Origin of the sequence: Pseudomonas agarici, from assembly GCF_900109755.1 — a bacterium.
GTDB classification, from domain to species: domain Bacteria; phylum Pseudomonadota; class Gammaproteobacteria; order Pseudomonadales; family Pseudomonadaceae; genus Aquipseudomonas; species Aquipseudomonas agarici.
The window spans coordinates 1-41,096 of record NZ_FOAR01000036.1; the positions used below are offsets into that span (position 1 = coordinate 1).

Here is a 41,096-nt window from a genome sequence, read left to right on the forward strand (position 1 = left end):
CGCCGGCACTCGGCTTCGAGGCGCCGTGATGAACGGATCCGCTGGAAATAACCGTAGAGGTAAAGTTTTAGCTGATCGGCTGGATCGTAAGAAGGCCGGCCGGTGCTTTTGGGAAGTGCTTTATCAAAGCCTAGTCGCACCAGATCCAGTTTGGAGACGTAAAGGTCGATAACGCGAACGAGGTGATCCTCGGGGATCAACTCTTCCAGCGATACCGGAAACAGGCTGGTCTGGCTGCGGGACTGTCCCTGGATGTAAGCCATAACGAAAAATGCTCCGTATCTTTCGATACGGAGCATTTTCTTCGAGCACTGCGCAGATTGCTAGGTTTTCACACAGTCTGTTACGGCGGTATCCAATGCATGCTCGGTGAGCTGGCCATTGCGCACCATTGCCGGTAACTGGTGTACGTAGAAGCCACTGACCATATCGATATCCACCGTGGCGTCGAAGGCGAGTTTGGCCGCCGCCGTGGGTGTCGCGGCTACGCCGTGGGGCATCAGTTCAAGCACGCCGGCGAAATCGCTGACGACGATACCGCGAAAGCCCCACTGTTCACGCAGTGTGTCCTTGAGCAGTGGGCTATTGGCGTGCATGGGGATACCGTTCAGTTCGTTGAAACCAGGCATGACAGCATCTACTCCGGCTTGTACTGCGGCGTGAAACGGCGGGAGGTAAGTTTCGAGCAGGGTGCGCTCCGAAAGATCGCTGGTGTTGTAGTCTCGTCCTCCTTCGGCGGCACCGTAGCCGACGAAATGCTTGGCGGTGGTCAGCAGCGTGGAGGTGGCGGGTGGCCCCTGGCCATGAAAGCCGCGTATGCGCGCCACCGCGAGCGCCGAACCCAGGAAGGGGTCTTCGCCAGAGCCCTCCACGACGCGCCCCCAGCGTGGATCGCGGGCAATATCGATCATTGGGGCATAGGTCCAGTTTACGCCGCTGGCGCTGGCTTCGATGGCGGCGGCTCGGGCGGTACGTTGTGCCAGGTCCGGGTCCCAAGCCGCTGCCTCGGCCAACGGAACGGGAAAGATCGTGCGAAAACCATGCAGGACATCGAGCGAGAACAGCAGGGGAATGTGCAGGCGAGACTCCTCCACGGCGATTCGTTGTAAGCGGCGCGTGTCCTGAACGCTCTCGGCCCCGATCAGCGAGCCGACACCCGGAGTGCGTATATCGTCCTCGCTGCCGCTACTCACAATCGGTCCGGTGGGCGACTTTTGCACGCTCAGTTGGGTGAGTTGTCCGGCTTTTTCTTCGAGCGTCATCCGTGCGAGCAGTTGTTCGATTTCTTGGGCGAGCAGCGCATGCTCCGGATTGAATCCGACCTTGCCGTGGGCCTCGTAGCCCACTCCAGAGAGCAGTGGCTCTGGCACTGTAGGCGTCAGTACCCGCGGTTTCGGGGCGGTTGCTTCGGCGAGCCTGATCGGCGTGAAGGCAGCCAACTTCAGGGGAGTATCGACCGATGCCGATGGTGGTGCGGCCAATGAGGCAAACAGAGAGGGAAGTAAGGCAAACGCCAGGAAGGAACGTCGCGTAAACATAGTGGCCTGCCGAAAGTGATCCGTGAAAACGTAGGCGTTAACGCTCGAATTCACTGGAATGTCTGTCCATGACAAGGGCCTTTTCCGTGTGGAGGGGCCTTATGCAACTTCCTTTCGTACAGGCAAGCAGTCGGCGTAGGGTAATTCGATTCAGGTCGATTGTTCCCTCAAGAAAATACCGGTGTCTACTGTCAGAATTGACAGGTTTTACCTGGGGCTGATAGGCGGTGTGAATCCGCGCAGGATGTTCAAGGCTCAGGTATTTTGTGCCTGGAGAAAAATCGAGAACAACTCGGACTGGGATTTGATCCCCAGCTTGCTATACATATGTTTCTTGTGGACTTTCACGGTTTCGATGGAGATTTCCAGTTTGCGGGCGATTTCCTTACTCGAACAGCCGCTGAGCATCAGGCGCCCGACATCCAGCTCGCGGGCGGTCAGTTGGGCGCCCTTGAGTTGTTGCACCGAGGCTTCCAGCTGGATGCGCCAGTCACCCTGTTGTGGTGTCGCTGTTACGGCGGTCTCTTCGTGGACTTCATGGGGCAGGCGCTGGCGCAACAAGCCCAGTACCCAGGGTTGAATCAGTGACAAGAGGGCAATCTGTTCTGCGCTGAAACGACGGGTGGAGCCCAGCGACAGACACAGGGTACGGTCATCATCGAGCTGGCAATTGAATTGGATTTCGTCGGCCACCACGTTCAGACGAAAGTAGCGCTGGTAGTACTCGGTCAGTTCGAAGTGCTCCGGCGCCACTTCGGCCAGGCGATACAGGCCGGTGCGCGAGTATTCGCGGCTGGCGATGTAGAACGGGTCCAGCAGGTACAGGCCCTTGAGGTAATCCTGGAACAGTGGGTCGGGGCTGCCGTCTTCTCCCGGACATTCGGCGAACACTTCCGGGTGCCGCTGGCTGCTGAACAGCAGGACCACCCAACTGTCGAACGCCACGTACTGGTTGAGCAGGCGCACCAGCTGCGTCCAGAAGTTCGGGCGGTCGAGGGCTTCGATCATTTGCCCCAGCGAGCGATGCCAGGCGATGTCATCGAGGATGAGTGTCATTGGTCTACCCCTATCGAGTTACCTCGGCCGCGTAATTCCCATGGCCTGGCGTGGGTGCGCATACTGAGGCCACACACCATGGCCGGGCAGTTATTCTGCCAGCTCCGCGCCGTCATTGAGCCTGGTCCGCGCCCGAAAACAAGGAATACCCATGAAAGTCGAACTTGCCCAGCTTGCTGGCCGGGACAACGATACAGCTTATAACCTCGAACGGGCACTCGCCGCGATTGCTGCCTGTGCCGCCGATACCCAACTGATCGTGTTTCCGGAAACCCACCTGATGGGCTTTCCGTCCGCCGAGGCCGTGGCTGGGATCGCCGAGCCGCTGGACGGCCCGACCGTGCGGGCGGTTCAGCAGGCCGCTCGCGAGCGCAACCTGGCGGTGGTCATTGGTATGGCCGAGAACGACCACGGTCGATTCTACAACACCACGCTGATGATCACTCCGCAAGGCATTGCCCTGCGTTATCGCAAGACCCACCTGTGGGCCTCGGATCGCGGTGTGTTCAATCCCGGTGATCGGTATGTGACCTGCGAGTGGAACGGTGTGCGCGTCGGCCTGCTGATCTGCTACGACATCGAATTCCCGGAAACCGCCCGCGCCTTGGCGCAGTTGGGTGCTCAATTGCTGATCGTCACCAACGGCAACATGGACCCCTATGGGCCGACCCACCGCACCGCCATCATGGCTCGAGCCCAGGAAAACCAGGCTTTCGCGCTGATGGTCAACCGGGTCGGGGAAGGCGATGGCGACCTGTTGTTCGCCGGTGGCAGCGCCTTGGTGGACCCCTTCGGGGTCCTGCTCATGGAGGCCGGTCGCGAGGAGGGCCAGTTCAGTGTGGAGCTGAACCTGAGCCAACTGGCCGCCGCACGGCGTGACTATCGTTACCTGGACGACCAGCGCCTGCGTTTGCCGGGCGAGGTGATCGAGCATGCCAATGGTGTGCGCGAGTTGTTGATTGCGCAGGACTGAAACCCATCACGGGGGCAAGCCCCTCGCCACAAGGGACTGTTTCGGACCGATAGGGATTTTGTAATACCGCTACACCTTCGCCGAACTCGGCTCTGTCATAAATCCAATAACATTCGGAGTAGTCGCCTCATGGCTCGTTTGCAACGCACCCTTTCGTTGGGCTCGGTGGTGCTGTTCGGCATCGCCTACATGACGCCGATCATTGTCCTCGGCACCTTCGGCATCCTCGCTCAATCCACGGAGGGCAGGGTGCCTGCCGCCTATCTCGCGGCGCTGGTGGCAATGTTCTTCACGGCCATGAGTTACGGTCGCATGGCCGCGACCTTTCCGGTGGCCGGCTCGGCCTATAGCTATGTGCGTAAGGCTATCAGCGCGAAACTCGGCTTTATCGCCGGCTGGGCGGTACTGCTCGACTATCTGTTTCTGCCGATGGCGATCTGGCTGATCGGCGCGGCCTACCTCAACTCGGCGTTTCCCTCGGTACCGCAAGCGGTTTGGATACTGGCCTTTGTCATCATCACCAGCCTGATCAATATCGTCGGTCTGCGCCTGGCCAATGGCATCAACGCGCTGCTGATGTTGGTGCAGTTTCTGGTACTGGTGGCCTTTGTCGCCCTGGCGATCCATTATATGGGCGGTGACGCCAGCAAGCCGCTGTGGACTCTGGCGCCGTTCTTCAATGGCGAGATGCAGATGCCGTTGGTGATGAGTGGCGCGGCCATTGCCTGCTACTCCTTCCTGGGCTTCGACGCGGTCAGCACCTTGACCGAGGAAACCCGCGATCCGCGCCGCACCATTCCACGGGCGATCATGCTGATTACCCTGATCGGTGGTTTGATCTTCATCGGTGTGTCGTACTTCGTGCAGTTGGCCCATCCCGCGTTCGTGTTCGATAACGTCGACTCGGCGGCTTACGAGATCGCCCGCAATATCGGTGGCGACCTGTTCGTGACGATCTTCCTGATCGGCCTGATCGTCGGCCAGTTTGCCTCGGGCCTGTCGGCCCAGGCCAGCGGTTCTCGCCTGCTGTATGCCATGGGGCGTGACGGGGTGTTGCCCAAGTCGTTCTTCGGTACCTTGAGCGAGCGCTTCGGCACCCCGATCAACAGCATTCTACTGTGCGCCGTGGTGGCCTTGCTGGCGCTCAAGCTGGACGTGACCACCTCAACCTCGTTCATCAACTTCGGCGCTTTCCTGGCTTTCAGTTTGGTGAACCTGTCGGTGATCTTCCACTCCTGGATCGGCGCACAGAAACGCGGTCCGCGCGAGCTGTTGCTGTTCCTGATCTGCCCGTTGATCGGTCTGCTGGCGGACCTGTGGCTGATAGCCAGCCTCGATCACCGGGCGATTTACCTGGGCGTCAGTTGGTTGGCGATCGGCCTGGTCTACCTGGCGTGCCTGACGGGTGGCTTTCGCAAGCAACCGCCGGAGATGGATTTTCAGGAAGCCAATTGAGTCATGAGCCGGTTTTCGCGCCAGGACCTGCGAAGACCGGGGCAGGCTGATTTTTCATGTACCGGTTTTATTCTGGCGGATCGGTAGCTCGACCCTGAAGGTGGTGCCTGCCCCCAACTCGCTACGTACCGAAATCTGCCCGGCGTGCTTCTGTACGATGCCATAGGACAGTGACAGTCCTAACCCGGTGCCCTGGCCGACCGGCTTGGTGGTGAAGAACGGATCGAAGATTTTCTGCACGGTTTGCGCCGTCATGCCCGAACCGTTGTCGGCCACCTCCAGCCAGACCCGATTTCCCAACGATCCGCCGCGCAAGCTGATGGTGCCGCGCTCCGGCCCCATCGCCTGGGCGGCATTGACCACCAGGTTCATGATGACCTGATTGATCTGCGAGGGCAGGCATTCGATTTCCGGCAGTTCGGCATAGTCCTTGATCACATCGGCCTTGTACTTGAGTTCGTTGGCAACGATGTTCAAGGTCGACTCGATGCCTTGCTGCAGGTTGCTCCACTGCCACTCCTGGCTGGAGTCGACCCGCGAGAAGTTTTTCAGGTCCTTGACGATCTGCCCGACCCGCCCGATGCCCTCCTGAGACTCCTTGATCAGCAGCGGGATATCTTCCCGGAGAAAGTCCAATTCGACCTTTTCGCGCAAAGCTTGCAAGTGCATGCGCAATTCGCTGGAAGCGATGCCTTCTTCGGCGCTGCGATAGGCGTCGAGCATCGCTTGCAGTTGATTGAAATAGCCGCCGAGGGTGCCGAGGTTGGAGCTGATAAAACCGATAGGGTTGTTGATTTCATGGGCGACACCGGCGGCCAACTGACCAAGGGAAGCGAGCTTTTCCGACTGCACCAGTTGGCTTTCGAGCTGCTTGCGTTCGTCGATCTCGTGCTGGAGGGCTTGGCTTGCCTGCTTGAGAGCCAGCGTGCGTTGTTCCACCAGGTCTTCGAGGGTGTGCATTTGCAGGTTGGCGCGCTGGGTCATTTCCCATTTGTTGATCAGGGTATTGGCCAGTTGCTGGACTTCGATATTATCGAAAGGCTTTTTCAGAATTAATAGGCGCTCGTGGCCATGCAGGCGCTTCAGCAAGTCCTCCCAGGAATAGTCGGTATAAGCGGTACAGACCACCACTTGCAGGTTCGGGTCGACTTTCCACAAGTGCTCGATGGTTTCGGCGCCATCCCAACCTTGGGGCATGCGCATATCGACGAACGCCAGTGCATAAGGCTGTTCGTGGGCCAGGGCATACTCGACCTTGGCCAGGCCTTCCTGTCCGCCATATGCGGAGTCGAGTTCAAACGGCTGGCTGGTGCCGGTCTTGACCTCGTGGCCGAACAGCGCGGCCTCCATCAGATCGAGATCCGGGCTATCGCCCTGCACCGGCAGCAGTATCTTGCGAAAATCATCATGGATCGACGGTGTGTCGTCCACCAGCAGGATGCGACGATTGGAGTGTGGTGTCATGAGCCCCCCACGGCGATTTTCAAGGGTAGTTCAAGGGTGAAGATCGCGCCTTTGCCAGGGCCGTCGCTATGGACGCTCAAGTGCCCGTTCATCTCGATCGCGGCCAGCGCGCAGCTATGCAAGCCAAAACCGTGGCCGTCTTTGCGGGTAGTGAAGCCGTGGGCGAAGATGCGTGTCATGTTCTCCGCCAGGATACCTTCGCCGTCGTCCTTGACACTGATATGCAGGATTGCACCTTCGATCACCCGCACTTGCAGGGTGAGCTTGCGAGCCCGGTCGGATAGCTTGGACATCGCTTGCTTGGCATTGCTGATCAGGTTGATCAGGATCAGTAGCATGCGGTGCTTGTCGGCCATGATCCGGGGCACATCCTCATAGTCGCGGATCACGGTGACATTGTGCCGGGTCAGAGCGCCGGAGTTCATGCGCAATGCATCCTCGAGCAGATCGCCTATGTGCACGGCTTCTTCGAGGCGCGAAGCACCGGCGTAGGATTGCTGGGTCGAGACGATGTCCTTGATGTGGTTGACGCTTTTGCCCAACTGGCCGAGTTCCTCGGCCATGCCTTGCTGTTCCGCGGCAATGGCCTCGACGAGTTGGTTAAAGTAGCCCGGCAGTAACTTGCCCTTGTCGTCATGGGTGAGGAACTCGCCCAGGTCGTCGGGATGCTCGTTCATCAGCGCGACCGCCCTGCCCAGGCCCAGTGCCTTGCTGGCACGCAGCTTGTGGATCACCAGGTCGGCGGAGACGTTCACACTGTTGAGCACGTTGCCGACGTTGTGCAAGACGTTGGTGGAGATTTCGGCCATACCGGCCTGGCGGGCAGCGTCGACCAGTTCGCTCTGGGCCTCGCGCAACTCGCGGGTACGCTCCTCCACCCGTTGCTCCAGGCGCTCATTGGCGGTTTGCAGATCCCGGTTGATCTGGTTGATCTGTGCATAACTGCGAAGCAGCCGGGTGGCCAGGTACAGCAATAGGACGACCATCAGCGCCGAAAAGATCAGCAGGTACAGGTGGTATTGCCGGTCGATGCGGTCGGTGATTTGCTGATCCTGGTTCAGTTGATCGGTAATGGCATCCAGGCTCTCGGAAACCGGTACGGCGGCGATATCGTCGAGCAAGGTGTTGACCAGAGGCTGCTCGCGCAGGATCAGTTGGACGTGGTTGAGCAGGATATCCATGGGGGCCTTGAACGTCGCAGGCAGGCGTCGCTGGTCCACGCCGACCTGATTGATGCCCAGTAGGATGCTGTTGGAGTGTTCCTGGGTGGCGGTCTGGGCAAACTCCAGGGTGCTGAGCAGCAGGTCGTAGATATCGTTGGAGGTAGTCTGGAGCATCAGCTTGTCGTAGTCTTCGAGCCCGCTGAGCTGGCGTTGGATGTCGTCTTCAGCCGTTGGCAGGAACGCCAGCGAGTTGCGCAATACCGCATTGTGCGACTTGAACTGTTCGACCAGCCGGGTTTTCTCGGCGAGTGCCTGTTCCAGGGTGCCCCAGCGATCCTTCCAGGCGTCGGAGGTATTGCGCTTGTGTACCAGTTCCAGCGTTTGGAGCGCGTGCAGCAGTTCCTGCATGTCGCTGCGGGGCTTGATCAGCGCATCGTAGTTGCGTGTCAGCGCAACTCTGGCCTTGAGGATCTCCGTGTCCCAGCGGGCGTCCAGTTGCTTAATCTGGGCGACCAGATCGCGGGCGCCAGAGTAATCCTGGGTGCCTTCGCCACGGGACATAAGGTAGAGAAATACCAGCGCCGACGACAGCACCAGGGTCAACAACGGCAAGAGCATCTGGTTCAACGGGCGACGTTTGAGCTTCATAGCGGCTTGCCTCCCAATTCACCGGTAAGGGTCTTGAGAAACAGGATGATCAGACGTTTGTCCTCATCGGAAGGGATACGCCCCAGTTGATAGGTGAACATCACCGTGACCGCTTCATCGAGGGTTTTGGCCGAGGCATCATGAAAGTACGGGGCGGTGAGGGCTACGTTGCGCAGACTGGGGACCTTGAACACATAGCGGTCTTCCTCGGCACCGGTGGCCAGGTAGCGTCCCAAGTCGGCCTGGGTCGGATTGCCGCGGGCCTTGAAGTAGTCGCCCATTACGCCGAATTTCTGGTACATGTTGCCGCCGATATTCACCCCTTGGTGGCAAGCGATGCAGCCGTAGTCCTTGAAGCGCTGGTAGCCGTATTTCTCGTCTAGGCTGAGGATGTCGGTGTTGCCCTTTAGGTACTGGTCGAAGCGCGAGTTGGGGGTCAGTAGGGTGCGTTCGTAGGTGCTCAGGGCATTTCTCACATTGTCGACCGTTACGCCGTCGGCGTAAGCGTCGCGAAAGGCCGCCAGGTAGGCCGGATCCTTGACCAGAGTGTCGATGAGGTTCGGCCAAGTGTTACCCATCTCGATCGGGTTTTGCAGCACGTCGTCGGCCTGGGCTTCCAGGCTTTCGGCGCGACCGTTCCAGAACTGCCGGAAGTTCAAGGCGGCATTGAACACGGTGGGCGTGTTGACGGCGACGCGGGTGCCATGCAAACCGAGCGACAGTGGCTTGTCGTCGGCGCCGCCTTGGTCCAGTTGATGGCAGGTGGCACAGGATAGCTGGTTGTTGATCGATAGGCGTTTTTCATTGAATAGCTGGCGACCCAACTCCACGCGACGGGGATCTTGTTGCGCAATCTCTGGCACGGGTTTCAGCGGTTCGTCCAGCGAGGCCGCCAGGACAGGCAGGCACAGCGTTGTACAGAGCAGTAGCAGGAGCGTTCCAGAGGCTGACATCGCATGCTTCCTACGGCTGGGGATCGATCAGTCATGTTCCGGCTCTTGGCGTCGCGGGTCCTTTAACCAACGGCTGAATTCGCCGGCTTCGATGGCCTTGCTGAAATAATAACCCTGGGCCTCCCCACAGTGATTGGCCTTGAGAAAGTCCAGTTGTTCCAGGGTTTCCACGCCTTCGGCGATGATGTTCAGATCCAGGCTCTTGCCCAGGTTGATGATTGCCTTGACCAGCACCGCGTCGCTGCCGTTGCTGTTGACGTTGCGCACGAACGATTGATCGATTTTCAGCACATCGATGGGAAAGCGTCGCAGGTAGCTCAGGCTTGAGTAGCCGGTACCGAAGTCGTCGATGGCCAGGCGGATGCCGAGTGCTTTGATGGCATGCAACACCTCGAGGGTGGTATCGACGTTCTGCATCAGGACGCTCTCGGTGATTTCCAGCTCCAGCAGCGTCGGATCCAGGCCGGTGTCCTCCAGCGCCTGCTCGACCCCAGCCAGAAAATCTCGCTGTCGCAAGTCGATGGCCGACACATTGACCGACATGATGATCGGGGGTAAACCAGCCTCCTGCCAGGCTTTGGCCTGGGTACAGGCCTGGCGCAGGATCCAGCGGCTGAGTGGAACGATCAGCCCGCAGTCTTCGGCCACGGGAATGAATTCGCCCGGATAGACCCAGCCACGCTGCGGGTGCCGCCAGCGGATCAATGCCTCCGCCCCGACCACGACGCCGCTGGACAGGTCCAGCTTGGGTTGATAATGCAGCACGAATTCGTCGCGTTCGAGGGCTCGGTGGATGCCCGATTCGATAGACTGCTGCTCGCGGGCACGCAGGTTCATGTCTTCGATGAAAAAACCGAAATTGTTCGGGCCATGTTCCTTGACGTTGCGCATGGCTGTTTCGGCTTTCTTGATCAGGTTCAGCGCATCCAGGCCATCGCCAGGGTAGAGACTGATCCCCAGGCTCGCGGTGACCCGCAGATCGTGGCCGGCCACTTCGAGGGGCGCGGTGATGGCGCCGAGGACTTTTTCGGCGATGTCCCTGGCTTGTTGGGGGGCAGCAATATCGGGCAGTACCAGGACAAACTCATCGGAGCCGTAGCGAAACACCGAGTCCGGGTGGGAAAATACTCCGATCAGGCACTGAGCCACATGCTTGAGCATTTCATCGCCGGCCGGATGACCGAGCGCATTGTTGATGCGCTTGAAGCGGTCCAGGCCGAGGAACATCACCGCGACCTGTTCGTCTTGACGCCGGGCCCGCGCAATCGTCTGGCCCAGCCGGTCACCGAGCAACGTGCTGTTGGGCAGCCCGGTCAGCACATCGAATTGCAGCAGGCGCGAGACCTGCAACAGCTCCTGCACCCGCTCCTCGATTGTCCGTTCCAGATCGCACATGCGCATGGCCATGTCCTTGGCCAGTTGCCATTTCCAGGTCAGGGCACTGGCCATCTGGCGGATTTCCAGACTGTCGAACGGCTTCTTCAAAATCAGCAGCCGATCGCCGAATTCCAGGCGTTCGGCCATGGATTCCCACGAGTAGTCCGAATAGGCGGTGCAGAGGGCGATCTGCAAATCTGGAGCCACCCTCCAGAGCCGCTCGATGGTTTCCAATCCATCCCAGCCGGGCGGCATGCGCATGTCAATAAAAGCCATGGCGTAGGGGCGTTGGGCGGCCTGTGCGAGTGTCACCCGCTCCAGGGCTTCCTGTCCCTGGTACGCTGAGTCGAGTTCAAACGTCTGGTGCTGGTGTTTGCAGACACCGAACAGCAAGGTTTCAGTCGTGTCCAGGCCCGGCGCGTGCTCTGCTGTGGGGCAGAGGATCTTGCGAAAGTCCTGATGAATCGAGGGCGTATCGTCGATGATCAGGATGCGCCGGTTGGCGGCACCGGTTAGGGCATCCATCACTGCACCTCGCGGTCGAGTGGTGTTTGCGGATTGATATTGCCCTTGTGCAACAGTTGCGAGGCGTGCTGGCTGTTGACAGCCTTGCTGAAGTAATAGCCCTGGGCGTTCATCGGTGAGCCGGTGGAAATCAGCGAGCTGCGTTGCTCCAGGGTTTCCACGCCTTCGGCGATGATGCCGATACCTACCTCCCGGGCGAAGTTGATGATGGCGCGCAAGGTGGCGGCGCTCTCCAGGTCCTGGGTGGCGTGATGGATAAACGACTGCGCCAGTTTCAGGTGATTGACCTGGTAGGTCTTGAGGTAGTCGAACGACGAGTAGTCGGTACCGAAATCGTCAATCGCGATCTTCACCCCGAGCTCGCGCAAGCGCGGCAGCACCTCGTTCTGCGTCCACTTGGTCTGGGCCAGAGTCGCTTCGGTGACATCGAACTCCAGGTCGGCGGGCACCAGGCCCCATCGAGCGGTGGTTTCGATGACGTCGTGAACCAATTCGCCGCCGCTCTTGAGTTGTGCCAGCGACAGATTGATCGCAATCACTGGGGGCGCTATACCTTCGTCGCGCCATTTGCGCATCTGCTGGCAGGCCCGGTCCAGCACCCAGTGGCCAAGGGCGACGATAGTGCCGGTCTTTTCCGCAGCCGGAATAAAAGCATCGGGACTGAGCAGGCCACGTTCGGGATGGTTCCAGCGTACCAGTGCCTCCATGCCAAGGATCTTGCCGCTGGCCAGGTCGACTTCGGGCAGATAGTGCAGTTCCAGCTCGTTGTGTGCGATGGCTTGTCGCAGGTCATTGGCGATGGCGACGCGGTCGGCGACTTCCTGATCGATCTCCTCGGAGTGGAAGTGGTACTGGTTGCGACCGTTTTCCTTGGAACGATAGAGCGCCATATCGGCCTGAACCAGCAAGGTGTCGGCGTTGTCAATGTCCTGCACATAGGTGCTGATGCCGATACTGGCGGAAATCCGTACCTCGTTGCCATCGAGGTGGTAGGGTTCGACCAAGGCACTGAGAATTTTCGCCGCCAGCGCCCCGGAAACGGCCGGCTCGCGCATTTCGGTTTGTAGCACGGCGAACTCGTCGCCGCCGAGCCGCGCCACGAGGTCTGTTTCGCGGGTACAGCTCTTCAACCGTCGCGCCACTTCCTGAAGCAGCAGGTCACCTACTGGATGACCCAGGGTATCGTTGATCCGCTTGAAGTGGTCCAGGTCGAGGTAGAACACCGCAAACGGCGAGGCGCCGCGCTGTGCGGCCGCGAAGCTCTGATGCAGGCGCTCGATCAGGGTCGAGCGGTTGGCCAGTCCGGTGAGCCCGTCGGTGCGGGCCAGTAGCGCGATCTTTTCCTCGGCCACCTTGCGCTCGGTAATATCGATGATGATGCCTTCAACTTCCAACAGGCGACCTTCGCTGTCGCGTACCGGCACGTAGCGGTTCTCGACCCAGCGCCACTGATCGTCGCCGGTGCGCAGGCGGTATTCAATGGACGCACCCTGGGCGCCCTTGTCCAGTACCCGGGCCATGGCCGTGTCGACCTTGGTCTGATCCTCGGCATGAATCAGCACCTGGCGCCAATCGTCTGAGCCCACCAAATCCTTGGCCACATGGCCGAACTTGGTGATGTTGTGGGAGATGTACATCAGCGGAAACGACGGCTCGCCCCGCAGGCGGTAGAGAATGGTCGGGCTGTTCTGAACGATGATGTTGGCATCGGACAGTTCGCGGGTGCGTTCCTCGACGGCCTGTTCGAGCAAATCCATTTTCAGCGCCGCCTCTTCGGTCATTTGCCATTTGGCGGTCAGGGCGCTGGCTAGCTGGCGGATCTCGATCGCATCGAACGGCTTTTTCAGAATCAACAGGCGATCGCCCATGTCGACACGCTCGCTCATGTCCTCCAGCGAGTAGTCAGAGTAGGCGGTGCACAGGGCAATCTGCAGCTTGGGGTCGACCTGCCAGAGCCGCTCGATGGTTTCCAGGCCGTCCCAACCCGGAGGCATACGCATGTCGATAAAGGCCATGGCATAGGGGCGATTCCCGGCCAATGCTTGTTCGACCTTGACCAGGCCCTCCTGGCCCTGGAAGGCCGAGTCCAGTTCGAAAACGTATTGCGAACGGGTGATGACGGCGCCGAACAAGGCTGACTCAGCCGATTGCAGATCGTCTTCGACGACAGAAGGGCAAAGAATCTTACGGAAGTCTTGGTGGATGGATGCCGTGTCATCGATAACCAAAATGCGGCGGTTGATACGGGGCACCATGCTGCTCATTGCCAATCCCGGAGCATATGAAGGTCGAAATATACCGAATGCATGCAGAAATCCTTTCTCGGTTGACTACACGGCGACTGCGCGCTCGACTCCCTGAAGCATAGATCGGCTTGCGCTGACATGCTGAAATACTTGTGTCAGCGACGGTCGTAGTGGCGATAAAGTATCTACCCTTATGGCGAAGACCGGTATTGTCCGTCGTCCAAAGGTCTCGCAAACGAAGTCCCTACATTGACATGAGGTGTTCCATGGATGAATCCACTGCCGGTGCCGTGACCAAACCCCGTGTTTTGTTGGTCGACGACGAGGCGTCGATTCTGAACAGCTTGCGGCGCCTGCTGCGCGGCCAGCCCTATGAACTGTTTCTGGCCGATGGCGGGGCCCAGGCTCTGGAAATCATGGCCCAGCAGCCTATCGACCTGATCATCAGCGATGCCCGCATGCCGAATATGGATGGCGCGACGCTACTGGCGCGCGTTCATCAATTGTATCCATCGACCCTACGCATCCTGCTGACCGGTTACGCCGACATGGACATGATGATCAAGGCAATCAACGAGGGGCAGATCTATCGCTATATCAGCAAACCCTGGAACGACGAAGAACTGCTGCTGACGACACGCCAGGCGTTGGTGTTCCAGCACTCGGAAAATGAGCGCCAGCGCTTGCAGGTGTTGGCCGCAGAACAGAACAGGCAGTTGCAATCGCTCAACGCGTCCCTGGAAAAACGCGTGCTGGCGCGCACCAGCGAAATCCAGCAGACCGCCGATATGCTCGACCTGGCCTATGAAGAACTCAAACGCAGCTATGCCGTGACCGCCGAGGTGTTTTCGCGGATGGTCGAGTGGCGCCTGCCCCAAGACAAGCAGACCAATCGAGCGGTCATTGAATTGGTGCGGGCCTGGTGCAAGGCCCATGAATTGGACGAGACCGATAGTCGCAACCTGGCCATGGCGGCGGCCTTGCACAATATCGGCAAGATGAGCTGGACCGACGGCATGATGGGCGCGCCAGCGGACCTGCTGCACCATACCGATCGTGAGCGTTATCGCGGCTATCCGAAGCAGAGCGAATCATTGCTGATGACGCTGGAGCCCATGCAGGATGCGGCCCGCTTGATTCTTCATCATCAGGAGCGCTGGGATGGCAGCGGTTTCCCCGATCGCCTCAAGGGCGAAGCGATTCCCCTTGGCGCACGGGTGCTGAAACTGGTCGTCGACTTTGTCGAGTTGCAGCGTGGGCTGATTCTCGAACGGCATTTGAACAGCGATGAGGCCCTGATATTTATCCGCAAATATGCGGGTCGCCTGTACGACCCGGAACTGGTCGAGGCGTTCGTCAAGGTCTGTGCCGATCATCTGAGCGATGTGACCGCCGCTGATCCGAGCGTCAAGGTCATGGGTACCCACGAGTTGTCGGCGGGCATGATTCTGGCGCGCAACCTCAATGCCGACAACGGTATGCTGCTGCTCAATGCCGGCAAGGTATTGAGCGCGCAACTGGTAGAGAAGCTGATCGGCTTCGAAGCTATGGAAAGGGCCAAGTACAGCGTCTTCGTCAAGCTACCCGAGGAGGAGGTGGTGCTGGAGCAGGCGACCTGAGCTTCGCCTGATCGGCTTGAGCTAGAGGAAACTTGCTTCATGGGCTGCTTGTGGGTTGAGTTGGCCGTGCGCCTGATGCTCGAACAACGTCGTACCGCTTGAACCGCGAGTTTATCGCCGGGTGCGGGCGTCTCGGTTGAGTCGGCGACGCCAGTCCCCTGTGTTGCTGGGTTGGCCCTAGCGGACCGCGCTGACGCCATCGAGGGTCGAGAACGACGTGTCCTTGGCCGTCAGCAGAAAGTCGCGCATATAGGGGGCATCGAGCATGTCCGCGCGGATGGCTGCGTACAGTGTGGCGAACAGGCCTTTGTCTCCTAGCCGCTTGGCCTTCACATAACCCCGTGAGCTGTATTCATGCAGTGCCCAGTGAGGCATGCCGCAGACACCCCGACCGCTGGCCACCAGTTGCATCATCATCACCGTCAGCTCCGAGGTACGTACCTGTGCCGGCTCGATATCGGCCGGCTCCAGGAACCGGGTGAAGATATCCAGCCGATCACGTTCCACCGGGTAGGTGATCAAGGTTTCCTTGAGCAGGTCCTTGGGCACGATATAGGCTTTGTTTGCCAGGGCATGTTGGTTGGCGACCGCGAGCATCGCCTCATAGGTGAAGAGCGGGACGTAGGTGATACCGACCAATTCCAGCGGGTCGGAGGTTACCACCAGATCCAGGTCGCCGCGTGCCAGGGCCGGCAGTGGCGCGAAGGAAAATCCGGAGGCCAGGTCCAGTTCGACTTCCGGCCAGGCATCGCGAAACTGGTCGATGGTCGGCATCAGCCATTGGAAGCAACTATGGCACTCGATCGCCATATGTAAGCGTCCCGCAGTGCCGCCGGCCAGTCGCGCGATATCCCGTTCCGCCCCGCGCAGCAGCGGCAAAGTCGCATCAGCCAGTTGCAGCAGGCGCAAACCGGCGCTGGTGAAGCGTACCGGCTTGGTCTTGCGCACGAACAACGGCATGCCCATGCGCTCTTCCAGTTCCTTGAACTGGTGGGACAAGGCCGATTGTGTCAGGTGCAGGCGCTCGGCAGCCTCTACCAGGCTGTCGGATTCACGCAGGGCGTGAAGGGTTTTCAAGTGACGGATTTCCAGCACCAGGGACTCCATGAATAAACTTTGTAGTGAGTGCTCTAAGGGTGAGTTTGTCTCATACGGTGGCGACTGTCGATAAGGGGCTACGGCTGGCGCGAGCGTCGCCGGTCATGCGGAAAAATACCGCTGGGCAATCTTCATCAAACTGTCATTGAAGTGTGGCAGCGCGCTTGAGCAAATTTCATCAGACTCGCGCTCTATTGGGGTTTTGCGTTTCGGTGTTTTTTCATGCGTGTAGTTATTTTCCTGGCCGTACTGTTGTTCGGCCTGCCGTCTTTTGCGGCTGCTCGATGTGATGTCAATGTTCCAACCGAGTATGTCGACCTGGATCAGGTCAGACTGGCGTATCAGAGTATCGGTCGCGCCTCGGATCCGGCTTTGTTGCTGGTCATGGGCTTGGGGGGACAATTGATCCACTGGCCTGACGAGGTGGTGGTCGCGCTGTGCCGGCAAGGCTTCCGGGTGATTCGTTATGACAATCGCGATGTTGGCTTGTCGAGCTGGCGACAGGCGCCCGCGAGTGCCAACCTGACCTTCGAGGTCTTGCGCTATAAGCTTGGCCTGCCGGTGGCGGCGCCGTACAGCTTGAGCGATATGGCCGGCGACGCGCTGGGATTGATGGATGCCTTGCAGATTGAGCAGTTTCATGTACTTGGCGTGAGCATGGGCGGCATGATCGCCCAGCGTGTGGCGGCCATGGCTGCGCAACGGGTCGAGAGCCTGACACTGGTGATGACCAGCTCCGGTGCCGAAGGCCTGCCGGCGCCGAATGCGGCCCTGGTGCAGTTGCTGTCGCGGCGTAGCGCGCCGAGTCGCCAGGTGGCGATCGAACAGCAGGCCGATCTGCTGGCGGCGCTGGGCAGCCCCGAGGTCCGCGATGACCGGGACATGCTGTTGCAGCAGGCGGCGACGTCCTATGATCGAGCCTTCAATCCGGATGGGGTCAAGCGCCAGATCATGGCGATTCTCGCCGAACCGAGTCGTGTGCCCTTGCTCAATCAGTTACGGGTGCCGACCCTGGTGGTGCATGGCACTGCCGATCCGTTGTTGCCGGTGATGCACGGCGTGCACTTGGCGGCGCATATCCAGGGCAGCCGGCTGGTACTGATTCCGGGGCTGGCCCATCGTTTCCAAGAGGCGTTCAAGGCACCATTGCTGGCGGCGGTGCTGCCTTATCTGCGCGAGCACCAGCAGGACATCAGCCACTGGGCGCAGCTCTGAGGCAGGTGTATCGTGCAAACTTTCCGGCGCATTCGAGCCTGTGAGGTTTGTCATGAGTATCCCGTTGAAAATCGATTTTGTCAGTGATGTGTCCTGCCCCTGGTGCGTGATCGGCCTGCGTGGGCTGTCCGAGGCGTTGGATTTGCTGGGCAGTGAGGTCCAGGCCGAGATTCATTTCCAGCCGTTCGAACTGAATCCGAAGATGGGGCCCGAAGGGCAGAACATCACCGAGCACATCACCCAAAAATACGGCTCGACGCCGGAGCAGTCGCAAAAAAACCGCGAGATGATTCGCGAGCGGGGGGCGCAAGTCGGATTCAGTTTCATGACCCGTGGCGACAGCCGTATCTACAACACTTTCGATGCCCATCGATTGTTGCATTGGGCTGGCCTGGAAGGGCGTCAGTACAACCTCAAGGAAGCCTTGTTCAAGGCGTACTTCACCGACCAGGGCGATCCGTCCGATCACACCCTGTTGAGCCGGGTCGCCGAGAGCGTGGGCCTGGATCGCCAGCGCGCCGAGGCCATTCTCGCCTCTGAGGAATATGCCGCCGAGGTCCGTGAACAAGAGCAATTGTGGATATCGCGTGGGGTGAGCTCCGTGCCGACCATCGTCTTCAACGATCAATATGCGGTGAGTGGCGGACAGCCGGTGGAAACCTTTGTCGGGGCGATCCGGCAGATCATTGCCGAGTCCGCAAAGGCCTGAGGCCTTCAACGGCGTGCTTTGGGTGAATGATCTTGTCCACCTGGATCGCCCACCAGGCTGTCGATCTGCTGGCGTTCGATTACTCCGTGTGACGCCTCGGCACGCGTGGTCGACTCAGCCGTGCAAGCGCAACCAGAGGCTCACCAACAGCGTCGCGGTAATCAGCCACGCCAGCAGGGCCACTGCCAGGGACAGTTCCAGGCGCAGTCGGTCGAGGGCCACGTAGAGTGTCGCGAGGTAGATGAAGTACGGAATGATCGACCACATGCCAAACACGATGGTGGTCTTCAGGTCCTCCATCGGGCGATTCTTGCCGACGATATAGTGAGCGATCAGGGCAAAGGTGGGAAACAACGGGACCAGGCCCGCGATGTAGTAGTTGCGGGTCTTCGCCAGGGTGGCCAGCAACAGCACGACCAGCGCGCTGAGCACGGCCTTGAAGAACAGATCCATATCAGTGGCTCAGGCCGTATTTCTTGACCTTGTCGAATAGGGTGGTCTTGGCCATGCCCAGTTCCTGGCTGGCCTGGGTCAGATTGCCGCCGCTGCGCAGCAAGGCATCGTTGAGCAGGTTGCGTTCGAAGGCTTCGACCGCTTCGGCGAAGCCCAGGCCGCCGCTGCTTTGTGCGCCGGGTTTCTTGAAGGCCGGCAGGCCGAGGGCGAAACGTTCGGCGACATTGCGCAGTTCGCGCACGTTCCCCGGCCAGTCATGGCTCATCAGGCTCGACAGGGTCTGGTTGTCCAGCTCCGGGGCGGTGCGATCAAAGCGCAACGAGGACTGTTGCAGGAAGTACTCGAACAGTTGCAGGATATCCTCGCGCCGCTCGCGCAGCGGCGGTAGCTCCAGAGTGACCACGTTCAGGCGGTAATAGAGGTCGCTGCGAAATTCGCCGGCCCTGCCTCGTTCATCCAGGTCAAACTTGGTGGCGGCGATCACCCGGCAGTCCACTGCCACGCTCTGGTTCGACCCCAGGCGCTCCAGGGTACGTTCCTGCAGGACCCGCAGCAGCTTGATCTGTAACGGAATCGGCATGCTTTCCACTTCATCGAGAAACAGCGTGCCGCCGTGGGCGTGTTCGATCTTGCCAATCCGGCGTTTGCCGGCACCGGTGAAAGCATTGGCTTCGTGGCCGAAAATTTCGCTTTCGAAGAGGTTTTCCGGCAAGCCACCGCAGTTGAGCGCGACGAACTGTTGCGACTGGCGACGGCTGAAGTCGTGCAGGCAGCGGGCGACCAGTTCCTTGCCAGTTCCGGTTTCACCTTCGATCAGCACATTAGCCGACGTGTCGGCGACGTTGGCAATCAACTCCCGCAGGTTCTGCATGGCCGGCGAGCGGCCGATGATCCGCCCCTCAAGGGAGTCGCGTTCGGCCAGTTGTCGCCGCAACGACCAGACTTCCCGCGCTAAGCCGCGTTGTTCCAGGGCCCGGCGGGCGACATCGACCAGGCGCTCGGGAGAAAAAGGTTTCTCCATAAAGTCGTAGGCCCCACTGCGCATCGCACCGACGGCCATAGAAATATCGCCATGGCCGGTGATCAGCACCACCGGCAGGCTATGGTCGCGGGCCTTGAGGCGGGTCAGCAGCTCCAGGCCATCGATACCCGGCAGACGGATATCGCTGATGACGATGCCGGGAAAATTGTCGCCGATCCGTGCCAAGGCCTCTTCGGCACTGCCGACACCTTCGCTGGGAATATCCTCCAGAGACAGCGCCTGCTGGCAGCCGAGCAGTACGTGGGGATCGTCTTCGACGATCAGGACGGTCAGATCGTTGTTCATATCGGCTCGGCCTTGGTAGGGTTGACCTGCGGTAAATGGAGGACGAAAGCGGTACCGCCGGTGGCCGGGTGTTCCACTCCCAGTTGGCCGCCAGCGGCTGCGGCGAGGCTCGCGGAAAGGGTCAGCCCCAGCCCTAGGCCCTGTTCCCCGGGCTTGGTGGTGAAGAAGGGTTCGAACAGGTGCTTGCGTGCCTTAAGCTCAATGCCATGCCCGTTGTCGCGCACTAGCAGGCGATACTTGTCTTCGACGAAGTCACCCTCCAGCCACAGCTTCGGCAGCGGCTGGGCCTGCATGGCATCCAGGGCATTGCCAATCAGGTTGACCAGGATCTGTTCCAGGCGCGTCTGGTCGATCGCCAACTGAACATCGTCATAGTTGCGATGGCTTTCCAGGTGCAAAGCTTCGATACGACTATTGAGGACCTGCAGCGCCGCCTCGATGGCCTTGCCCAGGCTCGCTTCGCCCTTGTCATCGCCACGCCGGGCGAAGGAGCGCAGGCTGGCGGTAATACGACCCATGCGATCGATCAGCTCGTTGATGGTTCGCAGGTTGGTACTGGCTGTCTCCAATTCACCGCGTTCGAGGAAGCGCACGGTATTGCCAGACAGGGTGCGCAATGCCGCCAACGGCTGGTTCAGTTCATGAGCGATGCTGGTGGACATTTGGCCGATGGCGGCCAGTTTGCCGGCCTGAACCAGTTCGTCCTGGGCTCGGCGCAGGGTTTCCTCGGCCTGGCGCCGTTCGCGGATCTGATCCTTGAGGCGCTCGTTGCTGGCTCGTAGGTCGACGGTACGCTCGGTGATTCTGCGTTCCAGTTGGTTGTTGGCTTCCTGTAAGGCTTCGCGAGCGGCCCACCGGGTCGCGATCACTTTGCGTCGCTCATTCCAGGCGATCAGTAGGAACGCTACCAGGGCGAACGCCACGGCCACCAGGCTGCCTTGGTTGGCTGCCTCCCGGCGCAGATCCTGCAACGGTGTCAGCAGGGTGAAATGCCAGGGGGTATCGGCGAGGCCACGGGTCTGGGCCAGGTAGCTGACATTGTCGCCTTCCTTGGCCACCTCGCTGTTGGCGGGGAAGGTCAGAGTCTCTACCCCTTCGGCCAGGCGCTCGCGGGCCAGTGGCTGCAGTTCGTTTAGCGGCCACCAGTAGTATTGCAGGCTGCGGGCCAGGCGTTCTTTGATCTCTGGGGTCAGCGGTCGCACCGATTTGAGGCGCCGGGTCGGGTCGCTGGAGAGAATGATGATGCCGTTCTCGTCGCTGACGAAGGCTTCCAGTCGCGCCCGCTTCCAACGTTCTTCCAGGGCTTCGAGGCGGACCTTGATCACCGCCACACCGATGATCTTGCCTTGATCCTCAAGCCCGTGGGCCAGGTAGTAGCCCGGTTCGCCGAGGGTACTGCCGATGCCGTAGAAGCGTCCAGGTTGGCCACGCACGGCGTCCTGAAAGTAGGCGCGGAACGACAGGTCTTCGCCCAGGTAGCTGTCGGCCTCGCGCCAGTTACTGGTGGCGAGGACCCGGCCCGTAGTGTCCAGAACATAGATAGCGCGGCTGCGGCTGCGGCGATTCAGGCCTTCGAGGTATTCGTTGACGGTCTGGCGGTGCTCGGCGTCGGGGTCCTTGAGCAGGGCCGAGACGCTGGATTCGAGCTCCAGCAGGCTGGGCAAATAGGTGTACTTGCTGATCTCGCTCTCGACGGTACGCGCATGCAGTTCCAAGGCCCGTTCACCGCTCTCGCTGAGGGTGCGAATGCCGTAGTGTTCGCTGATGCGATAGCCGGCATAACCCAGGCCGATCATCAGCAGGATGACCAGGGGCGGCAGGAATAGGTGGCGAATCAGGCGAGGTTTCACGGCGAGTGATGGCGGCGTCGAGCGATAGGAATTAGGGTCGCATTTCATCACAGGTGCCTTGGGTCAACCAGATCGTCTTTCTTGTGGAAACAATGATCGGGATGTACGCATAACCTGTAGCCGCGCCGATTACGTGGAGGTCAGGCCTCCACGTAATCGGCGCTGCCACAATGTCCGCTCTCATACAGCTATGGCGTTGTGGTGGGAGCGGTGTCGTTTCAGTGCTGCAGGATTTTTTCGAGGAAGTGCTGCGCACGGTCGGAGCGGGCGCTGATATCGCCGAAGAACTCGTCCTTGTTGCAGTCTTCGATGATCTTGCCCTGGTCCATGAAGATCACGCGGCTGGCGACCTTGCGGGCAAAACCCATTTCATGGGTCACGCACATCATGGTCATGCCTTCTTGGGCTAGTTGGACCATCACGTCGAGCACTTCGTTGACCATTTCTGGGTCAAGCGCCGAAGTCGGTTCGTCGAAGAGCATGACGATCGGGTCCATCGCCAGTGCCCGGGCAATTGCCACGCGCTGCTGCTGGCCACCGGAGAGTTGGCCGGGGTGCTTGTGAGCATGAGCCGACAGGCCGACGCGCTCGAGCAGTTGCAGGCCCTTCTGGGTCGCTTCTGCCTTGCTGCGGCCCAGGACCTTGATCTGTGCGATGGTCAGGTTCTCGGTGATGGTCAGGTGCGGGAACAGCTCGAAGTGCTGGAACACCATGCCCACCCGCGAACGCAACTGTGGCAGGTTGGTCTTAGGGTCGGCGATGGAAATGCCGTCGACCACGATGTCGCCTTTCTGAAAGGGTTCCAAGGCATTCACGCACTTGATCAGGGTCGACTTGCCGGAGCCCGAGGGGCCGCAAACCACCACCACTTCACCTTTTTTGACTTGGGTGCTGCAGTCGGTCAGCACTTGGAAGTCGCCATACCACTTGTTGATGTTCTTGATAGAGATCATACGGCAAACCTTTTTTGCAGACGCTTGACCAGCAGCGAGGCGGCAAAGCTGATTGTGAAGTAGACCAGACCGGCGAAGATCAGGAACTCATTGGAACGACCGACGATATCGCCGCTCGAGCGCGAGGCGTTGAGGAAATCCACCAGGCCCACGGTATAGACCAGCGAGGTGTCCTGGAACAGGATAATGCTCTGCTGCAGCAGCAATGGGGTCATCTTGCGGAACGCCTGGGGCAGGATGATCAGGCGCATGGTCTGGCCATAGCCCATGCCCAGCGCCTGGGCGGCACCCATCTGGCCCTTGGGGATCGACTGCACGCCGGCCCGGACGATTTCGCAGAAGTACGCCGCTTCAAACATCATGAAGGCCACGATACAGGAGGTGAACGCACCGATCGGCGTGTCTTCGCCCGTGATCCAGCGCAACACGAAGGGGACCGCCAGGTAAAACCAGGTGATCACCAGCAGCAGCGGGATTGAACGGAAATAGTTGACATAGGCCCCGGCGATCCGCGACAGCAGCTTGCTGTGGGACAGACGCATCAATGCCAGGATGGTGCCGATGATGATCCCGCCGACGACGCCGAGGATCATCAGTTGCAAGGTCATCAGCATGCCGTTCCACAGGCCGGGAACGGCCGGAACGATGTCACTGAAGTCGAATTCCATTATTTACCCCCCACGGAGATCAGGCCGGGCACCGAGACTTTCTTCTCTACGAGGCGCATGAGCAACATCAGGCTCATGTTCAGGGTGAAGTAGATCAGCGTCGCCAGGGTGAAGGCTTCGAACAGGTTGGCGGAGAATTCGGCGGTCTGCTTGGTTTGTGCGAGCAGCTCCATCAGGCCGATCAGCGAGGCAACCGAGGAGTTCTTGAAAACGTTGAGGAATTCTGAGGTGAGCGGTGGAATGATGATGCGATAGGCTTGAGGCAGTAGCACGTTCCAGTAGATCGGCAGCAGCTTGAAGCCCATGGCGCGGGCAGCCGCCTCCTGGCCGCGTGGCAATGCCTGGATCCCGGTACGCACTTGTTCGCAAACCCGCGCGGCGGTGAACAGGCCGAGGCAGACGACGACGCTGAGGTAGGCCGAGGTAGTCGGGTCCAGGTCCTGCTTGTACCAATCCTGCAAGTTTTGCGGCAGCAGGTCGGGTACCAGGAAGTACCAGATGAACAGCTGGACCAGCAATGGCACGTTGCGAAACAATTCCACATAGCAGGTCGCGATGCCAGCTATCAGGCGATTGGGTACGGTCCGCATCACGCCGAGTAGCGAACCCAGGATCAATGCAATGATCCAGGCCACGACGGCGATCGCGATGGTCCAGCCTAGTCCGGAGATGAACCAGTCGAGATAAGTCTCGCTGCCCACGCCGGTGGACTTGAAGAACACGCCCCAGTCCCAGTTGTAATTCATTCGGGTCTCCCCTCGGATTCGATCGGTGTACGAGCACGTGCTTCCCGGGACTCCGCCCCGCCTAACGACGTTGGTTAGGCACACGCGCACCGCTCGCGGTCCGAGTGTTGTTCCATGTAATCAATAAGAAGCCAGTACAGCAAGTGGTCAACAGACCTTCAGGGCTGCCGAGACTGCCCTGAAGGTAAGGTTAGTCGCGACTTAGATTTTTACTTCAGGTGCCGGCTTATCGGTCGGATTGGCGATCAATTCCTTGACCTTGTCGCTCATCGGGAAGTTCAGGTTCAGACCTTTCGGTGGGATCGGGCTTTCGAACCATTTGCTGTAGATCTTATTGATTTCGCCGGATTTGTAGGTGGCGATGATGGCGTCATCGACCGCTTTCTTGAAGGCAGGGTCGTCCTTGCGAACCATGCAACCGTAGACTTCATAAGACTGTGGGGTGCCGGTGATCACCCAATCATCCGGTTTCTTGGCCTTGGCTTCTTCGCCCGCCAGCAACGCATCGTCCATCATGAAGGCTACGGCGCGGCCGCTTTCCAGCATCTGGAAGGATTCGCCGTGGTCTTTTGCGGAGATGATGTTCATGCCCATCTGCTTGTCGGCGTTCATCGCTTTAATGATGCGCTCGGAGGTGGTGCCAGCAGTGGTTACCACGTTCTTGCCTTTCAGGTCGGCGAAGTCGTTATAGGACGGCTTGCCATCTTTATCTTTCTTGACCAGCAGACGGGTGCCGATTTCGAAGATGTTAGTCGAGAAGGCGACTTGCAGGGCGCGTTCGGCGTTGTTGGTGGTGGAGCCGCACTCAACATCAACGGTGCCGTTCTGTACCAGCGGAATACGGGTTTGGGAGGTGATCAGGTTGTACTTGATCTTAAGTTCGCCCTCCTTCATGCCCAGGTCCTTTTCAACGCCCTTCACGATGGCCAGTTGAATGTCATGGGAGTAGCCCACGGGTTTGCCGGAAGCATCGGCGAAGTAGGAGAACGGAATGGAGCTGTCACGATGACCGAGGGTGATGGTGCCGGACTCTTTGATCTTCTTCAGAGTGCCGGTCAGTTCGGCGGCGAAAACTGGAGTGCTGATCAGAGCAGCAGCGATTGCTGCGCCCAGGATATGGGGAACGATGCGCATCAGATAATGTCCTCGGAATTGTTTTTTTATGGAGCCGTTCAACCGACTCTTGGAAACCTCGAACGGTTCGGTCGGCTCAAGGCAGACAGAACATTCGCTCAGGAGTGTAGAGCATGAGTCGTGCCAGGCCAGGATAAATGACTTTAGATATTGATTTTAAAGGAATTTAATTTAAAGCCTGGGCCGGGAGCCGAGAATGCTTGTCCGGTAAGCCGAATACTGGCCAATGATGGCATTCGGAAAACCGAACGTCGATTCCATCAACCGCTTGCCCGGTGACGGGAGGAAAGCCCCTCGGGGGAGGGGCTTGAGGGGTTCACGCGGCTTCGATCTTGCTGCGATCGTGTCCAATCTTGTCGAGGTAGTCCTGCAGCTGCTGTTGTTCCGCCGGACTGGTGAGCAGGCCTAGCTTGCTGCGGCGCCAGAGAATGTCCTGGGCGGTGGTTGCCCATTCGTCACTGCACAGATAATCCACCTCACGGGTGTACAGGCCGCCACCGAGGTGTTCGCCCAGCTCGCTCAGGTTTTGCACGCCTTCCAGCAGGCGCCAGGCCCGGTTGCCGTAGCTGGTGGCCCAGCGGCGGGCGATGTCGCTGGGCAGCCAATCGAAACGGCGGCGTATCTCTTGCGCCAGCGCCAGCGGTGTGCTCATCTGTTCACCGCCGGGCAGCGTCGAAGTGGCGGTCCAGCTCGGGCGCATCTGTGTGAAGAATGGCGATAGTTGCGCCATCACCGACTCGGCCAGCTTACGGTAGGTGGTCAGCTTGCCGCCAAATACCGACAGCAGCGGTGCTTCGTCGTCATTGCCGGACAGGGCCAGGGTGTAGTCGCGAGTCACCGCCGAAGGGTTGTCGGATTCGTCATTGCACAGTGGCCGGACACCGGAGTAGCTGTGCAGAATATCGTCGCGGACCAGTTGTTTCTTGAAGTGCGCGTTGACCACCTTGAGCAGGTAATCGGTTTCCGCCTCGGTGATCGTGACCTTGGCCGGATCGCCCTGGTATTCACGGTCGGTGGTGCCGATCAGGGTAAAACGGTCCAAGTACGGAATGGTGAACACGATGCGCTGGTCTTCGTTCTGTAGGATGTGCGCATGTTCGCCTTCGTATAACCGTGGCACGATCAAGTGGCTGCCCTGGATCAGGCGGATACCGTAGGGCGAGTCCAGCTTCAGGTCATCCTTGATGAATTTGGCGACCCACGGGCCGGCCGCATTCACCAGGGCCTTGGCCTGGATCGAGAAGCGGGTGTCATCGGCGCGTTCCATCTCCAGATGCCACTGGCCCTTGCTGCGGCGGGCGCTGACGCAACGGGTGCGGGTATGGATATGGGCTCCTTGCTCCCGCGCAGCCATGGCGTTGAGCACGACCAGGCGGGCGTCATCGACCCAACAGTCGGAATATTCGAAACCCTTGCTGATTTCGGCCTTGAGCGGGCTGTCGGCGCCGAATCTCAAACTACGGGAACCGGCGAGTTTTTCGCGCTTGCTCAGGTGATCATAAAGAAACAGGCCGGCACGAATCATCCAGGCCGGACGCAGGTGCGGGCGGTGCGGCAGGATAAACCGCATCGGTTTGACGATATGCGGCGCTTTGGCGAGCAACACTTCGCGTTCGGCCAGTGCTTCGCGCACCAGGCGGAACTCATAGTGCTCCAGATAGCGCAGGCCACCGTGGATCAGCTTGCTGCTGGCTGACGACGTGTGACTGGCGAGGTCGTCCTTTTCGCAAAGGAACACCGAAAGACCGCGACCGGCTGCGTCCGCGGCAATCCCCACGCCGTTGATGCCACCGCCAATGACGGCGATGTCATAGCGCTCGGCAAGAGGAGGGGGGGTGGCAGGCAAGGTGCTGGGGGTCATCGGTGAGCCTCGCGGTGTTGATCTCATATTTGAATCTGAACATGAATGTTCATTTTCGAAAATAATAGCGGATAAAATCCCTTGAGACCACTCAAGTCCGATTGAAAAAATTGATCAGGATAGGACGAAAGGAAAATTATCGAACATTGTGGAGCGATTGGCAGTGAGAGCAGAGACGGTGATGAGGCAGCTTGCTCCCGCCGGAGCCCTATGCGGTCCCACAACCCTGTGATCAGTGAAACCCGTTGGCTGATTTTATGGCTGCTGTGCAGGCAAGCTCCTTCGCCACGGAGGGGAACCCGCTAAAGCTCAGACCACTTCCAGGCGGATTTTGTGTTGGCTGAGCAGTTGTGCCAGCGCCGGGGCTGGAGACTGGTCGGTCACCAGGCAGTCGATCAGGGTGATCGGCCCCAGGCGGACCATGGCGTTGCGGCCAAACTTGCTGGAGTCGGCGGCCAATATGACCTGGCGGGCATTGGCGATGATCGCCTGGGAAACCCGCACTTCCTGATAGTCGAAATCCAGCAGGCTACCGTCCTCATCAATGCCGCTGATGCCGACGAGGGCGAAGTCGACCTTGAATTGGTTGATGAAGTCGACGGCAGCGTGGCCCACCACACCGCCGTCGCGACGGACGTTGCCGCCGGCCAATTGCACTTCGAAATCGTCCTTGGCGCTGAGGATCGAGGCCACATGCAGGTTGTTGGTGATGATCTTCAACTGATTGTGGTTGAGCAGGGCACGGGCGATGGATTCGGTGGTGGTGCCGATATTGATGAACAGCGAGGCGTGATCGGGGATCTGCGCGGCGATGGACTCGGCGATACGCTGTTTTTCATCGCGCATCTGGTCGGCGCGCATGGCGTAGGCGGTGTTCTCCACGCTCGAATCGTAGGCGGCGCCACCGTGGTAGCGGCGCAACAGATTGGCGTCCGCCAACTGGTTGATATCGCGACGGATGGTTTGTGGGGTCACGACAAATAACTGAGCCAGTTCCTCGATGCTGACATAGCTGCGTTCGCGGACCAGTTCGAGGATTTGCTGCTGGCGGGGAGGCAGATTCATGGGGCGTCCTTTTGGGCGGCCGTATAAATTCTTCCATCATGCCGCAGGAAGAACCTGTCTGCTACTTGCGCGGCCAATGAATCGTGCAGGTGCGCTGGCGGTGTCGTCAAGCGGGCGAGTGCCTGAGGGGCGGGCAGCGAATTGGTGGGAGCCGGGTAGTCGGCTCCGCCCGTGGAGGTTTGGCTTAATGGCTGCCTTCGTGCGGCTCCCAGTCGCGGGTACGGCTCACGGCTTTTTTCCAGCCGTCGTAGAGTTTTTCCTTCTCGATGTCGGCCAGTTGCGGCTCGAATTCCCGCTCGATCACCGCCTTATCGCGCAATTCCTCCAGGCTACCCCAGAAGCCGCACGCCAGGCCTGCCAGGTAGGCGGCGCCGAGCGCGGTGGTTTCGCGCATTTGCGGGCGCTCGACGTGGGTGCCGAGGATATCGGCCTGGAATTGCATCAGGAAGTTGTTCGCCACCGCGCCTCCGTCCACGCGCAACGCCTTTAGGCGTTCGCCCGAATCCTGTTGCATGGCATCCAGCACGTCGCGGGTCTGATAGGCAATCGATTCCAGTGCGGCGCGGATGATGTGGTCGACACGCACGCCACGGGTCAGGCCGAACAAAGCGCCACGGGCATAGGGGTCCCAGTAGGGCGCGCCCAGACCGGTAAAAGCCGGGACCAGGTACACGCCGTTGCTGTCCTTGACCTTATTGGCGAAGTACTCGGTGTCATGGGCATCGTTGATGATCTTCAACTCGTCACGCAGCCATTGCACCGTGGAGCCACCGTTGAACACCGCGCCTTCCAAGGCATACGCCACTTCGCCACGCGGGCCGCAGGCGATGGTGGTGAGCATGCCATGGTTGGATTTCACCGCCTTGGCGCCGGTGTTCATCAACAGGAAGCAGCCGGTGCCATAAGTGTTCTTGGCCTGGCCGGGCTCTACGCACATCTGGCCGAACAGGGCGGCCTGCTGGTCGCCGGCGATCCCGCCGATGGCGATGCCACTCTTGGTATGGCCGTAGATTTGCGAGGACGATTTCACTTGCGGGAGCATTTCTCGGGGAATGTCCAGCAGCTCCAGCATCTTCGTATCCCATTCCAGCGAATGGATGTTGAAGAGTAGGGTGCGCGAGGCGTTGGTGTAGTCGGTGACATGGGTCTTGCCGCCGGTGAATTTCCAGATCAGCCAGCTGTCGACGGTGCCGAACAGCAGCTCGCCATTGCGCGCGCGTTCGCGGCTGCCTTCGACGTGGTCGAGGATCCATTTCAGCTTGGTCCCGGAGAAGTACGGGTCGGTGACCAAGCCCGTGGTTTCGCGGATGTAGCCTTCATGGCCGTCGCGCTTGAGCTGTTGACAGATCTCGGTGCTGCGCCGGCATTGCCAGACGATTGCGTTGTAGATCGGACGGCCGCTGGTCTTATCCCAGACCACGGTGGTTTCACGCTGGTTGGTGATGCCAATGGCGGCGACCTGATCATGGTGCAGGCCGGCTTGTGCCAGGGCTTCGACCAGCACCGCGCTCTGGGTGGCGAAAATTTCCATCGGATCGTGCTCGACCCAACCTGCCTGCGGGTAATGCTGCTGGAATTCACGTTGGGCGGTGCAGACCACGTTGGCATCGCGGTCGAAGATGATTGCCCGGGAGCTGGTCGTACCCTGGTCGAGGGCGACGATGTAGTTCTTATTCTGAAGGTCGGTCATTTTCGATTGCCTTGGACTGAAATAGGGGAAATCGGCTCGCTGGTGCGGCGCCTGTAGGCGCTGGCGTATCAGGGGGTTTCAGGAAGCCTGGACTTTGTTGGCGGTGGTGGTCGGTGCATCCTCTACGGCAGCGGCACGGGGCAGATGGCGGGCGATCATCCCGCGATACAGCGCAGCGCCAAGGCAGGCACCGACAATGGGTGCGAAAATCGGAACCAGGAAATAGGGGATATCGCGTCCGCCAGTTAACGCTATTTCACCCCAGCCGGCGAAGAAGGTCATCAGCTTTGGCGCGAAATCCCGTGCCGGGTTCATTGCGAAGCCGGTCAGCGGGCCCATCGCACTGCCGATCACGGCGATCAGCAGGCCGATCAGCAACGGCGCGAGAGGGCCATTGGGCAAGCCGTTGTCGTCGTCGGTCAGGGACATGATCACCCCCATCAGGATGGCGGTGATGATCACTTCGACCAAGAAGGCCTGGGCGGTGGTCAGGGCCGGATGCGGATAGGTGGTGAACACCGACGCCAGTTCCAGGCTGGCTTGCGAACCACGGATCATATGGTGAGTCTGTTCGAAATCGAAGAAAAGATTGCTGTAAAGTGTATAAACCAACGCGGCGGCACAGAAGGCGCCGCCCATCTGGGCAAGGATATAGAACCCTAGTTTGCGTTTTTCAAAGTCGGCGAACAGGCACAGTGCAATGCTGACGGCTGGATTGAGGTGGGCGCCGGAAACGCCGGCGGTCAGGTAGATCGCCATGCTTACGCCGATCCCCCAAATGATGCTGATTTCCCACAGGCCAAAGCTGGCACCCGCGACTTTGAGCGCGGCAACACAACCTGTACCAAAAAAAATCAATAACGCGGTACCGAGGAATTCGGCGATGCATTGTCCCGACAGCGACGGTTGTTTCAAAGCGGTGGTCATTGGATACCTCGGTTTTTGTTGTTGTCCGGCGCCAATCCCGATGATCGGTGTGATCGTTCACCGACTTGCGGGAGGGCCTATCCGTGAAAGCTGTTTGCTACTGAGCACTGTGGGTGCCGAGTTGTTATTTTCACATTCGAAAAAATATAGACAAGGAACGCTTATGTCAAAGGTCGAAAATGAACTGTCGTCCATATTCTGACCCTTGATTGGATGAATGAGGGATTGTGTCTGTCGGGCAGGCACTGTTTCGGGTATGCCCAGCGGCTTGAAATAGAGGCTTGAGAGTTTGTCATAGGAACTTTTTTTCTCAGGATGGCCTAAAATCCGGGTTCGCCTTCCTATCGTCAGGAACGACCATGACGCCAGCACTGGATTTGCTGAAAAAAGTGCGTGCCGAACATCTCGTGCATAGTTACAAACATGATCCGAAAACTGCGTCCTATGGCTTGGAGGCGGTGGAAAAGCTTGGGCTCGCGCCGGCCCGGGTGTTCAAGACATTGCTGGTCTGCAGCGAAAAGGCCGAATTGCTGGTCGCGGTGGTGCCGGTTGTCACAAGTCTGGATTTGAAGGCGCTGGCTCAAGCGGCGGGGGTCAAGAAAGTCGAAATGGCGGACCCCGCCGTAGCCCAGCGGACCACCGGCTATCTGCTGGGTGGTATCAGCCCGTTGGGGCAGAAGAAGCGCCTGCGGACCTTTATCGACCAGAGTGCACGGTCTTTCGCGAGCATTTTTGTCAGCGCCGGGCGTCGCGGGCTGGAGGTTGAATTGGCACCCGCGGTACTGGCCGAACATACCCAGGCGAAGTTCGCGGATATCGCTCGGACCTGATTGGCGGGTATTGTTCTAGTGGCATCGCCCTTATGGTGTTGGTAAAGACAAGGAAAAGACGTCATGCAGCTTGAATTTCACCAGGTCGACGCTTTCAGCGAGCGCCCCTTCGGTGGTAACCCGGCGATGGTCTATCGGCTCGACGCCTGGCTGGCGGACGAACTGATGCAGAGGATTGCCGCCGAACACAATCTGGCGGAAACCGCGTTTGTGGTTCGGGAAGGGGCGCAATGGCACATTCGCTGGTTTACTCCCACAACCGAAGTTCCGCTCTGCGGTCACGCGACACTGGCCAGTGCCTTGGTGCTGTTCGAGGTCTACGGCGAAACGCTGGAAACCATCGATTTTGTCTGCCAGTCCGGCCCTCTGAGTGTCAGTCGCGGGGGGGACCTGTTATGGCTGGATTTTCCGGTAATCATGCCTGCTGAGATTGAGAGACCCCTGGAGATCGAACGGGCGCTTGGTACGACTGTGGTCGATGTGCTCGGGGCTCATGAGTTGTTTGTGGTGTTGGCCTCGGAGCAGGCGGTGCGTAGATGCACGCCAGATTGGGCGATGGTGGCGAAGCTGCCTTGGCCAGGGGTGATTGTCACCGCGCCAGGTCAGCGGCACGATTTTGTCTCGCGTTATTTTGCCCCTGCCATTGGCATCAACGAGGACCCAGTCACCGGGTCGACCCATTGCGCGCTGATTCCCTACTGGGCGCAACGCCTGGGCAAGACCGGCTTGACGGCTTACCAATGCTCGCCGCGGGGCGGTGAGTTGTTCTGCCGCCTTGAAGGCGATAGGGTGAAGATCGGCGGTCGTGCGGCTCTGGTGGCAAAAGGGCAATTGCTGCTGGGGTAAACGTAATATTGTCTTGCACCGTGCTGCCAGGTGGCAGCACCGGCGAGCTAGGGAAATGTTTCTCCTCTCGTTGGAATAGTAGTCGAGCAGCTTTGGAAGGTTATTCTGCTTTGAAATAAAAGAACAGGTTTAAGTTTCAATAATGTTTTGGCCGCTTTGTCGTTTTTTCACTATAGTCCGCGTGCCCCACGATTCTTTGACCATTCAGCGCAAGATGAAGTTGGGAGGGGAATCGGGAGGGGATTTGACAAAGGGAGTCGTCATGCGTACTGAAACAGTTCTTGACCTATTTTATCGTAGCGTTGAGCAGTGGCCAAACCACATCGCCATACAGGGTGATAACCGCGCAATTACTTATTTTGAACTCGATAGAAAAAGCGATGCGATAGCAGCGTATCTTCGTCGACGAAAAGTTGGTAAGGGCGATTTCATACCCATATTCGGACATCGCTCGATCGATTTGATCATTGCTCAGTTGGGCGTAATGAAGACGTCGGCAAGCTATGTTCCAGTAGATAACAAATACCCGAAAGCCCGGAAATTGAATATTGCCAGCCAGTGTCTCGCTCCTGTTATTCTTGCGACGGAGGCGGTTGATACAGATTGCCTCATGGAAAAAGACGTTGTCGCTGTTTTTGATATTCTGAGCGAAGAAAAACACGATTTGACGGGTGATATTTCTGTCTTTCCCAATGATATTATTTATACCATATTCACCTCCGGTACCACGGGACAGCCGAAAGGTGTCTTGATCGAACATCATTCCCTGGTTAACTTGATAAAATGGCACAATGATCGTTTCATGATGACGCCGCAATCGCGTACAACGCTGATGGCGGGTGTGGGATTTGACGTTTCGCAGTGGGAGATATGGTCTGCCCTCAGCGCTGGTGCAACGATCTATTTATTGGATGAGGCTGTACGTATTTCTACTGCGGCACTGTTGGGGTTTTATAATAAGCACAGTATAACCCATGCTTATATTCCAACAGTCATGATCGGAGAGTTCGTTCGCCAGCCACAGCCAGATAACCAGACGCTCCAGTTTTTGTTCTCCGCCGGGGAAAAACTACACCCGGTCGATGCTGAGCACCTGGCTTTCACGCTGGTTGATTACTATGGACCGACGGAGACGACTATTTATGCGACCTGTCGCATTGTTCGCAATACTGCAGATCCGCAGCTTGCCTCCTCAATAGGATTTCCTGTCGCGGATATGGAAGTGTTTGTACTGGATGACAATCTCGACCCCGTGGCGGATGGCGACACGGGGGAGCTTTTCATTGCCGGAGGTGGTTTGGCGCGGGGTTATCTGGGGCGTCCGGATTTGACGGCAGAGCGTTTCATTACGGTGCCGTCAATGAATCTTCGGGCGTATCGCAGCGGGGACCTGGCCCGTCGGCTTCCAGATGGCAGCATACAGTTTCTCGGGCGTGCAGACGATCAAGTGAAAATCCGCGGCAATCGTGTCGAGTTGGGCGAAATAGAAGTAGCTTTGCTGCGTAGTCCTTGGCTGGTTGCTGCTGTCGTTATGCTTGATGCATTCAGTGAGCTTCAGGGTAAGCGGCTTGTTGCGTTTGTCGTTCCTCGCGATAGAGAAGAAGTCTCTGGCGACTTTACAAGAAAGTTGACGGCGCAGCTGAGAAATGAAGTTCCTGATTATATGATTCCCGCACGATATGTTTTGCTCGATTCAATACCTTATAACGCTAATGGAAAGACAGACAGGAAAGCACTTTATGAGTTGGCATCGGTTCAGCGCGATGACGAGGTTAAAAAGTTTCAGGCCGGCAGCCAGGAAGAATTGCTGATCGCCGAGGTTTGGAGTCGATTCCTGGGGCACTCTGACTTCGGCCTGGATGATAATTTTTTGAGGTTGGAGGGCACTCGCTGCTGGCGATCTTATTACTCACGGAGATTGCCGAACAGCTTGGAGTCAAAACCTACATCAGAGACCTCTATGAGCATGGAACCATTCATGGGCTCGCGGCTGTGCTTGAGGCGCGAAAAGGCAGTCGTTCCGCGCCTCTGGATGGAGAGCCTGTCCATGAGTTGCAGTACGATGTAAGACTGCCACTCAAGTTTGATATTCCTGAAGGCTTCAGTCATGAGCAAATGGAGTGTCCGAGACATATCCTGTTGACTGGCGTAACAGGTTTTGTCGGTATTCATCTTCTCGATGAACTGTTGTCCAGCAGCGAGGCTGAAGTTCATTGTCTCGTCAGAGCGAGTAATCCTGTGCTGGCGCGCAAGCGGATCGAGATGACGGCAGAGCGATATGAAATACATCTGGGTAAAAATATCGAGCGTGTCCGAGTCTATACCGGAGAGTTATCCCATGAGCTGATGGGGCTTGCTGATAGCACTTATAAAATGCTGTCGGAGAAGGTTGACATGATTTATCACTCTGCCAGTTCGGTTAATTTTATCCAGCCTTATTCGTATATGAAGAAGGATAATGTGGAGGGTTTGAAGCAAATTATAGAGTTTGCCGCAAACATGCGCAGCAAGGCACTGATATTGCTATCGACCATATCGGTCTATAGTTGGGGGCATTTGCATACGGGAAAAACGGTGATGTATGAGGCCGATGATATCGACCAGAACCTGCCGGCCGTGGCTACGGATCTTGGTTATGTGCGCAGCAAGTGGGTGATGGAGAAAATTGCCGACCTTGCGGCATCGAAAGGCCTGCCATTGATGACTTTCCGCCTGGGTTACGCAACCTGCCATAGCCGGACGGGGGCCTTCGCGGGTTATCAGTGGTGGGGACGTTTGATCCAGACGTGCATGAACCTCAAGGTGGTCCCCGATCTGAAGGATTTGCGCGAAGGTTTGACCACGGTTGACTATATGGTGAGAGCCATTGGCTGTATTTCTCGAAAACCACAGGCCCTGGGGAAGAAATTCAACCTTATTCCCTCACCTGAGAAAAACCTCACCTTCAAGGATTTTTTCTCAAGGTTGCAAGAGAGTAGCGATCTGGTTTTCGACACCATACCGTTCAAGGACTGGCTCGCTCTTTGGGAGTGGGATCAGAAGGCCCCCCTTTATCCTTTGCTGAGTCTGTTCAAGGATAATATGTTCGATGGCAAGTCCACCGTTGAACTCTACCAGGACACTTACCTGTGGGATTGCTCGAATGTAAGGCAGTTCCTTGAAGGGACTGGCATCGTTGAGCCTGAGTTCGATGCCGCGCTGCTCCAGGTGTATCTGGGGGTGCTAAAAGAGCATTCACGCATGGAGCAGCATCAGCCAGGGGCTTGAAACAGCACCAGGTGTTCGGCGGCAACGCGAATCCCGACATCGTCTCCAGGCAAGTGGTCGGCATGGCTGGGAAAGATCGACTCCAACTGGCTGCCGGTCGCTAACTGTAGGCGATAGAGGGTCGCCGCGCCGAGGAACGTTTTGCCGATGACCCGCGCTTTCAGCGGGCTGTGGGGCGCGTGGACGATGTCGTCCGGTCGTAGCAGTACGTCCACCGCGCCGCCCAGCGGCAAGGCGTAGGCCCGGTTCCCACGCAGCACGCCCAGTTCGGTTTGCACCGACTCCGGGGTGATCAGTTGCCCGCGAATAAAGTAGCCCTGCCCGATAAAGCTGGCGACAAACGGTGTCGCTGGTTCGTGATAGAGATTGTATGGGGTGTCCCACTGCTCCAATCGACCTTCCCTGAACACGCCAACATGGTCGCTGACCGCAAAGGCTTCCTCCTGGTCATGGGTGACCAGGATCGCACTGGTGCCGCGCAGCTTGAGAATTTCGCGGACTTCTTGGCTGAGCTTGCGCCGCAGTTCGCCATCGAGATTGGAGAAGGGTTCGTCGAGCAGCAGCAGTTGTGGTTCCGGAGCCAGTGCGCGGGCCAGAGCTACGCGTTGCTGCTGGCCGCCGGAGAGTTCATGGGGATAACGCTTTCCCAGGCCCTTGAGATTGACCAGCTCCAGCAGTTCTTCGGTGACACGAGCCCGTTGCGGGTGCTTGCGAATGCCGAAGGCAATGTTTTGCGCGACGCTCAGGTGTGGGAACAGCGCGTAGTCCTGGAACACCATGCCGATGCGGCGTTTCTCTGGAGCCAGGGTAAACCCTGCGCTGGAGATGACTTCGCCCGCCAACTGAATCTCGCCTTGGTGGACCGGTTCGAAACCGGCGATGGCGCGCAGCGCAGTCGTCTTGCCACAACCGGAAGCGCCCAGTAGACAGCCGATATCGCCAGCGTTCAGGTGCAGATTGAGGTTCTGCACCACCCGCTGGTCCTGGTAACCGCAGGCGAGGTTGTGCAGATTCAACAGCAGCGGATGACTCATGCCGGGCGGTACGCCGGCTGGACCAGAAACTCCAACAGGGCCTTTTGCGCATGCAGGCGGTTCTCGGCCTGGTCCCAGGCGACCGAACGCGGGTCGTCGAGCAGGTCGAGGCTGATTTCCTCACCACGGTGAGCCGGCAGGCAATGCAGGAACAGTACCTCGGGAGCGGCCAGGTCGAGCAGTTCACGGGTAACTTGCAGTGGCGCGAACAGGGCCAGGCGCTTGGCGGTTTCCTCCTCCTGGCCCATGGAGGTCCAGACGTCGGTGCTGACCAGGTGCGAACCACGTACCGCCTCGCGCGGATCGCGAACTAGCCGCACCCGCTCGCCGGCCAGGACCAGCAGTGCCGGGCTGGGCTCATAGCCCTCGGGGCAACTGATGCGCAGTTGGAAGTCGAACTGGATCGCTGCTTCGATATAGCTGTTGCACATGTTGTTGCCGTCGCCGATCCAGGTCACGGTCTTGCCCTGGATCGAGCCGCGATGTTCGAAGAAGGTCTGCATGTCTGCCAGCAACTGACAGGGATGCAGGTCGTCGGACAGGCCATTGATCACCGGTACGCGAGAGTTGGCGGCGAATTCGGTCAGGGTGCTGTGCTTGAAGGTGCGTAGCATGACGACGTCGAGCATGCTCGACAGGACGATGGCGCTGTCGCCGATAGGCTCGCCACGGCCCAGTTGGGTGTCGCGTGGCGAGAGGAAGATCGCCTGGCCGCCGAGCTGGATCATGCCGGATTCGAACGATACACGGGTACGGGTCGAGGACTTCTCGAAAATCATGCCGAGAATCCGACCCTTGAGTGGCTCGAACAATACGCCGCGATCACGCAGGTCCTTCAGCTCGACGCCTCGACGAATCACGCTGACCAGCTCTTTGGGCGTGCAATCCATCAGGGAGAGAAAGTGCCTTGCGCTCATCATTAAGTACCTTTTGCAACAGACCGCAGATGCTCAAAGCCGGGTTTTTCGGAAAAACGGGCGAGACCTGCGGCGTAAGCCGCACGGGGCGACGAAATAGGGGAAGACGCGATCGTATAAGAAAATGTCGCGTGTTACCAATAGGAGACTTTGTTTTGGCACGTCAAAGCGAGGGAATTAAGTTGTTCCCGTCGGTTTTCACGTCTGTCCAAGCTCGTTTCCATCCTCACAATCGATGCACTTTTACACTGGCGCGACGGCGCTTGGCAATTGAAGACGGCGGCTACAAGCGGCTTGCGGTGGTTTTCTGCATCTGGCTCGGGCGGTTGTCTGCGGCATCATGCTTCAGCTAAAAGCAGAAACATTTCCTAAACTATGCGCCTAGGTTATAAAGGTATCATTGCAGACACGCAGAGGCTTTGGAATGGAATCGAAAGAACAGCAACTCATGGAGTTGCTAAGATTGACCGCCCAGGCGCTGACGCATATGACCGCTTCGGTGACCTCGATGTCTTTCGAATTGTTACGTAGCGAAGATGAAGCCACCCGTGCAGCCGGGCGGCGGATGATCCACCGCATGGGCACCATCAGTTCTGGCCTCGACGAGCATTGGCGCCTGATCGGTGAGCTGACCGGCGTACATGTCGGCCAGGAGCGGAGCGAAACCGTCCAGGAAATCCAACTACAACCTGCCCCCAGGCTCCCTCTGGCCTGAAGCCCATCGACTCACCAGACAGTGCGGCCGTGTCGCGGAGCACGGCACTCTGAGTCCGCTGCGACAGGCCGTCTGCGGGGAGACCGAGCACCACGCTCGGCTTTCCGATACAATGCGTGACCGTGCCGACAACTGAGTCGGAAAGTTTAGCCGAGGTGTTCCATGGATATCATCGAAACGATTAAAGAGCAGATTGCCAACAACACCATTCTGCTTTACATGAAAGGCTCGCCGAATGCCCCACAATGTGGCTTCTCCTCGAAAGCCGCTCAAGCTGTCATGGGCTGTGGCGAGAAGTTCGCCTACGTAGACATTCTGCAGAACCCGGAAATTCGCGCCAACCTGCCCAAGTACGCCAACTGGCCCACCTTTCCACAGCTGTGGGTCGGCGGTGAGCTGGTCGGTGGTAGCGACATCATGACTGAGATGTACGCCAACGGTGAGCTGCAGACGCTGATCAAGAATGCTGCCGAAAAAGCCGCTGCCAAGACCGAAGCCTGATTTCGGATGACCCTGGACGGCGTTCAACGTTGCCCAGGGATAAAAAAGCCTCGCCTCTTCATCGAAGGGCGGGGCTTTTTATTTTGGACGAGTTATTCGTCGCCCATCTGCGATTGCAAATAGTTTTCAATACCGACTTTATCGATCAGGCCCAGTTGGGTTTCCAGCCAGTCGATATGTTCCTCTTCGGATTCGAGAATATCTTCCAGCAGTTCGCGGCTGCCGAAGTCTCCGCTCTTTTCGCAATGGGCAATCGCTTCTTTCAGATCCTTGTGGCCTGTTCTTTCAATTTTCAGGTCGCACTCGAGCATTTCCTTGGTGTTCTCGCCGATATGCAGCTTGCCCAGGTCCTGCACGTTCGGCAGGCCTTCGAGGAACAGGATGCGCTTGATCAGCTTGTCCGCGTGTTTCATCTCGTCGATGGACTCGTGGTACTCGTGCTTGCCCAGCTTGTTCAGACCCCAATCCTCGTACATACGGGCATGCAAGAAGTATTGGTTGATCGCGACCAGCTCATTGGCGAGGATCTTGTTGAGATGCTGGATGACTGATTTGTCGCCTTTCATGATGGGGTCCTGCCCTGTAATAGCTGTGTATAAGGCAGAGTTTGATCCCGACAACTTCGAGAGTCAAACCTAAGTTATTGAATAATATATGAAAATTAATCGGAATAAGAATGTTTGTGTTCCGCGTCTTGGTGCTAAGCGATTGAATTACAGGCATAAAAAAACCGGACACTGAGTCCGGTTACTTACAATCGTCGTATTTTACCCTGCTGAAAATTCTACCGCGTAGGGCAGTGCAGCCTGGCTGCTTTGCAGCTCGGTCAGGGTTTCGCGTACCACTTGCTTGGCCAGGCACGCACATTTGCCACATTGACCGGCAACACCGGTCGCCTGGCGCACTTCGCGGTAGCTGCAGCAACCCTCGAAGATCGCCTCGCGGATTTGTCCGTCGGTGACGCCGGCGCAAAGGCAGACATACATAAGATGAGAACCGTCGCTGGTTAGGGTTCAATTGCCATGGATCTTAATGTTAACGAGAATGATTGTCAAAGCTGTCTGTGTAAAATCTTTGTCCGTTGCATGGTTGGCTGACGAACGGGAAGTGGCGCCCGGCAATGGGTAGCGGGGGCGAGTTTGTAAAAACCGTTTAGGAGCGTCAAAAAACGCGGTGTATGATGGTCGATTCCAAGGAAACGAGATCGCGTCACAGGCTTGTCGCTTAAGGCTGGCAGGCTAGGCGCGATCTTGTTCTGAACGTTACTACACCAGGAGATATCCAATGAGCGTACTCGTAGGCAAACAAGCCCCGGACTTCACCGTCCCGGCTGTATTGGGCAATGGCGAAATCGTCGACAGCTTCACCCTGTCCTCGGCCATCAAAGGCAAATACGGCCTGGTGTTCTTCTATCCGCTGGACTTCACCTTCGTCTGCCCGTCCGAGCTGATTGCCCTGGACCATCGCATGGAGGATTTCAAAGAGCGTAACGTTGAAGTGGTTGCCGTTTCCATCGACTCGCACTTCACCCACAACGCCTGGCGCAACACTGCCATCAATGATGGCGGCATCGGCAAGGTCAAATACACCATGGCTGCCGACATGAAGCACGAAATCGCCAAGGCCTACGACGTTGAGTCCGAGGGCGGCGTGGCTTTCCGTGGCGCGTTCCTGATCGACGACAAGGGCGTGGTCCGTTCGCAGATCATCAACGACCTGCCGCTGGGCCGTAACATGGAAGAGCTGATTCGTCTGGTTGATGCGCTGCAATTCCACGAAGAGCACGGTGAAGTCTGCCCGGCCAACTGGAAAAAAGGCGACAAGGGCATGAACGCTTCGCCAGCAGGCGTGGCTGCTTACCTGACCGAGAACGCCAGCAAGTTGTAAGTTGTTGTTCTACGAACAAAAAACCGGCCTTGAGCAGACTGTGTGAAAACACACTAATGGTGGTTCCAGCAAACGCCCCGACTTGTTCGGGGCGTTTGCTTTTGTGCTCACAGCAGACGAAAAAAGGCTTTTCAGCCCATCAACGCCATCAACTGACGTGCGCCAAGCACGTTAATCGCTCTTTTCAGGTTGTAGGCGTTCACCGCCAGGGCCATTTCAGCCCTCGTGCCCTCAAGCTGTCGCAGTAAGAAGCGAGCGTTGCCAAATAACCACTGTTTAAGGTTGCCGAAGGGATGCTCGACGATGGATCTTCGGCTGACCATCATTTCGGGGTGCGCCTGCATTCGCTGTTCCATCCGCTCGAAAGCCTTTTCGTGCAGGTGGCG

36 protein-coding genes and 1 pseudogene are annotated in these 41,096 nt (G+C 58.4%); 12 read left to right on the top strand and 25 right to left on the bottom strand.

All coding sequences use genetic code 11. The features are described from left to right. From BMX68_RS23135 to BMX68_RS23145, 3 genes are all read right to left on the bottom strand, one after another. Positions 1 to 263: transposase (locus BMX68_RS23135; RefSeq protein WP_177178872.1), on the bottom strand; the 263-nt coding region annotated here is incomplete at its 3' end. A gap of 60 nt (positions 264 to 323) precedes the next feature. Further along, on the bottom strand, positions 324 to 1,538 hold the full coding sequence (locus BMX68_RS23140; RefSeq protein ID WP_017131270.1) for a glycoside hydrolase family 3 protein: 1,215 nt from the start codon (positions 1,536 to 1,538) through the stop codon (positions 324 to 326). Positions 1,539 to 1,793: 255 nt separating this feature from the next. Continuing rightward, a complete protein-coding gene (locus BMX68_RS23145; protein WP_017131271.1) occupies positions 1,794 to 2,594 on the bottom strand; it encodes a helix-turn-helix transcriptional regulator in 801 nt (266 codons plus the stop codon). A gap of 151 nt (positions 2,595 to 2,745) precedes the next feature. Between BMX68_RS23145 and BMX68_RS23150 the strand changes: the two genes are divergently transcribed. Continuing rightward, positions 2,746 to 3,567 carry a carbon-nitrogen hydrolase family protein gene (locus BMX68_RS23150; RefSeq protein ID WP_017131272.1) on the top strand — a complete coding sequence of 274 codons (822 nt, stop codon included), beginning with the start codon at positions 2,746 to 2,748 and terminating at the stop codon, positions 3,565 to 3,567. 129 nt (positions 3,568 to 3,696) lie between these two features. After that, positions 3,697 to 5,022, top strand: a complete 1,326-nt coding sequence (locus tag BMX68_RS23155) for an APC family permease (RefSeq protein WP_074862664.1) — start codon at positions 3,697 to 3,699, stop codon at positions 5,020 to 5,022. A gap of 54 nt (positions 5,023 to 5,076) precedes the next feature. Here BMX68_RS23155 and BMX68_RS23160 read toward each other — a convergent pair whose 3' ends face one another. The 5 genes from BMX68_RS23160 to BMX68_RS23180 are packed head-to-tail and all read right to left on the bottom strand — an operon-like array spanning position 5,077 to position 13,416. Continuing rightward, on the bottom strand, positions 5,077 to 6,486 hold the full coding sequence (locus tag BMX68_RS23160) for an ATP-binding protein (protein ID WP_074862668.1): 1,410 nt from the start codon (positions 6,484 to 6,486) through the stop codon (positions 5,077 to 5,079). Next, positions 6,483 to 8,297, bottom strand: coding sequence for a DAHL domain-containing sensor histidine kinase (locus BMX68_RS23165; protein WP_017131276.1), 1,815 nt, complete (start codon positions 8,295 to 8,297; stop codon positions 6,483 to 6,485). The genes BMX68_RS23160 and BMX68_RS23165 overlap by 4 nt, the downstream gene beginning before the upstream one ends. After that, a complete protein-coding gene (locus tag BMX68_RS23170) occupies positions 8,294 to 9,250 on the bottom strand; it encodes a cytochrome-c peroxidase (RefSeq protein WP_017131277.1) in 957 nt (318 codons plus the stop codon). Before BMX68_RS23170 ends, BMX68_RS23165 begins: the two co-directional genes overlap by 4 nt. A 27-nt stretch (positions 9,251 to 9,277) precedes the next feature. Next, entirely contained in the window at positions 9,278 to 11,152 is a 1,875-nt protein-coding gene (locus BMX68_RS23175) for a putative bifunctional diguanylate cyclase/phosphodiesterase (RefSeq protein WP_017131278.1), read from the bottom strand. Next, positions 11,152 to 13,416 carry a GGDEF/EAL domain-containing response regulator gene (locus tag BMX68_RS23180; RefSeq protein ID WP_017131279.1) on the bottom strand — a complete coding sequence of 755 codons (2,265 nt, stop codon included), beginning with the start codon at positions 13,414 to 13,416 and terminating at the stop codon, positions 11,152 to 11,154. The genes BMX68_RS23175 and BMX68_RS23180 overlap by 1 nt, the downstream gene beginning before the upstream one ends. Positions 13,417 to 13,664: 248 nt before the next feature. Between BMX68_RS23180 and nosR the strand changes: the two genes are divergently transcribed. After that, entirely contained in the window at positions 13,665 to 15,017 is a 1,353-nt protein-coding gene (gene nosR / locus BMX68_RS23185) for a response regulator c-di-GMP phosphodiesterase, NosR family (protein WP_017131280.1), read from the top strand. Positions 15,018 to 15,194: 177 nt separating this feature from the next. Here the strand turns inward: nosR and metR are convergent, their stop codons facing one another. Beyond that, positions 15,195 to 16,112, bottom strand: a complete 918-nt coding sequence (gene metR / locus BMX68_RS23190; RefSeq protein WP_026013097.1) for a transcriptional regulator MetR — start codon at positions 16,110 to 16,112, stop codon at positions 15,195 to 15,197. Between the two features lie 225 nt (positions 16,113 to 16,337). Here metR and BMX68_RS23195 point away from each other — a divergent pair, with 225 nt between their 5' ends. Then, on the top strand, positions 16,338 to 17,330 hold the full coding sequence (locus tag BMX68_RS23195) for an alpha/beta fold hydrolase (RefSeq protein ID WP_017131282.1): 993 nt from the start codon (positions 16,338 to 16,340) through the stop codon (positions 17,328 to 17,330). Positions 17,331 to 17,382: 52 nt separating this feature from the next. Next, positions 17,383 to 18,039, top strand: coding sequence for a DsbA family oxidoreductase (locus tag BMX68_RS23200; protein ID WP_026013098.1), 657 nt, complete (start codon positions 17,383 to 17,385; stop codon positions 18,037 to 18,039). A 114-nt stretch (positions 18,040 to 18,153) separates the two neighbouring features. On the opposite strand, the gene BMX68_RS23205 is transcribed toward BMX68_RS23200, so the two are convergent. The 11 genes from BMX68_RS23205 to BMX68_RS23255 all read right to left on the bottom strand — a co-directional run bounded on the left by BMX68_RS23205 (position 18,154) and on the right by BMX68_RS23255 (position 30,713). Next, positions 18,154 to 18,492 carry a GlpM family protein gene (locus tag BMX68_RS23205; RefSeq protein WP_017131284.1) on the bottom strand — a complete coding sequence of 113 codons (339 nt, stop codon included), beginning with the start codon at positions 18,490 to 18,492 and terminating at the stop codon, positions 18,154 to 18,156. 1 nt (position 18,493) lies between these two features. After that, positions 18,494 to 19,771 (bottom strand): two-component response regulator AauR, encoded by a 1,278-nt coding sequence (aauR, locus tag BMX68_RS23210; RefSeq protein WP_244159651.1) that lies wholly within the window; start codon positions 19,769 to 19,771, stop codon positions 18,494 to 18,496. 44 nt (positions 19,772 to 19,815) lie between these two features. Continuing rightward, positions 19,816 to 21,717: a two-component sensor histidine kinase AauS gene (gene aauS, locus BMX68_RS23215; RefSeq protein ID WP_017131286.1), complete on the bottom strand. Its 1,902-nt coding sequence runs from the start codon at positions 21,715 to 21,717 to the stop codon at positions 19,816 to 19,818. Positions 21,718 to 21,887: 170 nt separating this feature from the next. Then, entirely contained in the window at positions 21,888 to 22,622 is a 735-nt protein-coding gene (locus tag BMX68_RS23220) for an amino acid ABC transporter ATP-binding protein (RefSeq protein WP_017131287.1), read from the bottom strand. Continuing rightward, the gene (locus BMX68_RS23225; protein WP_017131288.1) at positions 22,619 to 23,290 is read right to left on the bottom strand and encodes an amino acid ABC transporter permease; all 672 of its coding nucleotides are present in this window, start codon (positions 23,288 to 23,290) and stop codon (positions 22,619 to 22,621) included. Before BMX68_RS23225 ends, BMX68_RS23220 begins: the two co-directional genes overlap by 4 nt. Beyond that, entirely contained in the window at positions 23,290 to 24,036 is a 747-nt protein-coding gene (locus BMX68_RS23230) for an amino acid ABC transporter permease (protein ID WP_017131289.1), read from the bottom strand. Before BMX68_RS23230 ends, BMX68_RS23225 begins: the two co-directional genes overlap by 1 nt. 201 nt (positions 24,037 to 24,237) lie before the next feature. Beyond that, positions 24,238 to 25,170 carry a glutamate/aspartate ABC transporter substrate-binding protein gene (locus tag BMX68_RS23235; RefSeq protein ID WP_017131290.1) on the bottom strand — a complete coding sequence of 311 codons (933 nt, stop codon included), beginning with the start codon at positions 25,168 to 25,170 and terminating at the stop codon, positions 24,238 to 24,240. Between the two features lie 316 nt (positions 25,171 to 25,486). Further along, a complete protein-coding gene (gene glpD / locus BMX68_RS23240; RefSeq protein ID WP_017131291.1) occupies positions 25,487 to 27,031 on the bottom strand; it encodes a glycerol-3-phosphate dehydrogenase in 1,545 nt (514 codons plus the stop codon). Between the two features lie 309 nt (positions 27,032 to 27,340). Next, positions 27,341 to 28,096 (bottom strand): DeoR/GlpR family transcriptional regulator, encoded by a 756-nt coding sequence (locus tag BMX68_RS23245; RefSeq protein WP_017131292.1) that lies wholly within the window; start codon positions 28,094 to 28,096, stop codon positions 27,341 to 27,343. Positions 28,097 to 28,280: 184 nt separating this feature from the next. After that, positions 28,281 to 29,786, bottom strand: a complete 1,506-nt coding sequence (gene glpK, locus BMX68_RS23250) for a glycerol kinase GlpK (protein ID WP_017131293.1) — start codon at positions 29,784 to 29,786, stop codon at positions 28,281 to 28,283. 78 nt (positions 29,787 to 29,864) lie between these two features. Further along, positions 29,865 to 30,713, bottom strand: coding sequence for an MIP/aquaporin family protein (locus BMX68_RS23255; RefSeq protein WP_060782756.1), 849 nt, complete (start codon positions 30,711 to 30,713; stop codon positions 29,865 to 29,867). A gap of 359 nt (positions 30,714 to 31,072) precedes the next feature. Here BMX68_RS23255 and ybaK point away from each other — a divergent pair, with 359 nt between their 5' ends. The 4 genes and pseudogenes from ybaK (at position 31,073) to BMX68_RS26525 (ending at position 35,656) form a co-directional block, all read left to right on the top strand. Next, positions 31,073 to 31,543 (top strand): Cys-tRNA(Pro) deacylase, encoded by a 471-nt coding sequence (ybaK, locus tag BMX68_RS23260; protein WP_074862671.1) that lies wholly within the window; start codon positions 31,073 to 31,075, stop codon positions 31,541 to 31,543. Positions 31,544 to 31,606: 63 nt separating this feature from the next. After that, complete coding sequence (locus BMX68_RS23265) at positions 31,607 to 32,389, top strand: PhzF family phenazine biosynthesis protein (protein ID WP_017131295.1); 783 nt, start codon at positions 31,607 to 31,609, stop codon at positions 32,387 to 32,389. Between the two features lie 262 nt (positions 32,390 to 32,651). Further along, positions 32,652 to 34,049, top strand: a pseudogene (locus tag BMX68_RS26520) (amino acid adenylation domain-containing protein); the annotation flags it as partial. A gap of 392 nt (positions 34,050 to 34,441) precedes the next feature. Beyond that, the gene (locus BMX68_RS26525; RefSeq protein WP_248672792.1) at positions 34,442 to 35,656 is read left to right on the top strand and encodes a thioester reductase domain-containing protein; all 1,215 of its coding nucleotides are present in this window, start codon (positions 34,442 to 34,444) and stop codon (positions 35,654 to 35,656) included. Here BMX68_RS26525 and BMX68_RS23275 read toward each other — a convergent pair. Together BMX68_RS23275 and argF are read right to left on the bottom strand one after the other, a co-directional pair. Then, complete coding sequence (locus BMX68_RS23275; RefSeq protein WP_017131296.1) at positions 35,641 to 36,690, bottom strand: ABC transporter ATP-binding protein; 1,050 nt, start codon at positions 36,688 to 36,690, stop codon at positions 35,641 to 35,643. The genes BMX68_RS26525 and BMX68_RS23275 overlap by 16 nt on opposite strands. Beyond that, positions 36,687 to 37,607 carry an ornithine carbamoyltransferase gene (argF, locus tag BMX68_RS23280; RefSeq protein ID WP_026013099.1) on the bottom strand — a complete coding sequence of 307 codons (921 nt, stop codon included), beginning with the start codon at positions 37,605 to 37,607 and terminating at the stop codon, positions 36,687 to 36,689. The genes BMX68_RS23275 and argF overlap by 4 nt, the downstream gene beginning before the upstream one ends. A 424-nt stretch (positions 37,608 to 38,031) precedes the next feature. Here argF and plzR point away from each other — a divergent pair, with 424 nt between their 5' ends. Further along, complete coding sequence (plzR, locus tag BMX68_RS23285; RefSeq protein WP_017131298.1) at positions 38,032 to 38,322, top strand: PlzR type 4 pili assembly inhibitor; 291 nt, start codon at positions 38,032 to 38,034, stop codon at positions 38,320 to 38,322. Positions 38,323 to 38,484: 162 nt separating this feature from the next. Continuing rightward, on the top strand, positions 38,485 to 38,823 hold the full coding sequence (grxD, locus tag BMX68_RS23290; RefSeq protein WP_017131299.1) for a Grx4 family monothiol glutaredoxin: 339 nt from the start codon (positions 38,485 to 38,487) through the stop codon (positions 38,821 to 38,823). A gap of 92 nt (positions 38,824 to 38,915) precedes the next feature. On the opposite strand, the gene bfr is transcribed toward grxD, so the two are convergent. Together bfr and BMX68_RS23300 are read right to left on the bottom strand one after the other, a co-directional pair. Next, positions 38,916 to 39,389, bottom strand: coding sequence for a bacterioferritin (gene bfr / locus BMX68_RS23295; protein ID WP_017131300.1), 474 nt, complete (start codon positions 39,387 to 39,389; stop codon positions 38,916 to 38,918). A gap of 201 nt (positions 39,390 to 39,590) precedes the next feature. After that, a complete protein-coding gene (locus BMX68_RS23300; protein WP_017131301.1) occupies positions 39,591 to 39,809 on the bottom strand; it encodes a bacterioferritin-associated ferredoxin in 219 nt (72 codons plus the stop codon). A 298-nt stretch (positions 39,810 to 40,107) separates the two neighbouring features. Here BMX68_RS23300 and BMX68_RS23305 point away from each other — a divergent pair, with 298 nt between their 5' ends. Beyond that, positions 40,108 to 40,710, top strand: a complete 603-nt coding sequence (locus BMX68_RS23305) for a peroxiredoxin (RefSeq protein WP_017131302.1) — start codon at positions 40,108 to 40,110, stop codon at positions 40,708 to 40,710. A gap of 131 nt (positions 40,711 to 40,841) precedes the next feature. On the opposite strand, the gene BMX68_RS23310 is transcribed toward BMX68_RS23305, so the two are convergent. Next, positions 40,842 to 41,096: transposase (locus BMX68_RS23310; protein ID WP_143063348.1), on the bottom strand; the 255-nt coding region annotated here is incomplete at its 5' end.

What these genes read in the sequence shown, in the direction of transcription:
- BMX68_RS23140 (WP_017131270.1), bottom strand. Translation starts at nt 1,538, where the DNA reads ATGTTTACGCGACGTTCCTTCCTGGCGTTTGCCTTACTTCCCTCTCTG.
- BMX68_RS23145 (WP_017131271.1), bottom strand. Translation starts at nt 2,594, where the DNA reads ATGACACTCATCCTCGATGACATCGCCTGGCATCGCTCGCTGGGGCAA.
- BMX68_RS23150 (WP_017131272.1), top strand. Translation starts at nt 2,746, where the DNA reads ATGAAAGTCGAACTTGCCCAGCTTGCTGGCCGGGACAACGATACAGCT.
- BMX68_RS23155 (WP_074862664.1), top strand. Translation starts at nt 3,697, where the DNA reads ATGGCTCGTTTGCAACGCACCCTTTCGTTGGGCTCGGTGGTGCTGTTC.
- BMX68_RS23160 (WP_074862668.1), bottom strand. Translation starts at nt 6,486, where the DNA reads ATGACACCACACTCCAATCGTCGCATCCTGCTGGTGGACGACACACCG.
- BMX68_RS23165 (WP_017131276.1), bottom strand. Translation starts at nt 8,297, where the DNA reads ATGAAGCTCAAACGTCGCCCGTTGAACCAGATGCTCTTGCCGTTGTTG.
- BMX68_RS23170 (WP_017131277.1), bottom strand. Translation starts at nt 9,250, where the DNA reads ATGTCAGCCTCTGGAACGCTCCTGCTACTGCTCTGTACAACGCTGTGC.
- BMX68_RS23175 (WP_017131278.1), bottom strand. Translation starts at nt 11,152, where the DNA reads ATGGATGCCCTAACCGGTGCCGCCAACCGGCGCATCCTGATCATCGAC.
- BMX68_RS23180 (WP_017131279.1), bottom strand. Translation starts at nt 13,416, where the DNA reads ATGAGCAGCATGGTGCCCCGTATCAACCGCCGCATTTTGGTTATCGAT.
- nosR (WP_017131280.1), top strand. Translation starts at nt 13,665, where the DNA reads ATGGATGAATCCACTGCCGGTGCCGTGACCAAACCCCGTGTTTTGTTG.
- BMX68_RS23195 (WP_017131282.1), top strand. Translation starts at nt 16,338, where the DNA reads ATGCGTGTAGTTATTTTCCTGGCCGTACTGTTGTTCGGCCTGCCGTCT.
- BMX68_RS23200 (WP_026013098.1), top strand. Translation starts at nt 17,383, where the DNA reads ATGAGTATCCCGTTGAAAATCGATTTTGTCAGTGATGTGTCCTGCCCC.
- BMX68_RS23205 (WP_017131284.1), bottom strand. Translation starts at nt 18,492, where the DNA reads ATGGATCTGTTCTTCAAGGCCGTGCTCAGCGCGCTGGTCGTGCTGTTG.
- aauS (WP_017131286.1), bottom strand. Translation starts at nt 21,717, where the DNA reads ATGAAATGCGACCCTAATTCCTATCGCTCGACGCCGCCATCACTCGCC.
- BMX68_RS23220 (WP_017131287.1), bottom strand. Translation starts at nt 22,622, where the DNA reads ATGATCTCTATCAAGAACATCAACAAGTGGTATGGCGACTTCCAAGTG.
- BMX68_RS23225 (WP_017131288.1), bottom strand. Translation starts at nt 23,290, where the DNA reads ATGGAATTCGACTTCAGTGACATCGTTCCGGCCGTTCCCGGCCTGTGG.
- BMX68_RS23230 (WP_017131289.1), bottom strand. Translation starts at nt 24,036, where the DNA reads ATGAATTACAACTGGGACTGGGGCGTGTTCTTCAAGTCCACCGGCGTG.
- BMX68_RS23235 (WP_017131290.1), bottom strand. Translation starts at nt 25,170, where the DNA reads ATGCGCATCGTTCCCCATATCCTGGGCGCAGCAATCGCTGCTGCTCTG.
- glpD (WP_017131291.1), bottom strand. Translation starts at nt 27,031, where the DNA reads ATGACCCCCAGCACCTTGCCTGCCACCCCCCCTCCTCTTGCCGAGCGC.
- BMX68_RS23245 (WP_017131292.1), bottom strand. Translation starts at nt 28,096, where the DNA reads ATGAATCTGCCTCCCCGCCAGCAGCAAATCCTCGAACTGGTCCGCGAA.
- glpK (WP_017131293.1), bottom strand. Translation starts at nt 29,786, where the DNA reads ATGACCGACCTTCAGAATAAGAACTACATCGTCGCCCTCGACCAGGGT.
- BMX68_RS23255 (WP_060782756.1), bottom strand. Translation starts at nt 30,713, where the DNA reads ATGACCACCGCTTTGAAACAACCGTCGCTGTCGGGACAATGCATCGCC.
- ybaK (WP_074862671.1), top strand. Translation starts at nt 31,073, where the DNA reads ATGACGCCAGCACTGGATTTGCTGAAAAAAGTGCGTGCCGAACATCTC.
- BMX68_RS23265 (WP_017131295.1), top strand. Translation starts at nt 31,607, where the DNA reads ATGCAGCTTGAATTTCACCAGGTCGACGCTTTCAGCGAGCGCCCCTTC.
- BMX68_RS23275 (WP_017131296.1), bottom strand. Translation starts at nt 36,690, where the DNA reads ATGAGTCATCCGCTGCTGTTGAATCTGCACAACCTCGCCTGCGGTTAC.
- argF (WP_026013099.1), bottom strand. Translation starts at nt 37,607, where the DNA reads ATGAGCGCAAGGCACTTTCTCTCCCTGATGGATTGCACGCCCAAAGAG.
- plzR (WP_017131298.1), top strand. Translation starts at nt 38,032, where the DNA reads ATGGAATCGAAAGAACAGCAACTCATGGAGTTGCTAAGATTGACCGCC.
- grxD (WP_017131299.1), top strand. Translation starts at nt 38,485, where the DNA reads ATGGATATCATCGAAACGATTAAAGAGCAGATTGCCAACAACACCATT.
- bfr (WP_017131300.1), bottom strand. Translation starts at nt 39,389, where the DNA reads ATGAAAGGCGACAAATCAGTCATCCAGCATCTCAACAAGATCCTCGCC.
- BMX68_RS23300 (WP_017131301.1), bottom strand. Translation starts at nt 39,809, where the DNA reads ATGTATGTCTGCCTTTGCGCCGGCGTCACCGACGGACAAATCCGCGAG.
- BMX68_RS23305 (WP_017131302.1), top strand. Translation starts at nt 40,108, where the DNA reads ATGAGCGTACTCGTAGGCAAACAAGCCCCGGACTTCACCGTCCCGGCT.